The following is a 56,906-nucleotide window of genomic DNA, read 5'->3' as shown; positions in this document are numbered from 1 at the left end:
CACGGATTCATTAACCAGTCCGACCTGAAACCCGCCTGGGATACCCACCTACCCTTCATCCTGCTGAAGAATAAAACCCGGCAATCAGCCTCCATAAGGAGGAGCTTATGAGAGTTCCGGGCGGGTTTTACTGATCGTGCGTTTCGAAAATCTGCTGAATCCGGCTAATCTCCTGAGCATAGATGGTTTTCTTGCGCGTACCGAAGTAGAGCGTATTTTCAATCACTTTTCTTCCTTCCCAGACCAGCTTTACCAGTCCACGCTCCAGTTCATTCCGGCATAGAAAATCAGGGATGATTGAAAAGCCCTCCCCGCCACTCAGGCAGCGCACAATGGAACAGATATTGGGGACGATGTAATTCGGTTTAAAATCGGGGTGGCGGTTGAAATTCAGGTGCCAGAATTTCTTCAGGTTTTCCATATCGGCGGCCGTGCTGTACCAGATTTGCTGTTTCAACCAGCCTTCGGCTTCTTCGGCCATTCCATTGTCAAGCAGGACTTTCAGCTCATCCGTGTTTGACCTGGCTCCGCCTATCAGCACGATACGTTCTTTTGAAAAAGGCTGGTAAGTCAGATTGGCCTGTAAGCCTTTTTGGGGCGTAATGATTAAATCCAGCAAACCTTTGTCCAAATCCTGCTGCATTTGAGCATACTCGCCAAACTTGATAATCACATTGAAGGGCAGGGTACTCATATAAGGCTCCAGCGTGAACTGAAACGTCTCAAAGCACATACCGATGCTGATGGTCGCTTTGTCCGTTTTCGAGTTCTTATGAAACTGCTGCTCAGCGGCTTCCAGCTTGCCGATCGGCTCCAGAATAAAATTATACATCAGCTTTCCCCGCTCTGTCGGCACCATTTTTCGGGCAGCCCGATCGAACAGTTTATAGCCCGTGTGCGCTTCCAGCGAATTCAGGTGCAAGCTTACTCCCGGCTGGGATAAATACAGGGCCTGAGCCGCGGCTGTCAATGAGCCCGTTTCGTAAATCGCCTTGAACGTACGAAACCATTCCAGATTAACCATATTGCTTATCGATCATTTTTATGATACAAAGCTACTAGTTAACTTATTTTTATGATACTTTCCGGGGCTATACTTTTGCATCAGTAATCAATCACCCGATCTGGCAGCTTCATCATTGGATGCCAGCTGGCCATAAACGGGCTAATTCATAGCGAAAAAACATGAAAAATGTATTTGTTATCAACGGTGGTCAGAAGTTCGCTCATTCGGGAGGTACTTTCAACGAAACCCTGACGAGCTGGACAGTCGACTTTTTAAATCAGCACCCCGCGTTTGCTGTGCAGATTACCAATATCAACGACGAGTACGACCCGGCCGAAGAAGTCAAAAAATACGTGTGGGCCGATATTATTATCTACCATACCCCAGTTTGGTGGTTTCAGGTACCCCATCGGCTGAAGGAGTACATCGATCTTGTTTTCACGGCAGGACATCAGCAGGGAATTTACACGAGTGACGGCCGCTCGCATCGAAACCCGGCGATTAACTACGGTACAGGTGGCTCGCTACAGGGTCGGCATTACCTGCTTACAACAAGCTGGAATGCCCCCAAGGAAGCCTTTACCCTACCGGGCGAATTTTTCGGACAAAAAAGTGTGGATGATGGCGTGATGTTCGGCTTTCACCGCATGAATGCGTTCACGGGCATGAAGCCGCTGGAAAGCATTCACTTTCACGACGTCGAGAAAAACGCGGATATAGACCGCGACAAACGACTTTACAAAACGCATCTGGAGAAGGTATTACTGGGCCACGTTGAGCCAGTAGAAATGGCTCATTAGCCCTTAATCAAAAAGTACTCGCCCATGGAAATAAAAAATGAGCCACTGGCGAGGTTACTTAACGACATCTTCACAGTAAGGTAACCCTAGCTTCATGGTAACGAAATAGTAAATTTCGAAGTTTGCTGATTCAACGCGTGCAACTGCCGGCCGCCCCTTGACTCACTCTTCTTGCTTTACGCCCAATGCTTACACTTATAAAACTCCGGACCAGCCAAAAAATGACCGGGTACGTTTCCGCCCAGCAACAAATACCAGGTCGAATGAAACACCTGTTGATCTTGGCACTGGGCCTTAGCATCGCTGGTGTTGCCAACGCACAAACCGTATCGGTTTTACCCATCAAAACGGTTCAGGATCTCCACGCTTTTTTTCACTGGTCAGACCAGAAAAAAACGATCGTGAGCGGACACCGGGGGGGTATGGTTCCGGGATTTCCGGAAAATTCGTTGGCCACGTTTGCCAATACACTGGCACACACCCCTGCTTTTTTTGAAACTGACCCGCGCCTGACCAAAGACAGCGTCATTGTACTCATGCACGATGCCACGCTGGACCGAACTACGACCGGCACGGGGAAACTGTCGGATTATACCTGGGACGAGCTAAAAAAACTCTACCTCAAGGATGCGGAAGGTCGTGTTACGCACCATCGCATTCCGACCCTGTCCGAAGCCATCGAGTGGGCTCGGGGCAAGACTGTCCTGAACCTGGACCGAAAAGATGTCCCGTGGGCCATGACGGCGGCTTTGATTCGCAAACACAAAGCAGATGCGTTTGTGATGCTCACCGTCCACTCGCCCGAACAAGCCCGCTATTATTATGAGGACAACAAAGAGCGGATGTTCTCCGTGTTTATCAAGAGCCAGCAGGAATTAGACGCCTACGAAAAGGCCGGTATCCCGGCAACCAACATGATTGCCTACATCGGCCCGACGGTGAAGCCCGAAAATCAGGCGTTGTACCGGTTGCTGAATGCCCGGGGTATTATGTGTATGATTTCGGCAGCTTCGTCGTACGACAAACTGCCCGATCCCCAAGAGCGAGCCGCTGCTTACCGAGCAATCGTTCAGGATGGGGCCAGCATTCTGGAGTCGGATCGCCCTATCGAAGTAGCGGAAGCGCTCAAGGGTTTTGTACCCAAACGACCAATCGCTTCACCTGATCGGTGACCTACTCTGGGCCTTGGCGGCAGTCAATAGCCTGTACAATAAACTTCTTTTTTTAGCCGACCGTAGGATTGAATATGGTAACTTTGTTCCATGCAAAAGACCGAAAGTCTCGAAGAATTTTATCGGCATAAATTAACTAACCCGCCCACTACGCTACAAGCCACCGTCGGGGATGTGAATGTATTTCGGCTGGAGGATTGCCTGGCTCCCAGTACCGCTCCGGTTCAGTATAGCCGACGGGATTTTTATAAGATTACGCTTATCCGGGGACGTAATCTGTACCATTATGCGGATAAAAGTATTGAGATCGATGGGCCAACGCTGGTGTTTTTTAACCCGCAGGTGCCTTATACCTGGCAAGCGGTTTCAGGCGACACAACCGGGTTTTTCTGCATTTTTCGCGAATCGTTCTTCAGCGGGCGGTTCAACACGGGGCTAACGGAACTGCCGCTGTTTCAGCCCGGTGGTAAGCCAGCTTATGCTCTGGAGGCCGGGCAGGATGCCGAAGTGAGTGCGCTCTTCGAGAAAATGCTGGATGAAATCAACTCAGACTATATTCTTAAGTATGACCTGATTCGTAATTACGTATCCGAACTAATTCATTTTGCCCTCAAACGGCGACCTTCCGATGCCCTGCACCAGCACCCCGATGCCCGTTCGCGACTGACGGCGGTTTTTATCGAACTCCTCGAGCGGCAGTTTCCTATTGAGTCGCCGACCCGGCGGTTTGCCCTGCGTTCGGCGAGTGACTTTGCCCACCAACTCGCCGTACACGTCAATCACCTAAACCGTTGCGTGCGGGACACAACCGGCAAAACCACAACCGACCATATTGCCGACCGTTTGGCCGGTGAGGCCAGAGCTTTGCTCAGGCATACCGACTGGAACATTGCCGAAATTGGCTATAGCCTGGGTTTCGACGAACCGGCCCACTTCAACTACTTCTTCAGAAAGCATACCGGCTTGACCCCGTCGACGTTTCGGCGTGTTTGAATTTAGTAAGTATTGGCTTGAATTTGGCAATCTGCCCCTAGTCTACCGGCCTACCTTTGCTGTCCTTAAACGAGTAACACTTATGGACAATCAACAAGTATGGTTTATCACCGGAGCCTCTAAAGGCTTAGGCCTCGAATTAGTCGATCAGCTACTACGTCAGGGCCATCGGGTCGCGGCTACTTCCCGTGATGTTGCCGAACTTCGCCGGGCCACCGGCAATGAATCCGCTGATTTTTTGCCACTGGGCGTCGATTTGACCACCGAAACCAGCGTTGAGGAGGCCATCCAGGCTACTATCAGCCAGTTCGGACGGATCGATGTGGTGGTCAATAACGCCGGATATGGCCAACTGGGCAGTTTGGAAGAACTCACAGACGAGGAGGCCCGGGCTAATTTTGAGGTCAATGTGTTTGGCATGCTGAACGTAATCCGGCAGGTTATGCCTCAGTTGCGGAAACAGCAGTCGGGTCATATCCTCAACCTCTCCTCCATTGCGGGCATTACGGGCAACTTTCCCGGCTGGGGCATCTACTGCGCCACGAAGTTTGCCGTCGAAGGGTTATCCGAATCGCTGGCGGCAGAAGCGGCTCCGTTCGGTATCAAGGTAACCATCGTGGAACCGGGTTATTTCCGGACAGAATTTTTGTCGTCCGGTTCGTTGCGAACGCCTGCAAACCAGATGGATGAGTATGCGCTGGTACGCGAATCGGAAGCGGTTCATCTGCAACAAATCAGAGGAAATCAGCCTGGCGATCCGGCGAAAGCAGTGGCGGCCATGATTCAAATTGCCACTGAGCCCACCCCACCCCTGCACCTGTTGCTCGGTCAGGATGCTTATGATGTCGCCACGGGAAAGATCTCGGCATTTCAGGCTGATATGACGCACTGGAAAGCACTGACCGTGTCTACTGGTTTTGCCGAGCCAGCGGCCTGACTTGAGCCCATTTCGGAATGTACGAAGGGCAATGCGGTGTCATGCATGAATCCGTTTCTGGTCACCGACCGTAGAAATTCGTTTTCTGAGCGTATTGTTGTCACGCTGGTGTAACTAAATGGAAAGCGCACTTTGGTGCTGGAAGAGTTCTTAAACTCTTCCAGCACCAAAGTGCGCTTTCCACGTTCTCGGTTAAATCAATCCACATACATAACAAGTCGGTTGATTCGTCGTGCTTCGCAATCCAGCTTGGCCACCATAGGACAAAACCTCCTGTATGAGCGTCAGTTCATGGTAATGACGAGTCGCTTTCCATCAGTGATGGCTACGTTATAGATGGATTCTATGTCGGATAAGTCCACCGTAACGGTATCCACTTTAAGCGTTCCGTCAGCCGCTAATTGAAACATGTCAGGTAAGATTTCGCTAAACAGTTTACCCACATCCTGCCGCGTCCAACTACCCAGCCCCGAGCCTGATAGATGCAGATCAACGCTCCGCAAAATTTCGGCAGATAGCTGTACTTTATCGCCAGTTATGCTTCCGATCGAAACAAAACGCACCGGATGGGTAAAGGCCCCCTTGCCCTTCAACGAAGCGAGTAGCAGTTCCGCCGAGTGGCCCCACAGGTAATCGATGATCACATCAATTGGCGTACTACCGTGAATCGTGCGAAGTTGAGTTAGATAATCTTCGTCGCTTCGATTTACCGAGATAATCTCATCCGCTCCTAAGCCTAACAATGTCTGCAAGGAGTCGGGATTGCGCCCCGTGGCAATCACTTTTTTAGCGCCATAGTATTTGGCTAGCTGCACGGCCACCCGGCCCGTAAAGCCCGTTGCCCCATTAATCAAGACTACATCGCCGGGCTGGATACCCGCCCGGAAGCGTAGCCCCATAGCCGCCCCAATTACACCATTGGGCAAAGCCGCTGCCGTAGCGTCATCTACCCCATCAGGTATCAGCACCATACGTTTTTTTTCTACGACGGCTTGCTGGGCGACCATACCACTAATTCCTATCGCATAGACGCGGGTACCGTCGGCCAGCAGTCCCACTCCATCGCCCCCAATGACCTTCGCCTGGCTGGCCTGTTGCGCATCGGCGGAATAATGGCTACCACTCGCCTGGCCGCGGTCGATATGCTTAATCGCAGCCGCCTTAACGGTTATTAATACTTCATCCTCATTCGCGACAACGGGACTGGGAACCTCCGCGTAACGCGGTCCAGTCCCCTGCGGATACATGATGGCAGCTTTCATGGTCGATTTCAGTTTTACGGATTAAACAACAGCCGTCAAAAAGCCGGTTGGTGTTGATTTAGTGATTGATTTGACTGTTTGTACGTAGTGGTAGCTGGCATAAGAAACCAACACCAACCCCAGGGCGAGCAGAGCGGAAGCTGAGTCGCGGAGGGAATCACCAGACGCCAGATGCGCAATAAATCCTGAAACCACCGTGATAACAAAACCAGCGTATACCCACTCTTTAATCCTTCCTCTTAGCGCAGGCAGCACCAGTACGATTACACCAATCAGTTTAGCTACTGCCAACTCAACGCGGAAATAGTCGGGAAAACCAAAGTGAACACACAGCCGTCGGGCTTCTTCCGACGTTAGATAGGCATAGGCATTGCCGAGCATCCACAGGCTGAACAGGGCCGTCGTCACCCAATAAAGAATCGTTAATCGTTTCATTGTATCGCTTATTTTATTTGTTGCTGATACAAAGGTAGAGGGCCGCCAGACCCTCAAACGATAACATTTGTTATCAAATACAAAGCCCTGCCTTAGCTATTTGGCCCGGGCAATTTTTGCTTTGATCCGGCTCAAGTGAACGCTGCTAATGCCCAGGTAAGAAGCAATATAATGCTGAGGGACGCGCTGGATGATATGCGGGTTTTGGGTCATCAGCATCTCATAGCGCTCCTGCGGTGTATCCCGGACAAACGACAGAAAATGCTTCATGTAATCCAGTGTTCGCCCAAACAATGCCTCCAGAATCAGACTCCTCATGGCCGGTTGCTCGCTGACCTCTTTGATAATTTTATCAACACTACCTTTGTCGATCCACCACAAGGTACAGGGCTCAATCGTCTCAATGGAAAACAAGCTTGGACTACTTTTTCGGAAACTTTCAATTGACGAAACGGTCCTGTTTTCAAAGAAGAACTGGAAGGTAATGTCCTCCCCTTTATTATTGAACCAAACACGCAGGCATCCCTTTTCAATAAGATACGCTTTGCGGGAAATATCACCTTCCCGAAGCAGAATGGTCCTGGCCGGTACATGGATTTGCCGGAAGTAGCGGATATACTCATCCCATTTTTCGGGCGGCAACGGGAAATTTTTTCTGAATTTTTCGAACATGATGAATTCCCTATTTGGATACGAAGAAAGGCTGTCGCAAAGTAACCAAACGATGGGCCGGTTTCGCTATCAGTTTACCGCAGCTATGCTTAAGTCAACTGATAAAGAGGATTTTAAAGCGAAGATATCATGTGTAGAACCGGCGAAATGACACCATCGAGAAAATTGCCCCTCTTCAGGAAGCTTCTTCTTATGCATTCCTTCGTCTTGAAGGGGAGTATAGGTTGAGAATATTTCTGTGGGCGCAACCTGTTTTGGAAAGTCTTCACTTGTCAAGCGAAATAATAGCGCAGATCAAAATAATATAATGTCGGAATAGTAACAATAGTAATTTCACCAAATCAACTATTATTATAGTTTTATAACTAATAAATAAGTTATACATTTAACCCGTAGTTATTGAGATAGGATTTTCACGCATTATCCGACCATTATTTCACCTTGGCCATGATTCGGAATTACATCACAGTTGCCTGGCGTAATCTGCTAAAGTATAAGGCTATTTCGTCTATTATGATTTTTGGATTAGCCGCTAGTATCGCTGCCTTCCTGCTACTTGCTCAGTACGTGTTCGCGGAGTTTAGCTATGATGAATTCCACACGCATGCGGAAAACATTTATCGTATCCGACTGGATGATTACAAACAAGGCGTTCTGACGAATAGCAGTGTCATCAGCTACTACGCCGAAGCGCCGGCCATCAAAGAAACTTTTTCTGAGGTAGAAAATTTCGTTCGGCTGCACCGGGCCGATGGCATGATCAGCTACCGCAAACCAACGGGCGAACAGGTTAGCTATCACGAGAAAAAAGCCTTCTACGCCGACTCGTCTTTATTCAGTGTATTTTCATTCCCGTTGCTAAAAGGTGCTGCCAATCAGGTGCTACGTCGGCCTGAGTCCGTTGTGATTTCAGCGACGGTGGCCCGGAAATATTTTGGTCAGGAAAATCCGATTGGCAAAACGCTTCGGTTAAGCACTGATTGGCAGGGGGGCAACTACGTAGTGGAAGGCGTATTCGCTGATATTCCGACGAACAGTCATATTCATTTCGATTTTGTTTTTTCCATCCAGAACCTACTCAAGAATCAGCAGTTTGCCACGGGCGGCTGGTACTGGACCAATTTTTATACCTACCTGCTCCTGAAACCAGGCACCTCGCCCGAAGCTTTGGAAGGCCGATTATCCCGTGTTATCGACAAGCATATTGGTAATCAGTTGAAAAATTACAAGATCAGACAAACCTTCGTTTTACAACCTCTTCAGGCCATTCACCTCCATTCCCAGACGGCATCAGAAGTCGAAGCAAACGGAAAGATTAGTATAGTTTATGTGCTTATCCTCGTTGCCTTCCTGGTTCTGGCCATTGGCTGGCTTAATTACATCAACCTGGCTACGGCCAGAGGTATTGAACGAGCCAAAGAGGTAGGCGTCCGAAAAGCAATGGGTTCAGAAAAAGGCCAGCTGATCAAGCAGTTTCTGGTCGAATCCTTTGGTGTTAATCTGTTATCCGTGTTTATTGGCATTGGCCTTTTTTTACTGGCGCTTACCTTATTTGGCGACTGGATTCAGTCCACCAACGGCTTTTCCAGCCGTCAAAAGCCTTTGTTCTGGATTGTATCCCTGACCGTAATTGGTCTGGGATTCTTACTTTCCGGATTTTATCCCGCTTTTATTCTTTCCTCGTTTAAACCAATTGCCATTCTGAAAGGGCATTTGCCTAAGCAAGCCGGTGGCGAATCGTTCCGCAAGGCTCTAGTGGTGTTTCAGTTCACCGCTTCGATTTGCCTGATTATTGCCACCCTGGTCATTAATCAGCAACTTTCCTTCATGCAGCAGCAGGATTTGGGAATGAACATCGACCAGAAGCTGATTATAAAAGCCCCCAAAGTGTTACGAACGGAAAGCTTTACCAATGACATTCGCTTTTTTAAGGATCGGCTGTTAACGCATACGGGTGTCCAGCAAGTAACGGCTTCTTCCGAAGTTCCGGGGCAGGAAATTTTCTGGACGGACGAATGGCAGCGGTTCCATGAGGCTGCCGCCGATTATAAACTGTGCCGTATGCTGGCTGTTGACGAAGATTTTATTCCGACCTATAACATCAAATTGTTGGCGGGGCGGAACTTCGACAACGAGTTGGTACTTGATAACGACGCGGTTATCATCAACAAAAGCGCGTTAAAGGCTTTCGGCTTCGCAACCGCCCAAGAGGCACTCAATCAGGAAATTGGCAACGTAATCCCCAAAAAGATTGTCGGCGTCGTGAATGACTTCCATCAACAATCGCTGAAAACGGCCAATCGCCCTACCATTTTTCAGCATATTCCCTGGAGTAGTGCCTTTCTGACGATTGCGCTACGTAGACCTACGATGCGGGAATCACTGGCGATGCTCCAAAAAGTCTATCAGGAAGCGTTTCCCGGCAATGCATTTGAGTTTTTTTTCCTGAATGACCATTTCCAGCAACAATACGAATCGGATGAACGGGTAGCGTTGCTAATGAATTGGTTTGCCCTTTTAGCGATCAGTATTGCCTGTTTAGGTCTCTTGGGACTGGCCCTGTTCACAGCTAAAAACCGCACGAAGGAAATTGGTATTCGAAAAGTACTGGGAGCCAGTACTGGCCGTATTGTCATGCTGCTGACCGGTGATTTTCTGAAGCCAGTGGGTCTGGCTATTCTTCTGGCTTCCCCCCTGGCCTGGTATGCGATGAATTGGTGGTTACAGGAATTCGCGTATAAAACGGACATTAAGTGGTGGACATTTGCCATAGCGGGTGGACTTGCGGTAGGCATTGCCCTGGTGACCGTTAGTTTTCAAAGTGTCAAAGCCGCGTTGATGAATCCCGTCAAGAGCTTACGTAACGAATAAATTTGGTTGTGTTCAGCGCATAAAACGCCCTGTTTAAGAAGTAGCCATACGAACGCCCCTCCTCTCATGTAGGAGCGTTCGTCGCTCCTGGTGCTGTATACCAGTCCCACCTACCGGTCGAATGCTCACTCTTTGGTAAATTCTCGGGTGTCATTCCCTTGACGCAGCGTCACTTTGTTATGAGCCAAATCAAAGTCAAACGTTGCACTCGACGAAGGATACAGGAAGCTGTGATGGCCTAACGCTTGCAGGGCTAACCCATCCTGACCCGATAGCTGAACCTGAAGAGTTTTGCCCTTCTTAAGAAAACGAAGCGTAAACTGTACATCGGCATTGCGGTACGTGCCCTCATACACCGACACATCCAGCGAGGCCAGTTCGCTGGCTAACGATAGAATTTGGGCTACCTGCCCGGTTGCCTGAATCTGGTTGGTGCTTTCTAAACGGGCCATCAGGCCCCAGCCATAAAAATCATTGGCTACCCCAATCAACAGGTCGTTCTGGCCCGCCCTGAGGTTGAGCGGAGCCGTTGCATTCAGCGTCGAAATCCGCCCATCCGGGTATTTGCGCATATTATATTGGTATAAGTTTTTGTCAACCAGCACCGGCTGATGATTCAGAAAAACCCACACTTCATCACTAAATCCCACTTGCAAGAACGTTTTAACAGCTTCCCGAGCGAGAAGGGTAGTTTGTAGCCAGACCACTCGTCGCGTCTTACTGGCCCCGTATTTACGGGTCAAATTCAGCAACCCGCGCCGTTCCGCCCCGATGCTATCAGTAAACTGCTCGGGGCTGGGTAACTGACGAACCGACAGTTCATGCCCGTCAGGCAACTCCTGAGGGGTAGATACTGCCCAAGTCCGCAGATAATTCGGGTCATGGTCGGTCAAGTCGGGAGAGGCTGACGGACTCACGGACTCGACTATGTTCGGTTTTACTTGCACGTTGGCCACGTACGAAGCCCCTTCAAAGGCAATACTACCCTGGCGAGCGGTGGCTTCCAACTTAGGAATATCGAGTACCGCTTGCGGAGCCTGATTAAGAAAGACCTGTAGTCGGCTACCGGAAATGACTAGTTTGAGGTGATTCCACTCACCGGGCCTGAGCAGCGCCGGGGCTTGATATTCGGGATACAAGTCCCACAGATTAACGCCCCCCACATAGGGGCTGTACTGGATACCGTCATTGGCTAGCGGATTGGTTGTACTGTTAGTACGCAGATAGACAATCTCCTGATCGTTTGAATCGTGCCGGTGGAAATAAATTGACTGAGCCGATTCGGGCCGAAGTGGTTCGAGGTCAAACTCAATCGTTCCGTCCTGGAAGACGACTTCATTGAGAACGACGGGGCCGGCATTTTGGGCGAGCCGCATGGCCCGTTGGCCTTTGTAGTCAAGAAAATCGACCTTTCCGGCCTGGAAGCGCCATTGGCTCGCCGTCAGGGGAATGGCATAATCCCGGTGTTTTGACGCCAGGGAGGACTTGTTTTTTTGGGCCAGGCTTTGGGTAGCCAGCAACACGAGCACCACCGAAAATACATTCTTCATCATGAGTTGGTCAACTAGTTTTGGCCAAAGGTGGGGCTGAGGGCCAGGGCGGCAGTTCTCAAAAGGAACTCAACTTCAGGTCAAGTTGAGTTCAAGACGTATTCCTCCTATTTTTGCGGGATATGTCCTCAGCCCCGCCCCCTACCGCCATCGCCAGCCTGAAAGCGCAATTGGAAACCCAATCGGGCTGGGGCTCCAGCGAAACCTGGAGTAACTACGATGTGGAGCGCTTATGCGAACGCATCCTCCAGCAAACGGGCGTGTCGTTAAGTGTGTCCACCTTAAAGCGGGTTCTGGGTAAGGTAGACTACAAGAGCGCCCCATCCGTGACGACGCTCAATACGTTAGCGCAATTTCTGGGTTATACCGACTGGCGCGATTTCCAGCTCAAAACGGCAGAGACGACGGCAACACGGGTTGAGCCGCCTGTACCCGTGAAGTCGATCAAAAAGCCCAGATGGGGCATCAAGTGGTTGGGCGTAGTCCTCTCCGGTATCGTCCTAGTCGGTGTAGTCAGTTTTCTTTTGGGTAGAGATACGCCGTATAGCCCAACTGACTTTCGGTTCACCTCAAGCACGATACTAACCCAGGGGCTGCCCAATTCGGTCGTTTTTAGCTATGATGCCACTAGGGCGCATGACGACGATTCGGTTTTCATTAGCCAGAGCTGGGATACCCGGCGCAAGGTATTCGTCCATAAAAACGACCATCATCATTCCGCTATTTATTATTATCCCGGCTTTTACCGGGCTAAACTGATGGTTGGCGATCAAGTGATGCGGGAGCATGACCTTCAGATCAACACGGACGGCTGGTTAGGCCTGGTGGAAGCGGATTGGGGTCAGCAACCGGTGTACTTCAAGCCATCCGATGTGGTAAGTGATCAGACGATTCGCGTTACCGGCGAACTGCTGGCGAAGTATGGCGTAAAACGGGGTACTTCCGCACCCAAGATTGTGCTGGTCAACCAACAGACTATTAAGGGCATCAGAACCGATGCGTTTGAGTTTGAAACCGAGGTCAAGAGCCTAAATGACGACGGGGCTGATGCTTGCCAGCGGGTTGAGGTAGTGCTGCACGCCAAAAATGATCTGTTGGTTGTCCCACTCGTCGAGCCGGGTTGCATCGGCGATATTTACGTGTCCGCTTATGGGTATTATGCGTCCAGCCGAACGGCAGATTTAAGGGGCTTTGGCTGCCACCCCACCCAGTGGAATCAGTTGCGCGTAAGTTGTCGGGCAGGACTGGCAACCTTCTATCTGAATCGGCGGGCGGTTTATCAGGCTCGTATCAAGAACCGATCGGCTGAGATCATTGGGGTACAGGTTCGGTTCAATGGCCCTGGTGCGGTGCGAAATACGCGGCTGCAAGGCGCAACGGGTAACGTAATTTTCGGTGCCGTTCCTTAAGCCGTTTCCCCTTTTATTCCGTAACTCAGGGCGACCAACAGCAACAACAACACCAGGCCACCCAAAGCAATACTCAACGAAGCGTAGTGAGCGATAAAACCCAGGAGGGCCGGGCCCGCCAGCATACCGGTATAGCCCAGGGTCGTAATGGCCGGTAAACTTACCGTTGGCGAAATGCCCGACAGGCGGCCCGCCTGGCTGAAAAATACCGGAACAATATTGGCCACGCCCAACCCCAGCAAGACAAAGCCGATCAAAGCCCCTACGACCCAGGGGCTTAACAGGGCGATGCCTAGACCTACTGCCCCTAGCAAGCTGCCGACCACGACGACCGTTTTACTGCTCAGCCGGGCCACCAGCCCATCCCCTATTAACCGCATCGTGGCCATGGCAATTGAAAAGGCTGAATAACCTACTCCCGCAAACTCCGCTTCGATGCCTTTGCTATCTCGCAGGAAGATGGCGCTCCAATCCAGGACAGCGCCTTCAGCCAGAAAAATGGCGAAACACATCAGCCCCAGAAAGATAACCCGGCTGTCTAACCACCCTAACCGCTGGCTAGCGGAAGTTGGTTTCTCATCAGTCGCCGAATAGTAGGCAATGGCCTGTTGCTCTACCCCGGACGGCAATAGATAACGAAACTGAGTTAACGCAATAAGTACCATCAGGACGGCAATGCTCGTGGCGGCATAGACGGGATTTAGCCCTAGTTTTATCAGAAAGCCCAAGCCGAATGAACCCAACAGCCCCCCCACACTGAAGAGACCATGTAAGGACGACATAATGGGCTTTCCGTAGAGGTTCTGCACTTGCAGACCATGCGCATTCATAGCCACATCAATGGTACCAATGCCAGCCCCGAATACGAATAGCGTTATAGCCATGCCCGCGGTAGAGGACAGGATCGCCAGCAGCGGTAAAGCCAGGGCCATCACCAGAGCCGCACCGACCATAACGAAGCGACTGCCAAAGCGCCCTACCAGCCAACCCGATGTAGGCATCATGAGCATGGATCCACCTCCCAACAGCAAGAGCAGCAAGCCCAGGTTGGCTTCATTCAGGGCCAAACGATCCCTGGCGAAGGGCACCATCGGTGCCCAGCTTGACATACCTAAGCCGCAAACAAGAAAAAACAATTGGGTGGCCAGTCGAGCTTTTGCTATCTGTACTGCTGGTAGAGCTTGATTCATGAAGCGCCTAAATTAGACAGGGTTAGGACCAAATGTATAAAAAATGGCTTGGTTCCTGCTCTCCAACGCAACGATTGGCACGTTTATAGCCAAACTCACTACTTTACCAGGCTCTATGTCGGCCTGTTTTCGCTTTGTGACGCATCACGAACCACCAGCCAAGCCAGCCCGCTATCCCTTCAGCAAAACAAAGAATAAACCACAGCGGGGGATTTGCTCGATTACCAAAACTGATCGATGTCAGAAAAATGAGCAGGCCCAGAATTTCCCAGTAACGGGGATGACCTACCTAGTCGGCTTTGCCTACCCCCGCATAAACAAAGGCTCCGCCAATCAGGTAACGCACGTAAATGACAAAAAGCGCAACACTTGTCTTTTCGCGGAGTGAGTCTATTGTATTCATTCTTGCTGGTGGGTAATCAATTGTAGGCTAAGCAGCGCTGGTAGCGCCCCAGAAAACGGCTAGATTTCGCCCCTGCTATGGGTACTGTGTCGCAGACTCCGCTTTTTCCCTGGCGGCAAAGTCATAAAACAGAACAACACTAAAAATTACTTCGATTACTCCGCCCGTGAGCGTGGTCACCAGCGATTGCGTGCTGGAGGCATATAAATAATAAGCCGACGAACCTAACAGCCCACCCAATAGCCAGTATAGCTTGTTGCCGTACACCGTGTGAAAGGTCAAGTACCGGCCTCCGATGATCAACAACATGCCCTGAAAGAACCATTCTACCCGTATTAGTGAAAGTCCGTAAGCAAGGGGGATGGTCATCAGCATAAACAATGTTCCTTCCAATGCCAGGCTAGTCAGCTGGTTATCTTTGCTAGCAGTCGCCTTTACGCCCGTCACGGTATTGATAAGTGTGCTTATGGGGTGAATGAGCGCACCACCGACCAGAAGTGCCCAGACAGCTTGTCTGGCCGAAAAATTGTAAACGATAACGGCCGTTGTAATCCATACGATTCCCGAAACGAGCACACCTGTAGCGCCATTTCTATAATCGCGTCTCATGTCTGTTTGTGCCATGTTTATTGAATCGATCGGGTCGTTCTGCTTCATAAAAAGTACGTTCAAGGTTAAATCTGTTTAAAGAAATTCAAGGACTTCACAGGTTACAACAGAAATAGGGTTAGAGGTAAATTGAGGGTATGAAAGGATTTAGTTTACCCACAACGTCAGAAAGACGGTGATGTAACTAAAGTCCTCACCTACGGCAACGGGGCTTGTGAACACGAGTAAAAAAATAGGATGCTCGCTTATTAGCAGGTACCGACCTACCTGAATACGCTTATGAGAATTGCGGGATTAATGGCATTTGGCTTACTATTCATTTTATTCAGGCTAAACGCGCAGCCCAATGGAGTAGTCCAGATTCGAAAAAACGTGCCACTTGATTCGATTCGGCTGAGCGACCCGTTTATTCTGGCTGACAAAAAGACGAACTGGTACTTCATGACTGGAACGGGTGGTATGCTTTGGAAAAGCCCCGACCTGAACCTGTGGGAAGGGCCTTATCCCGTTGCTCAAACCGACCCCAACTCGTGGATGGGCCCCAAACCAATGATCTGGGCCGCCGAACTGCATTCGTTTAAAAATAAGTACTATTATTTTGCCACCTTCACCAACCGGGCCGTTAAGATCGACACCGTTGGGAAAAACGTCATCGAACGACGGGCCAGTCACGTGCTTGCCAGCGATAAACCCGATGGCCCTTATGTACCCATGCGTGATGCCACCTACCTGCCCGCTGCCATGCCGACACTCGATGGTACTTTTTGGGTCGATAAGGACGGAAAGCCTTATATGGTGTATTGCTACGAATGGCTGCAGAACAATAATGGTACGATCGAAAAGATCGAACTGAAACCAGATTTGAGCGGTAGCCTGGGCGCGGGTAAAGTGCTGTTCCGCGCCAGCGATTCGCCCTGGAGCCGCGAGAAAGATTCGACGGGCCACGACCGGCCAAACAAAGTTACCGACGGGCCGTTCCTGTTCCTGACCAAGACCGGTCGGCTGGGTATGCTCTGGACGAGCTGGATTTACGATGTCTACACGCAGGGCGTAGCGTACTCGAAAAGCGGCACGCTGGATGGTCCCTGGATACAGGAAAAAGCCCCAATCACTCCGCCTAATTTTGGCCACGGTATGCTGTTTTCCACGTTCGATGGGAAGCTGCTGATGTCCGTACATAGCCACCGAAGCATAAACGGGCGCACTGTCCGCGTCCCCTATCTCTTCGAAGCCGATCTATCGGGCGACAAACTCGTTATCGGGAAGCGATACGTGCCTTAACCGTATGCTCTGGATTAAGGCTGACCGATATTAGAAACAGGCTCCTCACCTACTATAAAATCGTCCGCAAAAATGGTGATCGATTACTTACCAGGTACGATTGCTGTCAGGCACTGGTAGGTGTATGTTTGATATTTGCAAATAACGGATTGATTCGTTCAAATCCATCTGCTCTTGCTCCCGCGACCTTTGTATAACAATCAATACGTATACAATGGATACCAAAAATAGGATTGCCTTGGTAACCGGGGGGAGCCGCGGACTAGGTAAAGACATGGCTCTAACGCTCAGCCAAAAAGGGCTCGATGTCATTCTAACGTACAATACCAAGGCTGAGGAAGCCCAGCAGGTGGTTGATCAACTGATCCAGAGCGGACAGAAAGCAGCCGCTTTGCAACTCAATACGGGCGATATTCACCAACTTGACACGTTTGTTGAGCGGCTCAACGAGGTACTGGCCACTACCTTTGGTGCGGATCATCTGGACTTTTTAATCAACAATGCAGGAATCGGTCGTTATGCCCCCCTTGGCCAAATCAACGAAGAGTTGTTCGATGATTTGCTGAACGTGCATTTTAAAGGCGTTCTTTTTCTGACTCAGAAGCTACTGCCCTTCATCAATAAGGGGGGCGGTATTGTTAATGTATCCACGGTAACGGCTCGTATCAGTGTGCCGGGCTCGGCGGTCTATTCGGCCATGAAAGGGGCCATGGATGTTTTTACCCGCTACCTGGCCAAAGAACTTGGCTCCCGGCATATCCGGGCAAACACGGTGGCGCCCGGTGCGGTGACCACGGATTTTGGCGGTGGTCACCTCCGCAAAAACGAGGACCTGATCAAGTATGTCAGCAGCATGACCGCCCTGGGTCGGCCGGGGGTGGCCGAAGACATCGGAGGGGTCGTTGCCTTCCTCTGTACGGATGATGCCCGCTGGGTCAATGGGCAGCGACTGGAAGTCTCGGGGGGTCTATTTATCTAACACAATTCGTGTTATATCAAATCGATGAAGCAGGTTCATAAAAAGACCTGCTTCATCGGTAAAAAAGCAGCGGACAGGGCTAGTTTGGATTCGGATTTTAGCACGACGTATTGTTGACAACAAACCAATATGGATCATTCATCAGTAAATGACTTTTATCAGCGCAATGGTCAGTCTCTTCCGGAAGGGATTAGCCGCGACATTGGTCATTTCAATGTCTTCGAAAGCGAAAAGCTCTTTCATAAGCAGACCGGTATGCGCATCATGCCCTACAGCCGACGGGATTATTACAAAATAAGCTGGCTCCAGGGAAACAGCCGGGCGGAGTACGCTGACAAAGTAATTGATATTCCGGCGAATGCCCTGCTATTTGCCACCCCCCGGATTCCTTACCACTGGGTACCAGCCGACAGTAACCAGGCGGGTATGTTCTGCATTTACACGGCTGATTTTCTGTCTCCCCAAAAAACGGGAATCGTCCTGGATGCCCTGCCCCTGTTTCAGCCAGGCAAGATCCCGGTATTTCAGTTATCAGACTCAGAGACCAGCGAGGTGGAGTACATTTTTCGTAAAATGGTCAATGAGCTGAGTTCCGATTACCAATACAAATATGACCTGATTCGCAATCTAGTGCAGGAGCTGATTCATTTGGGACAGAAACTCCAGCCCATGTCGGCGCTGAGTACTACGCAGAATGCTTCTGAACGAATTTCTTCGCTTTTTCTGGAACTTCTGGAACGGCAGTTTCCCATCGAATCGCAGCAACAGCGACTAAGCCTACGCACCCCCAATGACTATGCAGAGCGTTTGGCCGTACACATAAACCACCTCAATAAAGTATTGAAAGAGGTAATGGGCCGAACGACCTCGGAGATAATCAGCCAGCGAATTATTCAGGAAGCCAGAATCCTGCTCAAGCATACCGATTGGACCGTTGCCGAAATCGGCTATGCGCTTGGCTTCGACGACCAGGCTCACTTCAGCAACTACTTTAAAAAGCAAACGTCCCGGACGCCAGTCGCTTTTCGTACCATTGATCCACCCAGGCCCTGATAAGATGTATACCTGTCTGTGCAGTTGTATCAGGAAAATGCGGTCGCCGTTGTACGTGTCCCTGGCAAAGCTTAACCGAGGTAATCTGGCGAAAATACTGGCTGACCGTACCGACACGACTACCGTGTTTCCTGCTTTAGTTTTTGGGTTCTGCTCTCAATAAAAAGAAGGTTGTGATCAGCATGTACACAGCCGTAACCCCATGGATCAGCAGATGCGTTATATCCTGTGCGCCGTTGACCGCCAGAACGGTGAGGCAATCGGATATGGGAATAATGATGGCTGCGCCGAAGGCAAAGGCCGTTGCCCGGGGCTTCCGTGGGATCAGGAACAGGAGCACCACCAGACCTGAAAATATATCCCTGATGCCTTTGATCCAACCGTAAGCCATAGCCGCTTTGGTAGGGGCGAGTGGAATACCAAATCCTTCGGCACCAGCGGCTGGGTCCACGATAAACCGCAGACCCAGGAAGATAATGCCCACTGCTGCCAGCGCCGTGAGCCAGTACGAGACCGAACGCGGTCCCCAGAAATTGGTTGGTTGTGTTTTCATTTGCTTATCTGATTTGTTAAGCAAATGTCCTCCGGCTACATTTTTTATTCATTCACCCAGGTTAATTAATGAGGTCGGGTGTCTCGTTTTCGAATCCGGGATAACGATTGCGGCTTAATGCCCACATAGGAGGCAATATAATATTGTGACACCCGCTGGCTAATGGCAGAAAAGGTGGTCAGGAAGCGCTGATAACGCAGCTCGGGCGAATCCTTATAAAAGGAGGATAGCTGCTGAAGGACCGTGACGAAAACCTGTTCGATAGCCAGTCGGCCCAAGCGCTCTCCCTGCTCTACACCCTGATAAATCCGTTGCAGACCGGCATGGCTTACCAGATACAGCGACGTGTCCTCCAGGGCCTGGATATTTTTATTGGATGGCGACTGAGGCAGGAAGCTTTCATAATCACAGACAAATTCGCCCTCTCTGCTGAAATAATAGGTGCCCTCATTGCCATCCTCATTCATGTAATACCGGACCAGTCCGGCGCTGATCATGGCTACGGAATGGCATACCTGCCCTTCACGCAAAAAATGCTCCCCCTTTTTGAGTTTCTTTTCCGTAAATAGCTGTTTTATCAAGTGCGCTTCATCCTCCGAAAGGCGGATGATTTGGTTGATCCTGTCGACTAGAAATTCCATCAGGCAGTGTAGGTTATGGTTCGTTCAATAAGCACGTTAAGTGACCCCTGAGCAACTTGCCATCACACGTTTGCCAACCGGGAAAGTCATTTCAGACGCCGAGCGTCAGTTGGGCTGACGCTCACCGTACCGAGCAGCTCTATTAGCTTCGTGATAGGGCCGGACGGAGCGGCCCTTGGAGCCAGCATTGGGCTGTATTATTTTCCCGACAATGGGCAACTACGCTATTTGGTTGCAGGCTCCCAAATCAGTTTTTCTTTAAAATGTAGATGATCATTTCCGTACGGTTTACAAAACCCATATGCTGGTACAGGCCATAAGCCCGCGTATTATCCGCTCTGACATGGAGGTAGGGTAGTTTGCCTTCTGACCGGATCTGCCGGATTTGACTGTCGATTAACTGCCGGGCATATCCTTTTCCGGTATGGTCAGGGTGCGTACATACCGCGCTAATCTCCACGTGGGAGTCATCATCAAACCGCCGACCGGCCATAGCCACCAGCGACTCCCCAGCAAAAATGCCCTCATAACCACCAAACTCGATGGTCCTTGCCTGAAACGGGCCGGGAGGGCTGAGCCGGGTTAGATCAAGCATCTGAGGAACATCCTGTTCGGTTAGTTTGACCAGTTCAGCCCCCGCCTGCGGTTTGGGCGTTGCTCCCTCAAATAACAGTTGGAAGCCATCGATGCGGTCCACGATCGACCAGGGCAAAGCGTCAAGCTGCCTGTCGTTGGTGAAAAGGGCCACCGGCTGCCCATGCGGAACTGTTTCCAGTAAAGCGTCGAAATGCGCACGCGTGTTTTCGGCTACGGCCACAAAGGGAGCGACATTGGCCTGAAAGTATCTGGCCTGGTGCGTACCCAGAGCCAGGTGCTGATTACCCGAGGTCAATGCCGACCATACAGGATTGTCAAGTGAATGGATCATACTGTAGACTTAGTTTTCGTGCCTGCGTGATTCGGCTTGCTGCAGCTTCGTTCTCAGCTTATCCTGTATGTGCCGGATGGTCCCTTCTTTGTCCGTTTGCAGCGCGTTCATCAGGCTCTGATCCAGTCCCGGTGGGTTAAACTTCGATCCCCACAGGCCAATTTCCAGAATGACGGGTACCAGGGCAATACTTTTTTCGGTCGGGCTGTAGAGAAACTTCGACTTCTTGTCGGGCGCTACCTGCTTCGTCACAAAACCGTACGTCTCCAGCATGTTCAATCGGTCGGCCAGAATGTTGGTAGCGATCTTCTCCGCTGAGTTCATGAATTCGCCATACGTCGCCTTTTCGGACAATACCATATCACGCATGATCAGTAGCGACCACTTATCCCCGAAAAAATCAAGGGTATAACTCAAGGGGCAATCGGAGCGGGCTTTAATTTCTTTCATAAAAAAACTCGTAATTAACTTGCAATTTGCAAGCACAACACCATACCTTTGTCAACTTGCATAATGCAAGCAAAGCTACTAGGAAAAATTAAGCCAAGCAAACCTATGTCATTAGTAAAAGCCCTTGAATGGCGCTACGCCACCAAGAAATACGATACGTCAAGGCAACTCCTTGATGAGCAATTTGATGATCTGCTCCGTTCGGTTCAATTAGCGCCCTCTTCCTATGGCCTGCAGCCCTACCGGTTTATTACGGTAGCCGACCCTGCCAAGCTTGAGCAACTAAGCCGGGCCGCTTTCGGACAACCTCAAATTACCACAGCCTCCAAAGTTCTGGTTGTTGCGGTGGAAACCAACATCAGCGAGAATACGGTAAAAAACTACATCGACAAAGCCGCCAGCATCCGCCAGACGGAGCGTAAGAACCTCGAAGCGCGGGAAGCGTTTGTGAATGCTAAACTGCTGTTGTTATCAGCGGGCCAGAAAATCGAGTGGGCCGAAAAGCAGGCCTTTCTGGCGGTCGGTATTCTGGTCAGTGCTGCCGCCGAAGCCGGTATTGATGCATCGCCCATGGAAGGATTTGATCGCCGTCAGGTCGATGACATTTTAGGGCTTCCCGAAAAGAACCTTCAATCGGCGTTGCTCTTCGCGTTAGGCTACCGCTCCGAAGACGACGAGTTTGCCCGTATTCCTAAAGTGCGCAAAACCAGCGAAGAGCTGTTTACATTAATATAACCCAGGCTGCCTAATGAACAAGTTACCCTACATTATTCTGGCCCAAGTACCGGTTAAGGCAGATTGCCTGGACGACGTAAAAGCTCTTTGTCATGCTACCCTCGAGCCAACATTATTAGAGCCAGGCTGCGACGTATTTTACCAGACAGTTAAAGAAGATGACCCAACAACGCTGGTATTCTTCGAGGTGTTTGCGTCGAAAGAAGCCTTCGATCAACACATGGAGGCCTCCTATACCAAGGCTTTTTTTGCCGGCCTTCAGGGTAAGCTGGCCGGTAAGCCAGTGAGCACCCGGCTACAGGTGCTGTAAGCCAGTGGTATAGCCGCTAAGTAGCGCACAACAAACCAGTTCACAATTATCGCTTACACAAAATCATCATGAATCTGACGAATAAAACCGCACTGGTTACCGGTGCCGGATCGGGTATTGGCTATGAAATTGCCAAACTGCTGAAAGAAAAAGGAAACCAGGTGATTCTTGTCGGCCGTAATGCCGATAAAATTAAGAAAGCCGCCCAAGAGTTAAATGCCGTTACGCTGGTATGCGATGTCAGTAAAGAAGCGGACATCGAGGCATTGGTCGCGCAGGTCAAACGGGATTATCCAACCCTGAGTCTGCTAGTCAACAACGCGGGGGTAGCCAATTTATATAAACTGGGAGAAGGCGCTAATGCCTACCAAAAAGCGACGTATGAATTCCAGGTAAATTACTTTGGCCCCCTCTTGCTGACGGAAAAACTATTGCCCGTATTAAAGCAGCAGGCCGAAGCGGCTATCGTGAACATTACCTCCAATGTTACGTTTCACCCCTTGGTCGTTTTGCCGACTTACTCCGATACCAAAGCAGCGTTGCACTCGCATACCGTGGCCTTGCGACACGGACTGGCTAAAGAGACAGCCATCAAGGTATTCGAAGTTATGCCATCCCTGGTCGATACAGAAGCCACTAAAGACATGGGTGGCCAGCATGGTATGCATCCGAGTGTAGTGGCCACCCTGACTGCCGAAGCGATCGAAGCGGATCAGTATGAGCTTTACGTAGGGGATACGGCTGCGCAACGCACCGCCTATCTGGCTGATCCTGAAGAGGCTGTTACCAATTTCAATAAAGGCCTCTGAACCAATACGCTTGTGTCAGGCAGGCCGGTGCTGGCACAAGCGTACCAATCACCTTCCACTAAAGCCCCCTATTTGTTTACTGACGCTCATTGCCGGAGAAGTACCGGTAGCCGTGACGCTTGTAACCTCGTTATCCAATTGTCCCTTGGCTTACCTTTGTAAAAAGTCGTCAAAAACAGTAGCGAATGGAGAAGAAAGGGGGCGATCCATTATTAACCGGGCTGTTCCATCTGAACGTTTTCAGCCAAAACAGCCCTGTCGATAAACCAACGGTTTTAGCATTCTTCCGCCAGGTGTATGTGTTTACGGGCGGCAAAGGCAAAAGGCATCGTGACGATTGACAACGCTCAATATCCCCTGGAGAAGAATAATCTGCTCATTGTTTCAAAGGGACAGGCGTACCACTTCTCAACCAACACGCTCTGCGGATACCGATTGCAATGTGATGACGCCTTCTGGAAGTACGCCCATCAGCGCGAACAACTGCAAAGCCTATTTGATGCCCAGGTAACAAAACATAAGATAACGGTTTCGGCATCCGACTTACGGCATCTTGTCGCCCTCTTTAAAACTGCCTTAAGCGACTATATCGGGCCGGACTATTCAAACAAGCCGGATGTACTGGCGGCTTAGCTGAAAATCATCGTCATAAAAATTACTAATCCTCAGACGCTCCTACGAGAGGATGTTGGCAGCTTTGATAACAGCCAACATCGTGAAGAAATCGTCGGCTATTTTCCCCGATCCGATTTCAAGAAACGAATCATCCCCACGTTTTTTGAGGGCTTCAAGCACAAAACGGATACGACGTTTGTAACATCAAAGCCGATGTTTGTGCCTTTATGATTCCGAATTATCACGGAAAAAACTTCTGCGACTGCCTACTGCACTCACCCTGGTCAGAGTAAGTACCAACCACTCCCGACTATTATTTCCACCCGGCGAAAAGACGTTTATCCGGAAGCTGGCTTCGAAGATCTTTTCGCGTTCAAAAAGCATTTTGGCTACATCCCAACCGCCCTGGTACGAGCTCTGTGACGGTCTTTTTCAGGAGTTACGGGAGGAATAAAGTTGGCAGGCAACGGAGTTTTGACCCACTTAACCTACATTTAAATGCAAAAGCAATTTCGATCCAAACTGCCACTTCGACTATGCCCGCCAATATCCCCATCGAACTCGAGAGCGCCGTAACGACAATCATCATCCAACGTCCCGATAAAAGCAAGATTCCCGACTATGAAAACTGGTTGAAGCAAATGGTGCCCCTAGCCCAGCGAGCTGACGGTCATCGGGGCGTGAATGTCATCAGGCCGCACGGTCAGAATGAGGAGTACACCATTGTTCTTCATTTCTCGTCGGAGACTTCGTTGCGGCATTGGCTGGAGTCTGACACGCGCCGACAGATGATCGATAAAGTGCGGCCTTTTCTGAACGAGGAGGAAAAAATAAACATTAAAACCGGTCTTGAATTCTGGTTCACACCGCCGGGAACCAGGAAGAACGCCCCGCCCTACAAACAGTTTCTGCTTACCTGGTCGGCAATTTTTCCGCTTAGTCTTTTCATCCCCTGGTTGCTGTCGCTTATCACACCGAACCTTCCTCTTTTGTCGGTTCCCTTCGTTAAGCCCCTTCTGAGCAGTTTACTGATCGTAGGGCTCATGACGTTTGTTATCATGCCCCGCTACGTCCGGCTTACTGCCAAGTGGCTCTACAACTAGATCAAAAGAGGCTGTATTGTTTGTCGAGTATGGTAATCGGTCAGTTGGATATGGGCCGCCGTTACGGAATCAGGCTTGAGTCAGGAAACGCGATTCGGAAGGTCGTTCCTTGGTTAGGCTGGCTCTGCACGGCCAAATAGCCCTGGTGGTTGTCGATGATTTTCTTCACGATCGTCAGACCAATGCCCGTGCCCGCGTAGGCGCTGCGCGTGTGCAACCGCTGGAACATGCCGAAGATGCGTTCCTTATACTTTTCATCGAAGCCGATTCCATTATCCGTCACGCTAATGATCAGGTAGTTTGTGGTCGGCAGGCTCAACGCCTGTATCAGATCGGTGGTCGGCTCAACGGCCTCGATAAGAATCCGGGGCCGCGGATTGGTATTGAACTTCAGTCCGTTGCTGATCAGGTTCTGAAAAAGTTGATGCATCTGACCCGGCATTGCGGCCAGCGTAGGTAACTGCCGGCAGATGATTTCGCCCTGCCGTTCGCTCACGACCAGGGCCAGATCCTCCTGAATTTGGCTGATAACCTGGTTGAGATCAACGGGTTCGGTCGGGATGGTCTGGTCTGATAATTGGGAGTAGCGGAGTACATCACCCACCAGGGTTTGCATTCGGGCCGACGAACTAATGAGCCGCCGAAACAGATCGGCTTCCGTCTCCGTCAATCGATCAGCCAGTAATTCTTCCAGCCGCGTACCAAAGGTTTGTACTTTCCGCAAAGGTTCTCTCAGGTCGTGGCTGGCCACGGAGGCAAACTGCATCAGGTCCAGATTGGATCGATTCAGGGCCTGGTTCGTTTCCTGAAGTTGCTGATTTTTGGCCGTCAACAAGACCTGATTTTCTTTCTGCGCCGTCAGGTCGGTCAGGATCAGGCTTAAGCACATACCCTCATCGAGTTCAAGCGCGTTCAATGACAACTGACAGGGGATGAGCTTTCCGCCGTGACCGACGAGCGTCAGTTCCAGCTTATGAACCTGATTGTATCCTTCCTGGAGCAATGCCGTAAAAGCTGGCTGACTGGCCGGTTCCACAAACTCGATAAATGACAGCCCCACCACCTTTGATGCGGGTAGCCCTACCAGCGCGGCAAAACTGGAGTTTACATAAACGATAAGCCCATCGGTTGTTAGTGTACCGGCTCCCTCGTTCATGGTCTCGATCAGAATTCGGTAGGTATGGTCGGCCGTTTTAAGCGTGTACAATTCGTGCCCGGCACTGCCTTCCACCACCAGGGCATCCACCTGGCCCTTACGAATGGCCTCAATGGTATCGGTCGCTTCTTCCAACTGGTAGCGCAACGCTTCGTTCTCGGCAACGAGTTGGTCGTATGTTTTGGGCAAATCCATGTCAGTGGGTAGGTAGTCCGAGTCCAGTAAGCACTTTCTTGGTGTCCGACATATCGCCCACCAGGCGTCGTTCGGGCAGCGGAAAGCGCTTGATCAGCATAGGCAGCGCAATGAGCTGTTCAGCCTGGGCCCGCGCCTTCTGCTGATAAATATCGACAATATCGAGGGTATACTGACCCGGCAGGTACGTGTCGCAGATCCGTTTGAGGTTACTGATGGCCCGCGTGGAATGCAATGAGGCCCCCGCTACAAACAAATGCAGTACGTAGGGCTTGTCTTCCTCGGGAGCAGCCGGTTCGAATACAGTTGGTTCGTTCATTTACCTGACGACAGGGCGAATGTTTAAGCCAACCAGCACTTTTTCTTCGTTGGATAAATCACCGATAATCTTACGGATTGGCTCGGGGACTTTCTTCACCAACGTGGGTACTGCCAGAATCTGGTCGCCCTCGGCCAGTTGCGGATGCTCCCGCAAATCGATCACTTCGATGGTATACCGGCCACTCAGATGTTCCTCGCAGTATTTTTTAAGGTTCGACAAGGCAGTCTGCGATCGGGTTGTGTTGCCCGCAATGTAAAGTCGCAACTCCCATTTTTCTTCGTTATTTTCCATGAACGGGGGTGGTGTCGTACTAAGCTACTCGTTGTGCCGGTTGTGGATCATTTGCTGCCGGTTCTTGTCGATTATTTCTTTTCTTAGTTCGTCTTCCACATAGGTTTTATTCAATTCGTCCTGTATTGACTCAAATTCTTCTTTCAGGCCGGCTATTTTGGCCTCCAGGACGGCTCGCTTACGCTCAATCTCCCGGTCTTTTCGGCTTAGGGCGTGCTCCCGCAGGACGGTACCGGTTACTTCCTGCAACTGCTGGGCTTCGCGAGCCGAGCCAGTGAGTACACCATCCGGTCCCAGAAACACATCGACCAGTTCTAATCCCTGATTTGATATGACAAACTCACGCACCTGATTGGAATGTTTCATACCCCGTGATTTCATGATGTACAGGCCCCGGTTGCGTTCGCCATTATACTCGATATCTTTCACCAGCAGCCAGGCATCCACCAGGGATGATACGCCCTCATCGGTTTGCTCGTTGACGACATTATTCAGCGTCAGTGCCGTGAAAACGACCGTGATCTGCTTCGCCTGCAAAAAGTCGATGAGCCGGATCAGCATGGATTTCACTTCGCTCACCGAACCGACGGTGATCAGATTGGTGATCGGATCTAGTACAACTAGTGAAGGGTTGAACTGGGTAATTTTTTTATGAATCTCCACCAGATGCATCTCCAATCCATTCAGAGTAGGACGAGCAGCGTGAAATCTGAGCAGGCCCTGATCGACATACATCTGAAGTTTCAGGCCAATGGACTGCATGTTGCGCATGATCTGCTGGGACGATTCTTCGAAGGCAAAGAAAAGGCACCGTTGGCCCCGCTGGCAGGCCGCATCGACAAAAGTGGCGGCTAAACTGGTTTTACCCGTGCCCGCCGTGCCCGACACCAGAATGCTGCTGCCCTGAAAAAAGCCTTTCCCATCCAGCATTTTATCCAGGCCGTCGATGCCTGATAATATGCGTTCGGATGATACCGGATGATCTAAGGTCAGGGCGGTAACCGGCAACACCGAAATACCGGTTTCGTCGATCAGAAATGGGTATTCATTGGTGCCATGCACCGAGCCCCGATACTTAACAATACGTAATAACCGGGTCGAAATCTGGTTATTGATCCGATTGTCGAGCAGAATAACGCAATCCGAAACGTACTCCTCCAATCCGTGTCGGGTTAAGGTGCCACTTCCTTTTTCGCCCGTAATGACAGCCGTTACGTTTTTTTCCTTCAACCAGTCGAAAAGCCGTCTTAACTCGGCCCGTAGGATTCCCTCATTGGTCAGCCCGCCAAACAGATTTTCGATGGTATCCAGGACCACCCGTTTCGCGCCGATCTGGTCGATTGCATAACCTAATCGAATAAACAGGCCTTCCAGATTGTACTCCCCTGTCTCCTCTATTTCACTGCGTTCGATATGGACATAGTCAAGTTTAAGGAGTTTGTCGGCCTGGAGTTTCGCCAAATCAAAGCCCAGCGAAGCAACGTTCAGGGCAATGTCCTGGGCTTTTTCTTCAAACGTCATAAAGACGCCTGGTTCGTCGTAGTCGATGGCTCCACGGACGATGAATTCAATGGCACTCAGCGTTTTACCGCTGCCCGCCCCCCCACAGATTAACGTAGGTCGCCCTTTAGGCAGGCCCCCACCGGTAATTTCGTCCAGCCCCGTAATACCGGTTGGCGTCTTAGGCAATACGGGTAAATTATTCGCAGTTTTGTTAACGGATGGTAAACTCATTATTTATCTAAGGCCATTGGCAAGATCAGTAGGTTGCCAGAAAAAGGATACCTTAGTCTGATCGTTGTCACCCTACGGGTAAATGCCCTTCATACTCTATCTGACCCATAAATGTAAAGAATAATTCTTTACGATTAGTGACAGTAAGTGCAAATGCCCGCCAGACATCATCAAGGCTGCTATTAGTTGCGTTGCGCATGATGGCCTGTTCACTTGACAGCAGGGCCGTGAGCTTTACGACCACTCGAATCCCGATAAAATGCAGCCGGTAGAGGAGAGTATCGGCACATCAAGCCTAATGACGAACTACAGTTTATGAACCTTCACGTTGATTAACTGAACCGATTTGTTCAGCCTTCGGGGTCGATTTGCTCTGTTCGTCATTGTAAACTTAAGCGATGCTCAGCGGAATAGTTTTTCATACGATTTTGGCAGAGAAGCTAAAGGCTTAAGTTTAATGTTTTTGTAAAAAACTTCAGCAGCCTCACTCTGTAATTGTATCTTACCACTGATCATTGGAATCTCTTTACCATTTGTATCCAGATAGCGGGAATTTTGTAATACCATCGCCACATGGCCATTGACAATGTGCAGGCTTTTTCCCTCAAAACAGATAAGCTCCAATGTCGTCCATTCACCCGCAGGACTCTCGAAGTTTGCAGATCGCATGCAATAGGAATCGCTTCCTTTTTTAAAAGCCGCGAACGGTTGTTTTTCATCCGCTACCCGATTCATGACACCCTCCGATTGAAAGGATCGTATATCGATAGCCGAACTGGCCTGACACCAGAAATCGCCCATGTGTCCTTCCATTATCTGAAACTCCTGCGAAAGCATCCAGGAGCGCCAGTATTCAACGCCCGCTTCGCCAATGGAGTGGTAAAGTATGCCGGAATCACGCAGTTTATCTTTTCTGGGTTCATATTTTTTGTCACCCCATTTTACCTGAAGAGAAAGGTGGTAATTTTTATAGGATTGTTTCGTAAAAATGCACCCGTAAGCCTCGCCACTTATCCGTAACACGGGTCCTCCCGGTTCGTTCAGAACGGAAAATACATGGGTATCGTCTTTGTTATAGCCAATGGGTGGAATGGGGTTTCCGGTTGCATCTGTTGGTATTTTTCCAGTATATCCATCTTTGTGACGATAGCTCAGATAGGTTTCCCAATTGGACAGATCTTTATCGAGCAAAAATGTCCACTTCTCCTCATTTGTGAATGAAAAGAGGGTAGTTATCAGGAAAGTAAGGCTAATAAGGAGATAGATACGCTTCATATCAATGATCATCATGTGAATTATCCGACAAATTTAGACACCGCCACCGGCTCCTTTATTGTAAAAATCCATCATTAATTGGTAGTTTTATCGCAAGCTAATTTTGTTATGAAGCGATACATTTTACATGCACCCTTCAATATTTACCATTTTGAAACCGATACATGGCAGCACCCTGTCCATAATCATACCTACTTTGAAATAATTTTTATTCTTAGAGGGCATGGTCAACATAATCTCAATGGGAATACATTTGATTATGCTGCAGGAGACGTTTACCTATTAGGGCCCGAAGATTTTCATAATTTCGACATAAAATCATTAACCGAATTTTGTTTTATTCGCTTTAACGAATCGTTCGTCCAAAGTCACTTGGATGAGGTGGGTAAACGATGGAAACAGATCGTAAATACGTTACTCTTCACCTCCTCGAAAGGGCGCGGCTCGGTAGTTCAGGAAAAACAGGAAAGGCAAAAACTGTTTAAACTTTTAGCCGTGCTGGAGGAAGAGTATGAGAATAGTAAATCAACGTATTTCGAACAGATGCGCGATAGCCTGATGGAAAGTATGATGACGATACTGGTCAGAAATTTATCCGGATTGGAGTCGGAAAAATCGGTGCACTCAAGTAAAGATACCATTGAAACCATTTTATTATTTATAAAGAAAAATATATTCAATCCATCCAAACTCACTATTGAATCGTTAGCGAAAGAATTCAATTTATCCCCATCCTACATTAGCATATTTTTTAAAAATCATATTGGCGAATCACTCAAACAATACATTACAAAATATAAAATTAAACTCATTGAAGCGCGCTTACTATACAGTGAACTTTCATTGAGCGAAATTGCCCATGAATTTAGTTTTTCTGACGAAAGCCACCTGTGCAAACAATTCAAAAAGTACACAGGGATTACGCCGAAAAAATTTAGAAACCGAGCCTAGACAATAAAGAATTTGCAAGAACCCGGTTAGAAAACCGTCGCTTCTTTCCAACGGTTATCCTGGCGTTGTGGTCTAGTCGCAGGAACCATCTAAACTCCTGACAATCCCCATGAAACACCGTTATACGGCAACGCTGGCTAGCCTGCTCGTCCTCTGTGCGCTCGGCTCATCGGCACAATCACTGCAAATTGGTTTAAAGGCCGGTCTCAATGCTTCGTCTCTACAGCTACAGGGCCCATCAATTCCGGCTAATCGCACCAAACTGGGGCTCAACCTGGGAGCTACGGCTACGTACTACCTCCGGTCAAATCTCTTCCTTCAATCGGGCCTTAGCCTAACCAGCAAGGGCATGCATTTAACGGGCAATTCGTCCCTGGGCTTTGGTGACCAACTACTCCTGCCAGGTCGTGAAGCTAGCCTGACCAGCCACCAATGGTACCTGCAAGCCCCTCTTTATCTGGGCTACGCGGTTCCGCTGCGACCCACAACCAAACTGATCTTCAACGCCGGGCCTTACCTGGCGTATGGCCTGTTTGGAAAAACCCAGTTGACCGGCGACATCATTTACGGCGATATGATCGATTACAGTACCTGGAAAGAGCCAACCTTTGGCGAGCGTGGTCTTCAGCGGGTCGATGTGGGGCTAGGTATGGGGGTGGGGCTTGAGATGGGACGGGCAACGATCGGGATTACCTATGAGCTGGGACTACGCGACATAAGCCCTACGCAGGCGATTTACATCCCTTTTTACGCGACCAGCTACAGAAACCGGCTGGTTTCGCTGTCCGTACAACATCGACTCTAAATTAAGTGGGATACACAACAAACAGGAGACGACGTTTCGGATCGTCTCCTGTTAATTACCCATGCTTCGACTAATACCGTTGATGCATTAGCAATGTATCCATTTGACTTCCTTAGTGGGCAAATCACTACCGTTTTGACCGGCCACCCTCCCAAAATGATAGCCGTGTTGTTATTCTCGAAACACCTACCCTAGCCTAATACACTGATTCTTAAAGGTATGTAATACGGCAAAAACTGTGGCACGATAGTATTAGGATTCTCCGGATACCTTATCGCCTACGGTCATGAAAAGTACAATCAGCCAGGACAATCTACTTGATTTGTTAGCCAATCGGATTCCCGAAGCGCAACGCGAATTCTCGCTTTTACCGGATGATATCACGCTGGTCAGTATTCTCAACAAATTATTCGATGTAACAGACTTGCTGATAAGCCAGCACAAGTTTAAAGCCGTAAAACGCTGTTTGCTGGCTGCCGAGGAGTTACTCCTAAACGGCAATCAGGCCATTCGAAATGCCGTACGAAAAATCTATATGTATCGGCTTGCCACTCTCCTGTATCACCGGGATGCCCAATCAGACTTAATTCATTTTCTGTTGCCGCCTACGCTCCGCAGGGAATACGACCAGAATACGTTCCCGGATGAATAAAAACATGGACGATCAACACGCTTGTTGGGACCGATCAGGAGGCTACCCGGTCGAAATGACAAACGACTCGTTCAAAATGGTAGGCTTTTCAAATAAGTTGCCGACTCTTCTTACCCTCAACAGGCTCATCAGCAAGCAATTAAAGAAATTTCGAAAAACGTGGCCGGTAATTGGCATGTCTAAACGAAAACAGAATACCTCAAGTATGGAAACCTCAGTTGATCAACCCAGTCTGCGTCGTTTGTTCGCCGACCGAATTCCCGAAGCCCGCAATGAATTTATGGCTCTCCCCGGCGAGGCCAGCGTTTACACAGCTCTTTACAAACTCTACGAAGTGACGGCTATTCTGGCCCATCAGCATCAGATCAGAGCCGTTAAGCGCTGCCTTGGCCTGGCGGAAGAACTGCTACTGCTCGATGACCGGAAAATAAGCAATGCCGTCTGCTCCATTTATATGTTTCACCTGATCACATTACTCGATAAACGGGATGCCCAGGCCGAGGTTATTCATTACCTGCTCCCGCGCGCGCTACGGGCTGAATATCGTCGCCAGATTTCTACCTGCCTGCCTTAATTCGTAGCAACAACCTAATCGCATAACCCACAAAGGTCTGCTGCAATAGGGCCAGCATTCATTCTGAAACCCAACGGTTATTTTATGCAAACACCCGGTAAAACCTTACAGCTTATCCTCTTCACGGTCGAGGACAAAAAAAGCAGAACGCTTTTGGAGGATTCACTAAGTTTCCAACCTAATTACCAGATCGGGGATGTTATCCATCTCCTTCGACCAGAGAGCTTGGGAACACAGCCAGATGTCGATCATCAATACGTTGTCCGCCAGACCAAACATATCATAACCGGCGCACAGGCCGGTTATGATCACTGTACGTATATCGTCCTGGTAGAAGTCGCCGAACTCGTTGCTTCTCAACAGGAAAAACTGGATCGTCAATCACATTACCTGACTCGAAACGGCACGTAAGCGGTCAGATGGTTCAGCCGTTCGCTACGGATCTTCATCTTGATTAATGCGCTTCCGACATTGCTTTGGCGGCTAAAGCGACCTCTGCAGCCGATTTCTTCTTGGTCCGCAGGAAATAAACCAGCGGGAGAATCAGCAAAAAGAAAATACCCACCAGTCGGAATGTATCCAGGTAGGCGAGCAGATAAGCCTGTCTGTCCACGGCAAGATCCAGAATCTTGTAGGCTCGCAGACTAGCCCCACCCAATACGTTGATTCGCTCGGTGAGCAAGGGGTTGGATGGGTCGAGATTACTGACCAGGTCGTACCGATGCTGGGCATATTCCCGGGTAACGAACGTATTGGCCAAGGCAATGCCAAAAGCCCCGCCCAATTGCCGAATCATGTTGTTGAGCGCGATGGCGGAAGGAAAATCCTGGGGCGGCAATCCCGCAACGGCCTGATTGATAAGCGGTAGCTGCAGCATCGTGACGCCGAAGACACGCATCAGCTGTGCCCAGAAAAAATCCCATTGGTTGGCCTGCCCATTCAAGGTGCCGCTGTAGAAGCCGAACACCACGAACGTACACATGCCAACAATAATAAACGGAAGCGGAGAAGCCCCCACCGAAAGCCGTTTGCCAATCAGAGGAAACAGAGGAATACCCACCAGGGTAGGCCAAAGTAGGGAAATACCGGTCATCGTGGGAGTGAATCCATTGATGCGCTGAACGAGCACCGGATACACAAAAACGGAGGTAAACAGCCCAAGGCCAGCCACAAAACTAAAAATAGTGGTTACGCCCAGCGTTCCCTTGCCCAGTACCCGTAGATTAACCACCGGATGATCCGTAGTCAGTTGCCGCCAGACGAATCCGAGCAGCCCACCAACGGCCGTTATCGTCAACAGCACAATGGCTTTCGATTCAAACCAGTCATCTGACTGCCCTTTTTCGAGCACGTACTGCAAAGAACCTACGCCCACAGCGAGCAGTGCGATTCCCAGGTAATCGATCTTTATCTGGCTCTTGCGCGTTCCTTCACCCGGTTTTTTGGCGATGTATAGGATAGTCAGAATGGTAGCCAGAATCCCAATGGGCACGTTGACGTAGAAAATATACGACCAGTGGTAGTTATCGACAATCACGCCCCCCAGAAAGGGTCCCAGCGTTGGCCCCAGAATGATACCCATGCCAAAAATACCGGAAGCGATCCCACGTTTAGCGGGTGGAAAGGCGTCGAAAATAATGCCCTGCGAAGTAGACAGCAGCGCTCCCCCGCCCATCCCCTGGATAAATCGCCAGAAAACCAGTTCCCACAAACTCGTCGAACTGGCGCAGAAATAGGACGCAACGGTGAAGAGAATAATGGACGCAACGTAATATTTTTTGCGCCCAAAATAATCGGCCAGAAAGCCGGTCATGGGAATGATGATCACGTTGGCGATTGCATACGAAGTAACCACCCAGGCCACATCTTCGATGGTGGCTCCCAGGGCACCGGCAATTTCATTGAGCGCAACATTGACAATCGTGACGTCGATGAGCTCCATGACAGCGGCCGAAATAGCCGTAATGACAATAATAACCCGGATCAAACCGGTAGGGATAGCAGGAGCCGTAGTAGAAATAGCGGGTTGCATAGGCGAATCAGTAGAAATTGATTAGTGATTCAACGAGAGGATAGTCAATTTGGTTTACTATGCAGCATAAAATTAGAAAACCTCGTTGACGACACGGCATGAGCACATTTTTTCTGGCTTCAACACAGCCTACTGACATACTGCTGTCAGTGGCTGCGACGAAATTTGTGGGGTTAGGCATCGACATAACCAGTCCGGAAGCACCAGCATTTAACTAACCTGACGAACGAAAATGGTCGAAAACGAAATCGAGACGGTTTGCCCGGTCAGTCGGCAGCACTGGCGCGAGTGGCTGCAAGCACACCATGATCAACAGCCATCCATTTGGCTCATTTACCACAAGAAAAACTCAGCCAGCCAAGGGATAACCTATAGCGACGCGGTCGATGAAGCCCTTTGCTTTGGGTGGATCGATAGTCAGGCCAAACCAATGGACCACTTTCGTTACCGGCAGTTCTTTAGTCGGCGAAAACCTACGAGCGTCTGGTCGAAAATCAACAAAGAAAAAGTTCAGCAACTCATCGACAGGGGGCTTATGACCCAGGCGGGCCTCAACGCTATTGACATCGCCAAACAGAATGGCTCCTGGACGATTTTAGACGAAGTAGAAGCGCTGCTGATTCCGGCGGACCTTGAGGAAGCTTTTCAGAAAAACACCAAGGCAAAAACCTACTTTTTAACCTTAAGCCGCTCCGACAAACGAGCCATTCTACAGTGGCTTGTGCTGGCCAAACGGTCAGACACCCGGCAAAATCGAATGACCGAACTGATGGGCCAGCTCGACCAACAACTGAAGCCCAGATTCCTTCGACAGAGGAGCAGCACCCAAACGCCCAAAAGCACTGTATAACAGCAGCTTATAGCGAAACCGGAAAACTGAGTTTCAGCGATGTGCCTTGTCCCGCTACCGAGGTGATGGTTAACTCACCATGCAGATTTTTGGCCCGCGTCAGCATATTCCGGACACCGTTCCGTTCCGTTTCCGCATTCAGATCAAAGCCAACACCGTTGTCACGTACCTCCAGGTACAGCCGCTGATGTTCCAGACTGATTTTTAGAGAAGCCTCCGTAGCGTTGGCGTGTTTAACCAGGTTATTGACCGCTTCTTTCGAAATTAGGTATAAGTCCTGCCGCTTTTCCATGGGCAATGTCAGGTTCTGAATCGTATCAGGCACGCTGATCTGATAAGCGATACCCGACGCTTCGAACAGCTCAGCAGCATAGCGGTTCATTCGGGCAATCAGACTGCTTAGCTCGTCATTATTTGGATTGATACTCCAGACAATATCGTCCAGAGAATTGCTGACGTGCCGGGCTTCGGAAACGATCCGCTCAACCATCGAACCCGATGGGTGTTCGGCCGGCAGGTTTTGTTTGACTATGGTTCCCAAGATACCGATACCACTCAGCGACGACCCAATTTCGTCGTGTAAGTCGGCTGAAATTCGGTTGCGAATGTGCAAAACGCGCATCAGTTGATTGATGCGGTACCGGTACAGACCATATAACAGACCGGCCACCAGCAGCACCACCAGGCCCCTGAACCACCAGGTTTCGTAGTAGGCGGGCCTGATTTCAATAGAGAGTAGAAGCGGTTTTTGACTCCAGTTGCCGAATGAGTCGGTGGCATTCAAGTGTAAGGTATACTGGCCAGGGTCCAGATTTGTGTAATAAGCCCGGTGCAGCGCCCCGCTGTACGTCCATCGCTTGTCCAGTCCTTCCAGAAAATAAGCGTACTGCGTATTCGCTAACCGACTGTATCGGAGCGTCGTAAAGTCAACACTGAATGCATTATCCGTTCGGGCTAACTGGATCGGGCGGGCGGGGTCGAACGGACGTTCCTGCTCCTGCACATGGAAGGCGGTAACAACAACCGGTGGTATAACCGTCCGACGATGCAGTTGCGTGACATCGAAATGGTCGATCCCATTTTGCTGACCGATAAACAGCTCAGTTCCCCGATGCACATAAAGCGCGGCCGTCGTTGTGTTATGACTAAGGCCATCATTGGTTGTCAGGCGTAGAAATCGCTTGTTCGTTGGATTGTAACTATGCAGCCCGTCGAAATTACCAATCCAGATCGTACCTTCCTTGTCTTCAGCCAGCCGACGGTTTTCGCGGTCATACAGGCCGTTCCGGGCCGTCAACACGGTGGTTAATCGCCCATCGGGCAGGCTTTCCGTAACACTTCCCCAGCGGGCAGCCCACACATGGCCATTTCTGGCCACCAGAATCGTATTCGTGGCCAAATCATCAAGCAACCGGGTATTCGCCTGACCACCGTCGGCCCACACAAACCGATGACCCGGCTCGGCTACATAGTACAGCCCCCGGTAAGTAGCCAGCCAGATGCGGTCGGTGGTGTCGATGGCCAGCCCCGTCAGAAAATTATTGTTCCGATGCAGTGCCGAACGGACCGAGTCAGACCAGTACGGCAATGGCTTCCCTGTACGTAGAGCAAGTGCATGAAGACCTTCGTCATTATTTCCCACCCATAATCGTTGCTGGTTATCGATCAACCCATGATCGACGAAGGGCACCGAAAACAGGGCTCCTGCCCGTTTCCCGGCCGGAGTGTCTACAAACCGGTTGGCCCTTGTATCGTACACAAGCACGCCGTCGCCCTTATAACTCCATTCCCGCAGGCCTATCCAGAGTTGATTCGCGTTCGTTTGCTGAAACCACATGGCTTCCGACTCGCCGTGTGGAAACCGGATGAGGCTAAACCGATTCGTTGGTCGATGCCATCGAAGAATGCCCGTATGGGATAAGCCCAGCCAAAAAGTCTGACCCGTCGTGTCCTGCCGATCAGCTGCGATCACCTTGACCACCACGGGCTGACGAACCAACGAAGGCGGCAGGGCAACGGTCTGGATCAGGTTGTCCTGGGGATTGTAGCTGAAAACGCCACGTGACGTGCCCACCCATAAAATTCCATTGACCGGATCCCGGTACAAAACATTGGTTTGAAAAGGAGCCGACTGAAGGGTAGTCAATCGAAAAAACTGCCGCTGCTCAGGTCGAAAAACCAGCAGTCCATTCTCGTCGCCAACCCAAAGAACCCGTTGCCCATGCTCATCCTGGCCTTCCTCAACGCAGGTAATGCGGTTGGGTTCATGAGGCACCTTGAAAAACGAAAATTGCTCCGTATTGGGATCGATACGCAGAAGACCATGCCCATAGGCGCCAATCCAGAGGATGCCGTTGGCATCGACGCAGCCCCGGCCGAGGTATAGTTGTTTCTGGCGGGCGGGGTCCGGACAATCGAGCCCCAGGACGCATACAAAGCGATTGGTCCGGCTGTCGAAGCGAAAGATACCATTGTCACTGCCGATGACCCAGAGCCGGTGGTGTTTGTCTTCCAGAAACCCCTTTGCCTTAAGCCCGTGGTATGTCGTTTGCCGAAACGGGTAGAGGGCAACCTGACGGGTACGGAGATTGATGCGTCCCACGCCATTGGCAGTAGCGAACCAGCCGTCGCCAGCGGAACTTTTAAAGAAGTAACCGGTCGTTTTGGGTATTCCGGGAATGGACGTCAGCCGAAATGTATGGGGATCGATGCGGCAGATACCCCGCCTATCGCTGGCGACCCACATCCCATTGGCCGAATCAGCCGCCATGCCGTTGATCAGGTAGGTTTCAGGAAAGAGGAAATTCCGGAATGACTGCCCATCGTAGCGAACCGGGCAACGGCGTGTACCAAACCAGATAAACCCCTGCCTGTCGCGAGCAATGCTGTATACGGTCTGGCTGGGAAACTCGCCTTTATCCAGCAGGCGGTTAAAGACCACGTTCGGCGCCTGGGCATGGAGTAGGCATAACGATTGGGCACATAGCCATACATGTAATAAGGCTATAACCAATAGCTTTCTGCTCATCGTAACGGCTTGATTTAGTAACTCCCGAAAATGCCCCGGTGATGAAGGAACAGAAGTTATTATGACTCATTATCTACCCTGTCGGTCAGCCAGCAACAAAGTCATCAGTGAAACTAAGCAGAATGTCCGTTAAATCAATGGGTGTAAAGGGTTATTGCGGTTCCGCCGTGATCGAATGACTTTTGTAAATAATCACGTTAGCATGAACAGCCATGAAAACCAGAATCATCGAGTTGCTTTTTCTGATAGGTATTCTGCTACAGAACTGCACCAGCACAATGGATGATTCGACCGCTACGATGACAACCTCCACAACTACCGGCCACGCGGGCTTTTACGTAAACGGTCGGTTTCTGTATGATCCCTGCGGCACTAAAATTACGCTGCGGGGGGTAAACAAAATGAACATCTGGACGGATCGTTCGGGGGCTTCCTTCGCTGAAATTGCGAAAACGGGGGCCAACAGCGTTCGCATTGTCTGGAAAGCGCTGGAAGATGACGGGCAGCCTACCAAAGCCGCCGATCTCGATAACCTGATTACGGCCTGCGTAGCGCAGAAGATGATTCCAATCGTTGAAATCCACGATGCCACCGGCGATTGGGGAATGCTGGGGCAGATGGTTAATTTCTGGAAACGAGCCGATATCGTAGCCGTTATCCAAAAACATCAGAAGTACCTGCTGGTCAATATTGCCAATGAGTGTGGCGACGATACGGTGACGGATGCTGATTTTACGCAGGGCTATACCAGCGCTGTCCAACAGCTTCGGCAGGCAGGCATTCACACGCCTTTACTCATTGACGGAGCAGATTATGGCAAAAATCTGGAACAACTGGTCCGTGTAGGGCCGGGCCTGTTTCAGGCCGACCCCGACAAGAATCTGCTCTTTTCCGTGCACACGTACTGGCCCATTGCCCAGGGCGCTACTCCCCAATTTATTAAGGATCAATTTCAGGCCGCCATCAACGCTGGCTTGCCGTTCATCGTGGGTGAGTTTGCCGCGTATGGAGCTTATGCGGGTAACGAAAGTATCTGCGGACCCAAAGGCCAGGTCGATTACCAAACGATACTAACCGAAGCCCAGCGACTGGACATTGGCTGGTTGGTATGGGAATGGGGGCCGGGCAACGCTGGCGGAGGTGACCCGCTTTGTGTGGTCATGGACATGACCACCGATAGCCAGTTTGCGACCTTAAAAGGCTGGGGTAAAGACGTAGCCATTACCCATGTCGCTGGTATTCAGAAAACGTCCGTTCTGTCACCGTTTCTGGTCAATAACCAGCTTTGTAAGTAACACCAGTAGGCGGCATACCGACTGCCCGACACCCTAAAACCACCTCCTATTGAGCACTTTCATATCCTGACTTTATCAGGGTACGGAAATGCTGTTGCCTGTACCGGCACGAACGAACTGTAGCCAACAGCAAGGATCATCAACACAATATACTGATCATCAACACATTACCAAAGGAACATGCTTTTTTTACCGTTCGCTCAGTGGGTGTAAAGGGTTATGGACAGGGCTTTGGCTATTGAAGACCTTTGAGGCAACCAATCAGGATACAATCCCAATAGGTAACATGAAAAATAAACCGCTTTATCTTCTTGTACTCCTTGCCCTGCTGACACGGGTTTCGACAATCCAGGCACAACCGGTGGTTGCATCGAACACGGTACGTTCGGACGGACCGGCTACTATAGAAACCACTCCACATAGCCCAAAAGCTACCGAAAGCTCCTTATATGTCAAGGCTTACGGATTTTATAGCCTCCTGACGCCCGGAACCCAGATCTACTACAACCAATCGCAGAGCCAAGCCAGTTTACCGAACGTTTATCAGCCCATAAAAACACGCCTTGGGCAAGGTCCACGGGCGGGTATTGGCATTGGTCTGATCGCCAGCGATTTCATCAACGTAGGCGTCGACGCTGACATCTTCTTCGGAACTGCTTTGAAGAGCGTTACCGATGTGTATATAGGGAGTGGAAGTAGATTTAGTCGGTTTACGGCGGCTAACACGACGACCCTGAATGTTCTGTCAATTATCCCCAACGTGACCTTTAAAGCCCTCTCGCGGCCAGCCTACTACATCTATAATCGACTCGGTCTGATTGGGGGCGTCGTGCTGAAGTACGAAACAGCGACGAACATCGTAGAAACCCCGCCTACTGGCTTGGGCACAACATCGGCAGTTACCAGCACATACACCAAAAACTCACTGGCGATCGGCTACCAGGCGGCTTTGGGGATTCAGTTTCGGTTGAGCCAGGCCATCCGGGGATTTGCCGAGGTAGTCGCCTACAATCAGTCTTTCAAGCCAAAAGAACTTCAGAGTACGATCAACACGTCTGGTGCCACGGCCAGCCTGCAAAGCTCCACGACGGTCTATAAAAGCCAGGGCGACACCAACAGATCGGACCCATCGGAACAACCGAGCTTCAACGTCGCGCTTAACAGTGTAGGCCTGGGAGCCGGGCTGGTGTTCCGGTTTTAGTCCCGATCGAATCCGTCAGGTCAAGGCAACCCGTGGCCTGACTGTAGCTCCGAAGTTCCTATACATCTTAATTCTGACAACCATGAATCGATTCTTCGTCATACTCCTTGGCCTGCTGGTGCGGGTTACGATGGTGCAAGCCCAGTCGGCTCTCGCCGTAAATGCCGTAACCCATTCCAGTGAATCAGCCAACACAGCCGCCACTCCCCACCGCCCAAAGGCCATCGAAGCGCCCTTTTATGTGAAAATTTACGGGTTTTATGGCCTACTCACGCCAGGTGTACAGATTAATTCCAGTTCAGCAATCCTGCAGAGTGGCGCTTCCCAGCCGTTCAAAACAACCACTAAGGGGCTGGGGGCTGGCCCACGTGCTGGCTTGGGTATCGGCCTGATCGTCAACGATTTCATTAATATTGGTCTCGATGCCGAAGCAATGTTTGGTAGCCCTATAAAGATTGATTACGCTTTTGAAGATGGCCTTGGTAAAACGACAACATCTTCGGTTACTACCCTGAACGTAGTTTCTCTTATTCCCAACATAACCTTCAAAGCCCTCTCGCGGCCCACCTACTACATTTATAATCGCCTTGGTTTGGTGGGAGGAATGGTCCTGGACTACAAGACGGTCATCAGCTATCTGGATCAGCCAAAATCGGGTGTCAGCAGGACGACGAGCGGAACCACCAGCCAATACACAAAAAACTCGCTGGCGCTGGGTTATCAGGCAGCCCTGGGCGTTCAGTTTCGGCTAAGCCAGGCCATCCGGGGGTTTGTCGAAATTGTGGCCTATAACCAATCCTTCAAACCGCAAAGACTCGAAGTTACCACCCCAGCTACCGCCACCAAGGCGGCTACCACCCTGGTTACCGACTACAACGATCAGGGCAGCGTTGTGGCGGCCAAGGCTACCACACCGGGTAAAGACTTACGCTTTAATGTGCCGCTGAACAGTGTGGGTGTTGGGGCTGGGCTCGTATTCCGGTTTTAATCGCGATCTGTCATGCCACAGCCTTACTACGCCTTGCCGCTCCGCCTGGACGAATTGATTCAACACCGGCCGCACCCCACCTGCTCGCTGCCGCAGTCGATCGCCCAGAATTTGTACCTGATGCTGACGACGCACTTCGCCGAGTCGCGGTTCGACGAAACGTTTGGCTGTAGTCTGTGGGACGAAGATTTTTCCAATCAGGCCACCAGCCGCTGGAAAGAGGACATCCGGCAGTCGATCGAAACGTCCATTGCTGAACACGAAAAACGGCTCACCCAGGTACGGGTGCGCGTTGACCTGGCCGACGAAGAAATACAGACCACTAGAATCAACCGGCGCATAAAACGGCGATTGACCGTCTGGATCGACGGATTACTGACCCGTACGAACGAGCCTTTTTCATTTCATCGGAGTCTGTTTTTGGCTCCCCTTTCAACCGAATAAACGATGGCCGCTATTGATCTGGTTTCGGAGGGATTCGCTCGTGAGCGGGTAAAAGCCCGGATGCTTCGCCGGGCCGCCGATCTGTGGGGCTACACCGAAACTGACCTGGACAGTTTCGACCCGCTCGTCGCCCTGCTCATCGAAGCCTGTGCGATGGAGTTCGAGCGGATGGCAGTGGAAGTTGGCAATACCCAGACCCGGCTTCTCGACCGGCTGGCCAACGTGCTGCACCCCGAGCCAGCTGTGGCCCGGTCTGCTTTTGGGATCGCCCAGTTGCGGCCGGTCGAGCCGCGGGCAACGGTGTCGGCCACAACACAGCTGGGTCATAAACGAACGGCAGCTACCCGCACCGACCCGGCAGGCGCAACGGAAATGTTCTTCTCTCCCGTTGGTACGTATTCGGTTGTCGATGGCGCTGTCCGCTATATCGCCACCACCAAAGCCCTGTATCGGCTGGATGAGGCCACCCAGAAAACGGCGGTAGTCCAGCGTCAGGGCACACCGGCGGTGCACACGTTTCAGCCCCTCTGGCTGGGCTTGGAACTGTCGGAGAGCGTGCCGTCGCTGGAAGGTCTGTCCTTCTTTTTCGACTGGCCCGCCGACGAAGGCCAGGTCGATTACTGGTCGCGGCTGGCCCAGAGTTCGTGGTGGCTGGCCGGACAGGAACTACGGGTTCAGCCGGGTTTGCCCCAGCAGGCTCCGCCTGCCCCAGCCCGTTCGCCGTTGGACGATGTGTTCGATGGCATGGGCAACGTCGAAAAACGGGCCGCTCTGGTCTACGACCGTCATTTTATTACGATAACCGGCGCGCCTACGTTTAAATCGGCAGGTCTGCAGCGACAGCCCTATCCAACACCGGTGAGCCAATGGTTCGCCGACCGGGATTTACGGATTCTTAAAGAACCACTCTGGTGGATCGAACTCCGATTGCCCCACACGATCAGTACCCAGGCGCTGGCTGGGCTGAGCGTAGGCATGAACTGCTTTCCGGTCCTAAACCGACGGCTCCACCGGATCACGTACCGCCTTCAGCAAAACCTAAATATCATCCCTCTCGAAACAGACCGGTATTTTTTGGCAATGCGGGACGTTCGAACCAGTCAAAATCACCCGTTAACGGCTATTCCGCTCGGAAATCTGTCGGATATGGCCACCGATACCTATACGGTTCAATACGGTGTCAGTCGCTTCGACGACCGCGACGCCCGCCAGACCCTGATCAACCTTCAGGACTTGCTGCACGACGAAAGTGCTTCATTTGCTGCGTTGGGCGAAGATTTCCTGACGTCGGTTATTCGGGAGCTCAACCAGGCGCTGGCCCGCCTTGAAGCTAAGGTGGATCAGAAAACCCGCAAACGGGACACCATTCCCTACCTGATCATCAAGCCCAAGCAACCCGGAGACACGGTTTTTATTGATTACTGGACGGGTGAGGGCGAGGCTGCCAATCGACTGCCCGTTGGGAGTCGGCTTAGTCCATACGCAGATAACTCGTTCCGGAAAGATGCCGGTTTTCTGATGACGACTACGACCGGCGGCCGTGAACGACCGAATGAATCGGAGAAAATTACCCAGTATAAACGGGCCTTGCTGACCCGCAACCGGGTCGTTACGCCAGAGGATGCCCGGGCCGTTTGCCATGCCGAACTGGGCGCGCATCTTCAGTCGGCACAGATTGAGCGGACCTTTCGGGTAGACCCACAGCCGGGCAATGGGTTTCAGCGCTGCATTCAGATCAGCCTCAAACCGTCGACAACGAGTGCCTATACACCCAACGAGTGGCAGCAACAGGCGCGGTTGCTGCAACATAGTCTCGAACAGCAATCGGTGAGCGCGCTCCCGTATCAGGTCATTGTCTTACCCAGTTGATCCCGAAGCCCGCATGAAACCAATAACTGCGTATGCCGAACGCCTGAACAACCTGCCCATTGACCTACGGGCCGAAGTCGTGTTAGCCGACATGCTCGAAGACGGCGTCTCCCCCGACGATGTGATCGTGAACCCGCTGGGCTTGTTTAAACGGCCGTTTGCGCGCGACATCGACCAGGTTCGCTGGGTAGAATCGCAGTCCACCACACAACGGTGGCTGCAGATCGACCTGAATCGCAGCGGCCTGTACGACCTGTTACCCGAAGGCGTCTTTCACCAGCCAACGAGCCCCGATGCATCGGCGTCTACGGAAACGACCCTTCGCGAAATGGCCCTTCAGCAGGGGCGCGAGCGGGCAGCCCGGCGTTTTTTTCTGCCCATCGAGCAGGAGTTTTTTCGACAACGCATTCGGATCGAGCAGGAGCAGCGGGCCTTCCTGTTTGACACCGGCACCAGCCTGCCCGACGACATACTGGGTTGGTTTTGGGCGCTGCCGGATTTTCTGACCGCAACGCAGCGAAAACGCCTGCTGTATCTGCTGCCCGTCATTCACCGGATGGCGGGTGACCTGGTAGCTATGGAAACCTGCTTTGGTCTACTGATCGAAGAACGTGTCGTGCTGCAGTTGGACGCGCCGGGCAAGGCATTTATACACCGCGAGCTATCGGCGCTGGGTCAGTGGCAGTTAGGAATCGACTCGGTGTTCGACGGCTGGCTGTACGACGGTGAACCTGTGCTTCAAATAACCGTGCACATCGCCCAGGCGGACCGACTGACCGACTACCTGCCGGGCGGCAACGGCCAACGGCTGATCGACTGGCTGGCGGGCTATCTGATTCCACTGGACGTCGGTATCAGCCTGGCTCTGGATACCTCGGCGCTTGGCGATACATTTTTATTCACCGAAGAGGATGCCTTCGGACGACTGGATTTTGCGACGACTATATGATCGACACCCCTACTGCTATGACCGTACCACCACTCAACTATCCACCCGTCAACTGGATTGACGGCATGAAGATCGCCCGCCGACATTTTAACGAGTGGGAAAACTTCATGCATGATCAGCTCCGCGATAGTAACGCACTGGGACTATCCCGGTTTCGCTATGGGATTTTACCCGCCGACGACGCCCTCGATCTGCAGATTCAGTGCGATTTCAACCAGCAGATTCGGGTGCAGTTGCGGAGTTGCCGGGCCATCAGCCCGCACGGTGCCCGGATCGACTATTATAATGCCACGGACTCGCTGACCTGCACGACTTCGTTTCCGGCGCTGGCCGAAATCTACGGACTGCAAACGGGCAAGCCCCAAACGTTCGATGTGGTGCTGACGGTCGACCCGTTTACCCGCATCCCAACGGGCGAACCCATCCTGACCGAAACCCCGCCCCGGCACCCCCACACCCGGCCCGAATACCGGCTCGATGTCGTGCCATCGGCGCAGATACGCCCCGCCGAGCTCAGCTACCAGTTGATCGTTGGGCGAGTGCGTTATGGCAATGGTGACGTTCAGACGGATACCGATTACCTGCCTGCCTGTACCTCGATCTATAGCCTGCCCCGGCTTCAGCAATGGCACCAGCAATTTGGCAAGCACCTGGAATCCCTGGAAACGAATGCGTATAAGATTACGCAGCGGACGAAAGAACGCGACAGTAAAAATGCCCTGCAAAGCAGCACCCTGCTGATGGCCGAACGGATGGCCTTTATTCTGGGAGACATCAGTACGCGCTTTAGCTGGATCATTCCCTACGAGCCGCCGATTCAAATGGCCGAGCTCCTGTTGCGCCCCATTCAGGCGGTTCGCGTGGTGATGACTATGCTGAGCGGCCGCGAACGGGAGGAGTTTATTGGCTATATCAGCGAGTGGGCCGACCTGACGCCGGGTGCCTTCGAGGCCCAACTGAATGCCACGCTGCAACTCCCCTACCAGCATACCGAACTAACCAGTTTGCTGACGGCAGTCGATACGTTTTATCAGACCCTGTCGAACGTATTCTATAAGCTGGCGCAGTTGGATTTTATTGGCAAGCGAAAAGGGCAGAATGTATTCATTATCGAACACGAAGTAAAAGACACGCCACCCGAAAAACCCCGATCGCGCTGGAGTCCGCTGGGGTAACATCCCCCAACAACCTGGCGGTCGTCAGCGCAAACGAATTACCTGAATACGCTTCAATCCCCTTTTAAACCAAGCAAACGTACCTATGGAACCGCTTAACAAACCCGAACGACAACAGGCACTAAGCCGATTTCTGGGCGTTTACTGCCTGTCGCTTAGCCTGCCCCTGCTGGCAGTATACCTGTTGTTCAGTGCGCCCAACTACGTGTTGAAGCAGGAGAACGCCCGGCTTAACGAAACATTGACCGAGCAGACCCAGAAACTGCGCGAACCAATGCGCAGCGTGACTACAGGCCTTCGCACGCTTCAAACGACCGACCAGAGCTACCTGAAGGCCACCGACATTGAAAAAGGGAGCCTGAAAGCGCAGCTCTCCGGTCTGGAAAGCGGACTCCAGCATCAGGTAAATGGCCTCAAAGCGGATACGGCGAATCTGCAACCCCTGAACAAACAGTTATCGCACGACATCATCGGGGCCTACGATGCTGTGTTGACCTACCGCAACAGCATCAGCTACCTGCGCGAGTTACTGGAAAAAGAAGGCATCGACGCCAGTCAGGTCGACAAATTAACGGCAGCGCTTACCCAGACCCGGCAGGAAAATGAAATGCTGAAAATTCTGGCGGCTAAATCGGGCGCTCCGGCTGCGGCAGCCGCTCCTCCGGCAGGTGGGGGCGGCCCCAATTACCTCCCGCAGTTTCAGGAATGTTCGGGCAAACTTACGGCGGCCCAAACCCGCATCAATCAGCTTCAGGAGCAGTTAAAGGCTGCGGGAAATGTTCCGGTGGCTGCGGCCCCTACGACGGCTGGCGCTTCCCGAGCCGATGTTGAAATGGACATTGTCGATCGGTGCGAGAAAAAAGCCGATGCCACCAATCGCCCCCCGCTCTGGCGACGTCCGCTGTATGAATTCGCGATGGAAACGCTCGAACGCAATACGCGCCCTGATGCCAGGCAACGTATCTCCGCCATCAATGATAAACTCCGCCGACTAGGTTCCGACTGATTTTTAGTAAACCCCCATATTCCGATGGCATACACCGAAGACGTTAAACGGGCTATCCAGATTGCTCAGTCGCTCTCCAAAGCGTACCAGAACGACCTGTTTACCCCAGCCCATTTACTTATGGGCCTGCTGCACAACGAGGTCGGCCTGGCCTCGTGGCTGGCAGTACTCGGGCAGGACGTGCCTTACCTGCGCGAGTGGGCTGAAGTCCGGCTGGAAGCCAGCCCCAAAGCCAGCCGTCTGTCGCCTAATCCACCGGGCGATGAGCAGGTAAAAACCGCGATGGAACTGGCCGATCTGGTTGCCACGCAGTTGGGTAAGGCGCAGACCGACCCGGTTTGTGTGCTGATCGCGCTGCTCAAACCGGGGGTGGCGTTCAGTACCGAACAACTGCGGAGTTTACCCCTGACGCAGACCGACCTCATGCAGGCGGCACTGGCCGATACCGACGTCGAAACGGCCGTTGCTCCCGAGGCAAAAGGAACCGGGCCACGAACGGCCAGCCCGTCGGGTACGCTGGGGCAGGCGCTGCTGCGTTTTTGCGTGGATAAAACAGCGATGGCCGCCGAAGGGCGGTTAGACCCCATCGTGGGCCGCGACCGCGAGGTGCGCATGATGACGGAAACGCTGGGCCGACGAACCAAACCAAACGTTATTCTGGTGGGTGAGCCGGGTGTCGGCAAAACGGCGCTGGCGGATGGTTTTGCCCTGAACATCGTAGCGCGCCAGGTGCCTGATCACCTACAAAATGCCCGATTACTTGAACTGGATTTAGGGGCTCTGGTTGCCGGAGCCTCCTACAAGGGCGAGGTTGAAGATCGGCTGAAAAGCATTTTGAACGAAGTAAAGAAGGACGAGAAAATCATCCTGTTTATCGACGAAATTCATCAGCTTCTGGATAGCCGGGGACCCCTCGGCACGGGGATTGCCAACCTGCTCAAACCCGAACTGGCGAAGGGAAACCTGACGGTCATCGGGGCAACGACACTGGACGAATACCGGAAGTATATTGAAACGGATGAAGCCTTCAGTCGCCGGTTCGATGTGCTGCGCGTTGAGGAGCCGACCGTAGCCAATGCCATCCGGATGATCCAGCGGCTGGTTCCTGTTTACGAGCAACATCACAAGCTGAACGTTGGCCCCGATGCTGTGGCCGGAGCCGTTGAACTGGCCAAACGCTACAGCCGAAATCGTCGGCTTCCTGACTCCGCCGTCGATTTACTCGACCGAACACTGTCAGCCGTTCGGATGATTAGTGAACGCACCCCTGCTGAAGTAGCCCAACTGACCGAACAACTCGATCAGTTGACCATCAGCACCCACAGAACCGATACCCTGAATGAGCTGCGGTATCTGCATCAGGAACTGGAAAACAAAATCAGCCCAATCCTGCTGGCCAGTCTGATCGACGATGCCCCCGCCAATGAGGAACTGGTCATCGACCCTTTTGCAGCGGCTCCGGCGCTGGCCGATCATATCCGGCAAACGCTGAGTCGCCTGACGGACCTGACGGCGGTGGCCAGAACGAGCGTGGATCGACATGATGTCGCTGCGGTGATCTCGCATAAAACGGGCATTCCACTGGGAAAAATCCAGAGTCAGGAACGCGATAAGCTACTGGCTATGGACGAGGTGCTCAAAAAGCGGGTGATTGGTCAGGACCATGCCGTGAAGGCGGTAGCCGATGCCATTCTGGAAGCCCGATCCGGCCTGACGAAAGCGGGCCAGCCCATCGGCTCCTTCTTTCTGCTTGGGCCAACGGGAACCGGAAAAACCGAACTGGCCAAGTCATTAGCCGATTTCCTGTTCAACGACGAGTCGTTTCTCATCCGGTTCGACATGTCAGAATTCAAGGAGGAGCATTCGGCGGCTCTGCTCTACGGGGCACCTCCCGGCTATGTAGGGTATGAGGAAGGGGGCCTGCTGGTAAATAAAATCCGCGAAAAACCGTATTCGGTCGTGTTGTTCGATGAGATCGAGAAAGCGCACCCATCGGTATTCGACATCTTCCTGCAAATACTCGACGAAGGACGGCTGCACGACCGACTGGGTAAAGAAGGCGATTTCTCGGATGCGGTGATCCTTTTTACCTCCAACATCGGCAGTCAGCTGGTGATCGAGCAATTCGGTGCCGGCCATATTCCTGCAACGGCGGAACTGATGGAGGCTATGAGCCGCCATTTCCGGCCGGAGTTTCTGGCCCGGCTGACCGAGATTGTGCCCTTCGCCCCTATTTCGGAGGAGAACGCCGTGCGCATTTTCGACCTGCACCTACGCAGCCTGACCGATCAGCTCTTGAAGCAGGGCATCACGCTCACCCTCAGCCCGGAATCCCGAAAGCACATGGCCCTGGCCGGATTTACCCCCCAGTACGGAGCGCGGCAACTGAAGGGTGTGATTCGAAACCAGCTACGACGCCCCATTTCGCGGATGATCGTAGCGGGTGATGTAACGAAGGGATCGGCGATTACGGTGGATCTGACCGACAGTCAGACATTGGCATGGAATCACACAAACCAGGAAGCAATACAGCTACAACCGGCAGGATAGTCATGGCTATGGTTCACATCTACGACAACAATCCGTCGACCAAATGGGGCATGGACAATTCGGTATCCAATGGTGCCAATGCCCGCAGCGAAGAACGGATTCGGAAACCGGTAACCAATTTTAGTGAGATGCAGCAAGCGCTCGATGATTTGCTGGGCGCCAACACCGCCATCGATCGCTTGCTGGTCGAAACGCATGGTTCGCCGGGACAAATCGGCATTGGGACACAGACGATCGACTCCACGGTAGTCGATGGCTGGTTTGCCAACCGGGGGTATGAGCGGATGTTTCCCAGCAGCGCCCGTATCCTGTTCAATGGCTGTAATGTAGCCGAAGGGGCAAGCGGCTGGCGGTTTCTGGAAACCTTTGGCTCCGTTATGCTAAAACTCAATGGTGGCCAGATAACTGCCTGGACATCAGTCGGCTCTTCCAGTCCTCTTACCGGGCATGTCATTCATTTTTGGGGCAATGCCCGTACTGTATTTTTTGCGCCGGGTGGCGCTATTCTCGAACGATTTGAACAATAAATAGCCGTATCGCGATGGGAGCTTGTACTGGTTTAGGCGTTTGCAAGGGCTTGCAGACATTTGAAGGAAACAAACCCTGCCCGGCCGTCAGAACGCTGGCGCAGGTACTGCTCGATAACGTGCCGTTGCTAACCGAAACGTACATAGAAGTAAACGGCACACCACTACCCCGGCTACAGTGGAAAAAAGATGGCACACTAAACCGGCACGATGCTGGCCTGGCCCTGGACCTGATTCTGTTTGCCGACCGGGCAAGCGAACAGCAACTGGCCAATGAACTAATCGACGCTTTTCTGGAGTGCCGCCCAGAGATGCAGTGGTATAGTCTCATCTACATGAATTTTCAGTATGACCGCAACGGAAACAGAAGCCCCTATACGGATAGCGACCTGCATATGACCCATATCCATATCGACTGGCTGAATTACGGCCTGTACGAGCAGACGGGCAAAACCAGCATCCCCTGGCCCCCTGAAGCCTACAGGACAGGTTTTACCGACATCCTGAAAGAACGGCTTTCCCAAAATTATAGCCATTGGTAAGCCAGCTGGCTCAGGTTAATACACCGGACAGATTTAAAACAACTAATAAACGAGTAATGAACCTACCCATTCAAAAATCAAAATGGAGCCTTTCCACGGCTAACGCTGTCACCGGCAGTATTTTAATGGGCACGTTGGGCGGGGGCGAATTTCTTATGGAGCCTGATGATCAGAAAGGAACTATCTACCGGTTCCCGTATATCGTGGGCGGGGTGGGCGTCAGTCCAATGCCCATTGGCCTGGACTTTAGTCACGAGAGTATGCCAGGTACCGGCACACGGATCATACAATGGCCTAATAAACTGGTGAATCCATCCGACTTTATCGGATTCTTCAGAATCGTGAGCGTAGAAGTAAACTACGGTCCCGGTGTATCGTCCAGCGTATTGGTTTTCGGTCCGGGAATGTTTTGGGAGAAAGGCTACTGCGCGTTGATCGGGGGGCAGGCGGGCATTCCGACCGTCGGTATAAGCGGCTGCTTCGGGTACGTTATCGACTGGTATTGAGCAGCCATCCACTGATCTGAACGAATCGAATAAGTATAAACGGATTGTATCCGATACGCCCTAAAGCCAAAAAAGTATGACTATCCATTTTTCGCAACGTGGCAACCGCTGGGACTCGTTACTGTTCCCGATTGAAGACAATCGGTTTGAACTGACGCTGCAATTCCGGATCCGTCTGGTCCGTATTGAACCAACCAGCTCGTATACCGATACGAACACCTATGCGAAGGGCGATGGCAATTTACAGTACGTAGATGGCCATCAGACGATAAAACTGGAACCCTGGAACGACCTTGAATGGGAAATCTACAAGCGGGAATTCAAACAGGTGCTTGAACGCAACTGGGGAGAGCGATTTGTGCTTACGGCCAATAAAGCCTGGTATACGCCCCGCGCTGGCAGCGCACCCATCAATGCCCTCATTAAGTGTAGTCTGGCGATCCAGGTGGTTGACTTTGCCGATCAGCAACCTCATTTCCTGTTTCGCTGCATTCACTTTCACCCGGCTACCTACCCTGACCATTTTCGGTCTTATGTCAGTAACTATTATGGACTGGGAGTAATTACGCACGAAGACACAAACATAATCTGGGCTCCGCAACGAACGAATAAGCCGAATGGCATCATATTCGGACAGATTCCCATCGTTCATGAGTTTGGGCATATTCTCGGATTCGACCATATTAATGGCGACGGGAATGATGAAAGCGCATACGGTGTAACGATCGACCAGCAGAATAATGTAATGGGCATAGGTTACCTATTTGCCGATAAACAGGCCGAGCCCTGGGAACGGGCAATGAACAGACATCTGGTTCGTGAAAACCGATACGATCAGTCGGTGAAGTTTACGGGTCATGTAGACGGACCACAGATTGCAGCCTATTGGGACGATAACTGGGTATCAACACCCGATCCATCACCGGCAATCGTACCCATCGATGATGCGGTTCAGGGGCTGGCCGGTGTGACCTGGAAACACATGACCAACCTGCCAAACCGATAGCCGCCCAGGAGCCAACCAAATTTCCCTCGATACTCAATAACGTAAGCTGGTCATGAACATTCATTTTTCACAAGCCAATTCCCGCTGGGACTCCGTTCTCTCGCCAATTGGCGATAACCGCTTCGAGTTGACGCTGCAATTCAGAATTCGCCTGGTTCGCATTGAGCCAACCACTCAGTTTTACGAGGGCGACACGTGGGCAAATGGAAACGGGGTTATGCACAGCCCATATCACCCCTTCACGCATAAGCTAAATACCTGGAATGACCTTGAATGGACGAATTACCGGCAGGAGTTCTGCCGTGTTATTGAGCACAACTGGAGCGATAAGTTTATGCTCATTCCCAACAAAGCCTGGTATATTCCGCCCCCGGCAGGAAGTGATAAAGTAAGTGCTCCCGTCCAGTGCAGCCTAAAAATTCAGTTAGTAGACTCTGCGTCGCAACATCCCCATTTTACCATTCGATGTATTCATCCAGATAAAGGGTTTCGATCTTTTATGTCCCCTGAATTACGGACGGGCATTATTACCCATGATGATCTGAAGTTTGAATGGCGTGTGTTACCCACAAAAATAGGCAAGCAAACGCATCGAATCGAATACGGGCAGATAACCGTTCTCCATGAATTTGGGCATGTTCTGGGATTCGAGCATGTTAATGGGTCTTCCGCCGAGAGTTGGGCCTATGGCATCACGCTCGAACAACGGGCTAACCTGATGGGCCTGGGTATTCATTTTTCCGATAAGCAGGCCAGGCCCTGGGAAGGAACGATTCGAAGACACCTCATCCCCGAGACTAAATACGATCGCACCGTAAAGTTTACCGGACATCAAAGCGGGGCCCAGATCATTGCCTACTGGGATAATGACTTTGACATGAAGGATCCGCCCACGACCCCGAAGCCCAAACCAGCCAAGCCTGCAAAAGGAACGTCGGAAACCCATCATTCCAACAGCACCATTCATGGACCAGCGGGCGTAATCTGGGAACACATGACCAACATACCCCCGGCCGATTAATCAGGATTAACGAATAAATAAACCCATAAGACGATGCCTCAACCAGCCGCCCGACTTCTCGATATGCACGTTTGCCCCATGCAAACACCCGCCGTCGTCCCCATTCCGCACGTGGGCGGCCCCATTGTAGGGCCCGGTAATCCTACAGTACTAATTGGCGGCCAGCCAGCCGCAACGGTAGGCGACATGTGCACCTGCGTTGGCCCGCCCGACGTCATTGTCCAGGGGTCGGTGACGGTGCTGGCCGGGGGCAAGCCACTAGCCCGAATGGGCGATATGACCGCCCACGGTGGCAGTATTGTGGTAGGTTGCCCAACGGTACTCGTTGGTGGATAGAAAAGGCAAATAATTGAAAATTAAACGCTTAACTAAATACAGAAACTATGTTTGACTACGGAATTGGTGGACAGGAGCGAAAGCTCAACGTCAGCGAAAGCATCGTTGACATTGCCCCGAACAAAACCCTCTTAATTGAGAAACTAACAGCCGATCCTCCCCTCCGCCCGGAGGTAGTTGAAGGGTTGAAAACCGTGAGTGAAGTCTTTGCTCATTTCAGGCCCGAGCAGGAGGTAGAGTTTGATACAGAAGAAGGCAGCACCATCAGCGAAACGCTGCGCTTTAGTTCACTCGCCGACTTTGGCCGGAAGGGCATCATCGCCCAAAGCAACTACCTCCAGGAATTGAACATGACATTCGAGGATTTTCAGCGGTATGTACGGCAGCTCAAGTCGAACAAAATCCTAAAAACCATGCTCGACAATCCAGACGGCAAAGCGGCCTATGTAGCGGCCATTCAGGCTATGATCCGTGAACTGGAAGAGGCTCAGTAACCCCCAAACCTGCTAAAAACGCTATGGAAGCACAAAATCAAAACAAACCCCTGAAAACGGCGGAACAAGTTGCAACAACGGCGGCCCCTTCGCTCGATGAGAGCTGCGCCAAACTGGCCAAATATGGCGGCTTTGGTATTCTGGAAACCACCCTGGAGGGCGTTCAGAATCTGAACCCGGAGAAGAAAGCCCGTAAAAAGATTTTTCTGACCGAAGAGGCTAAAGCCGCCGAACGGGCCGAATTAAACAAGCGCTTGCACTTGATGCTCGACCTGCTGGAAGGTGCCGACACCGTAGCCAGCCTGATCGAAACCGCTCAAACAAAAGCCGGAGCCGCTCAGACACTCCTGAGTACTAACCTGCTGCGGGCGTTCGAAGCCAACCGGAGTCTGGAACAGGCGTATCGGTCGGTGGCCAGCTTCTACGCCAACACCGATCAGGATAAGGTCAAAAACGTCAACATCATGAACGCTGAACCCGACCAGATTACGGACCTCGACAACACAACGTTTATTGATGCCGTGGCCGAAGAGTTCTCCCGCACGTTTGACCGGCTCGACCTGCGCGACAGCTATTCGTTGCTGGTATTGCCGGGGTATCTGGGCTCGAAAAAGGTACTTGATAAATGGGCCCAGATCGCCTATAAGAACAAGGTGATGATGGTAACTGATTTCCGGCACCTGGACGCACCCAACGACGTCGTCGACCTGTTTGAATCGGCCGATCTGACGGGGGGCGATGCGTATCTCTCCAACGTCATGATGACCTGCAACTGGCTAACGGGCCGCGGTCGGCATCAGGATGTGGGCGAGGAGGACGACCTCTACATACCCGGCTCCAGCGCGCTGGCCGGCAAGGTATACGCCACGGTCATGTCGCAGGTGACCGCCGGGCGCAAACATGGGGCACTCAACGAAGCCGACGGTGTCCGGTTCCCGCTGAAGAAAAGCGAAATATCCACGCTCGAAAAAATGGGCCTTATTCCCATGGTCAATGAGTATGGCAAGGTGATGCCCTTTTCGGCCAAAACGCTGTTCAACGGCGACAATATTGGTTTACAGACGTACTCAGTGGTTCGCGTGTTCGATTACATCACGAAAGTGCTCATCGACTTTCTGAACCGCCGGGCGTTTGAAAACTTCAATACGAATACGCGCATGGATATTCAGAAACAGATTGTGAAGTTTCTGGATAACATAACCGGACCGGGCAAACTCATTGAGAAGTTCAAGCTGATTCGTTTCGGTCAGGACCCCAAACAGAAAGACCGGATCTTCCTCGACATCCACATGTTGCCTTACTTCCCGGCCAAGACCTTCCTGATAAAACTCGATGGCCAGAAGGGCGATGATCCCGATTCGGTAGACTGGAAAGCCGACTATGATCAGGAGTAACGATCCGGGCAACCGGCGTCTGAAGTCGACGCCACCCGTCATACAGTAAGCTGACGGCTTACTGAATACGCTCCGTTGTCAACCGGAGTGCTGCTAACGATCAAATTTACTATCACGCTTAAAATTCAAACGACTATGTCTTCCTTCAGTGCAAAATTTCAAGTTGATGATCAGGAGTACGATATCATGAGTTGCAACTACTCCTTCGGACAATCTACCGACGATAAAGGTCGGCCGGCATCGAATGTTCAGGGAGGTAATATCTTTGTTCAGATTGCCGCCCACGATCAGGATGATCTAATGGGCTGGATGGTAGATCCCTACAAAAAAACCAACGGTAGCATCACCTTCAAGCGTATTGATCAGGATTCGACCTTCAAAGAAATCCAGTTTGAGGATGCCTACTGCGTGGGTTATTCGGAAAGTTTTAACTCGACCAACAGCAGCGCCATGACGGTGAGCCTGAACATTTCCGCCCGAAAAATTACGGTGGGCGGAACAACGCACGAGAGTACCTGGTAGGCCGTTTGGCCGGAAGCTGGGTTGGCGGGTAAACCGGTCAATCCGGCTTCCGGCGGCCAGTATAACACGGGTGTTTCCCGAAAATAAATTGCCCGTTACTCACCCGTTTACCCTGCTTTGTCATGGCTTTTGACGCAACCTTAACCGTCGATGGGACGGATTTCCCGATCCACTGGATGCTCCTGCGGGTAATCCGCAATGAAGACCAGCGAGGTAAACCAGCGTCCCGCCCCGACTGGGGTGTGATCATTAGCTTACCCGCTATGGACGACAGCACGATCAAGCACTGGATGATTGATCCGCACATGCAGAAAGATGGCAAGATTACGCTCAATCGTATCGACGAAGCGGCTACGTTTAAGGAAATCGAATTCAAGAAGGCCTTTTGTGTGTGGTATCAGGATAAATTTTATGCGGATGTTGACTACCTGACTACGGTGATCAACATCA

59 protein-coding genes (2 of these 59 cut by a window edge) are annotated in these 56,906 nt (G+C 51.4%); 41 read left to right on the top strand and 18 right to left on the bottom strand.

Going from position 1 to position 56,906, the window contains the following annotated elements:
* Positions 1-111 carry the end of an FG-GAP repeat domain-containing protein gene (locus ACYU8Y_RS07435; RefSeq protein ID WP_460935760.1) on the top strand. The gene continues 1,452 nt to the left of window position 1, outside the view, so only the last 111 of its 1,563 coding nucleotides appear in the window; the start codon falls outside the window, past its left edge; its stop codon occupies positions 109-111.
* Positions 112-127: 16 nt separating this feature from the next.
* Here ACYU8Y_RS07435 and ACYU8Y_RS07430 read toward each other — a convergent pair whose 3' ends face one another.
* Positions 128-1,024: a LysR family transcriptional regulator gene (locus ACYU8Y_RS07430; protein WP_460935758.1), complete on the bottom strand. Its 897-nt coding sequence runs from the start codon at positions 1,022-1,024 to the stop codon at positions 128-130.
* Positions 1,025-1,185: 161 nt separating this feature from the next.
* Here ACYU8Y_RS07430 and ACYU8Y_RS07425 point away from each other — a divergent pair, with 161 nt between their 5' ends.
* The 4 genes from ACYU8Y_RS07425 (at position 1,186) to ACYU8Y_RS07410 (ending at position 4,908) form a co-directional block, all read left to right on the top strand.
* Positions 1,186-1,806: an NAD(P)H-dependent oxidoreductase gene (locus tag ACYU8Y_RS07425; protein ID WP_460935756.1), complete on the top strand. Its 621-nt coding sequence runs from the start codon at positions 1,186-1,188 to the stop codon at positions 1,804-1,806.
* A 263-nt stretch (positions 1,807-2,069) separates the two neighbouring features.
* Positions 2,070-2,978, top strand: coding sequence for a glycerophosphodiester phosphodiesterase family protein (locus ACYU8Y_RS07420; RefSeq protein ID WP_460935755.1), 909 nt, complete (start codon positions 2,070-2,072; stop codon positions 2,976-2,978).
* 90 nt (positions 2,979-3,068) lie between these two features.
* Positions 3,069-3,971 (top strand): helix-turn-helix domain-containing protein, encoded by a 903-nt coding sequence (locus ACYU8Y_RS07415; RefSeq protein WP_460935753.1) that lies wholly within the window; start codon positions 3,069-3,071, stop codon positions 3,969-3,971.
* Between the two features lie 82 nt (positions 3,972-4,053).
* Positions 4,054-4,908: an oxidoreductase gene (locus ACYU8Y_RS07410; RefSeq protein WP_460935751.1), complete on the top strand. Its 855-nt coding sequence runs from the start codon at positions 4,054-4,056 to the stop codon at positions 4,906-4,908.
* Between the two features lie 284 nt (positions 4,909-5,192).
* Here ACYU8Y_RS07410 and ACYU8Y_RS07405 read toward each other — a convergent pair whose 3' ends face one another.
* The 3 genes from ACYU8Y_RS07405 to ACYU8Y_RS07395 form a co-directional block, all read right to left on the bottom strand.
* Positions 5,193-6,170, bottom strand: a complete 978-nt coding sequence (locus ACYU8Y_RS07405) for a quinone oxidoreductase family protein (RefSeq protein WP_460935749.1) — start codon at positions 6,168-6,170, stop codon at positions 5,193-5,195.
* Positions 6,171-6,191: 21 nt separating this feature from the next.
* Entirely contained in the window at positions 6,192-6,605 is a 414-nt protein-coding gene (locus tag ACYU8Y_RS07400; protein WP_460935747.1) for a DoxX family protein, read from the bottom strand.
* A gap of 96 nt (positions 6,606-6,701) precedes the next feature.
* Complete coding sequence (locus tag ACYU8Y_RS07395; RefSeq protein WP_460935745.1) at positions 6,702-7,277, bottom strand: Crp/Fnr family transcriptional regulator; 576 nt, start codon at positions 7,275-7,277, stop codon at positions 6,702-6,704.
* A gap of 447 nt (positions 7,278-7,724) precedes the next feature.
* Between ACYU8Y_RS07395 and ACYU8Y_RS07390 the strand changes: the two genes are divergently transcribed.
* A complete protein-coding gene (locus ACYU8Y_RS07390; protein ID WP_460935743.1) occupies positions 7,725-10,148 on the top strand; it encodes an ABC transporter permease in 2,424 nt (807 codons plus the stop codon).
* Positions 10,149-10,273: 125 nt separating this feature from the next.
* Here ACYU8Y_RS07390 and ACYU8Y_RS07385 read toward each other — a convergent pair whose 3' ends face one another.
* Entirely contained in the window at positions 10,274-11,701 is a 1,428-nt protein-coding gene (locus ACYU8Y_RS07385; protein ID WP_460935741.1) for a LamG domain-containing protein, read from the bottom strand.
* A gap of 119 nt (positions 11,702-11,820) precedes the next feature.
* Here ACYU8Y_RS07385 and ACYU8Y_RS07380 point away from each other — a divergent pair, with 119 nt between their 5' ends.
* Entirely contained in the window at positions 11,821-13,107 is a 1,287-nt protein-coding gene (locus ACYU8Y_RS07380; RefSeq protein ID WP_460935739.1) for a hypothetical protein, read from the top strand.
* On the opposite strand, the gene ACYU8Y_RS07375 is transcribed toward ACYU8Y_RS07380, so the two are convergent.
* Complete coding sequence (locus ACYU8Y_RS07375; RefSeq protein WP_460935737.1) at positions 13,104-14,297, bottom strand: MFS transporter; 1,194 nt, start codon at positions 14,295-14,297, stop codon at positions 13,104-13,106. The genes ACYU8Y_RS07380 and ACYU8Y_RS07375 overlap by 4 nt on opposite strands.
* Before the next feature lie 43 nt (positions 14,298-14,340).
* On the opposite strand from ACYU8Y_RS07375, the gene ACYU8Y_RS07370 reads away from it, so the two are divergent.
* On the top strand, positions 14,341-14,685 hold the full coding sequence (locus ACYU8Y_RS07370) for a hypothetical protein (protein WP_460935735.1): 345 nt from the start codon (positions 14,341-14,343) through the stop codon (positions 14,683-14,685).
* Between the two features lie 90 nt (positions 14,686-14,775).
* Here ACYU8Y_RS07370 and ACYU8Y_RS07365 read toward each other — a convergent pair whose 3' ends face one another.
* Positions 14,776-15,372 (bottom strand): DUF7010 family protein, encoded by a 597-nt coding sequence (locus tag ACYU8Y_RS07365; protein ID WP_460935733.1) that lies wholly within the window; start codon positions 15,370-15,372, stop codon positions 14,776-14,778.
* Positions 15,373-15,588: 216 nt separating this feature from the next.
* On the opposite strand from ACYU8Y_RS07365, the gene ACYU8Y_RS07360 reads away from it, so the two are divergent.
* The 3 genes from ACYU8Y_RS07360 (at position 15,589) to ACYU8Y_RS07350 (ending at position 18,622) form a co-directional block, all read left to right on the top strand.
* On the top strand, positions 15,589-16,590 hold the full coding sequence (locus ACYU8Y_RS07360; RefSeq protein ID WP_460935732.1) for a glycoside hydrolase family 43 protein: 1,002 nt from the start codon (positions 15,589-15,591) through the stop codon (positions 16,588-16,590).
* Positions 16,591-16,804: 214 nt separating this feature from the next.
* A complete protein-coding gene (locus tag ACYU8Y_RS07355; RefSeq protein ID WP_460935730.1) occupies positions 16,805-17,569 on the top strand; it encodes an SDR family NAD(P)-dependent oxidoreductase in 765 nt (254 codons plus the stop codon).
* A gap of 129 nt (positions 17,570-17,698) precedes the next feature.
* The gene (locus ACYU8Y_RS07350; protein WP_460935728.1) at positions 17,699-18,622 is read left to right on the top strand and encodes a helix-turn-helix domain-containing protein; all 924 of its coding nucleotides are present in this window, start codon (positions 17,699-17,701) and stop codon (positions 18,620-18,622) included.
* 136 nt (positions 18,623-18,758) lie between these two features.
* Here the strand turns inward: ACYU8Y_RS07350 and ACYU8Y_RS07345 are convergent, their stop codons facing one another.
* The 4 genes from ACYU8Y_RS07345 to ACYU8Y_RS07330 all read right to left on the bottom strand — a co-directional run bounded on the left by ACYU8Y_RS07345 (position 18,759) and on the right by ACYU8Y_RS07330 (position 21,194).
* A complete protein-coding gene (locus tag ACYU8Y_RS07345) occupies positions 18,759-19,175 on the bottom strand; it encodes a DUF4267 domain-containing protein (RefSeq protein ID WP_460935726.1) in 417 nt (138 codons plus the stop codon).
* Between the two features lie 65 nt (positions 19,176-19,240).
* Positions 19,241-19,816 carry a Crp/Fnr family transcriptional regulator gene (locus ACYU8Y_RS07340; RefSeq protein ID WP_460935724.1) on the bottom strand — a complete coding sequence of 192 codons (576 nt, stop codon included), beginning with the start codon at positions 19,814-19,816 and terminating at the stop codon, positions 19,241-19,243.
* A 247-nt stretch (positions 19,817-20,063) separates the two neighbouring features.
* Complete coding sequence (locus ACYU8Y_RS07335) at positions 20,064-20,744, bottom strand: GNAT family N-acetyltransferase (protein WP_460935722.1); 681 nt, start codon at positions 20,742-20,744, stop codon at positions 20,064-20,066.
* 9 nt (positions 20,745-20,753) lie between these two features.
* Entirely contained in the window at positions 20,754-21,194 is a 441-nt protein-coding gene (locus tag ACYU8Y_RS07330) for a winged helix-turn-helix transcriptional regulator (RefSeq protein WP_460935720.1), read from the bottom strand.
* Positions 21,195-21,299: 105 nt separating this feature from the next.
* On the opposite strand from ACYU8Y_RS07330, the gene ACYU8Y_RS07325 reads away from it, so the two are divergent.
* From ACYU8Y_RS07325 to ACYU8Y_RS07305, 5 genes are all read left to right on the top strand, one after another.
* Positions 21,300-21,929, top strand: coding sequence for an NAD(P)H-dependent oxidoreductase (locus ACYU8Y_RS07325; protein WP_460935718.1), 630 nt, complete (start codon positions 21,300-21,302; stop codon positions 21,927-21,929).
* A gap of 13 nt (positions 21,930-21,942) precedes the next feature.
* Positions 21,943-22,239, top strand: coding sequence for a putative quinol monooxygenase (locus ACYU8Y_RS07320; protein ID WP_460935716.1), 297 nt, complete (start codon positions 21,943-21,945; stop codon positions 22,237-22,239).
* 68 nt (positions 22,240-22,307) lie between these two features.
* Positions 22,308-23,048, top strand: coding sequence for an SDR family oxidoreductase (locus tag ACYU8Y_RS07315; protein WP_460935714.1), 741 nt, complete (start codon positions 22,308-22,310; stop codon positions 23,046-23,048).
* Between the two features lie 297 nt (positions 23,049-23,345).
* Entirely contained in the window at positions 23,346-23,681 is a 336-nt protein-coding gene (locus ACYU8Y_RS07310; RefSeq protein ID WP_460935712.1) for a hypothetical protein, read from the top strand.
* Positions 23,682-24,199: 518 nt separating this feature from the next.
* Positions 24,200-24,766 (top strand): antibiotic biosynthesis monooxygenase, encoded by a 567-nt coding sequence (locus tag ACYU8Y_RS07305; protein WP_460935710.1) that lies wholly within the window; start codon positions 24,200-24,202, stop codon positions 24,764-24,766.
* 61 nt (positions 24,767-24,827) lie between these two features.
* Here the strand turns inward: ACYU8Y_RS07305 and ACYU8Y_RS07300 are convergent, their stop codons facing one another.
* From ACYU8Y_RS07300 to ACYU8Y_RS07280, 5 genes are all read right to left on the bottom strand, one after another.
* Positions 24,828-26,117 carry a sensor histidine kinase gene (locus ACYU8Y_RS07300; RefSeq protein ID WP_460935708.1) on the bottom strand — a complete coding sequence of 430 codons (1,290 nt, stop codon included), beginning with the start codon at positions 26,115-26,117 and terminating at the stop codon, positions 24,828-24,830.
* Position 26,118: 1 nt separating this feature from the next.
* The gene (locus tag ACYU8Y_RS07295) at positions 26,119-26,436 is read right to left on the bottom strand and encodes a circadian clock KaiB family protein (RefSeq protein ID WP_460935706.1); all 318 of its coding nucleotides are present in this window, start codon (positions 26,434-26,436) and stop codon (positions 26,119-26,121) included.
* Positions 26,437-26,730 carry a circadian clock KaiB family protein gene (locus tag ACYU8Y_RS07290; RefSeq protein ID WP_460935704.1) on the bottom strand — a complete coding sequence of 98 codons (294 nt, stop codon included), beginning with the start codon at positions 26,728-26,730 and terminating at the stop codon, positions 26,437-26,439.
* A 24-nt stretch (positions 26,731-26,754) separates the two neighbouring features.
* Positions 26,755-28,464: a circadian clock protein KaiC gene (gene kaiC / locus ACYU8Y_RS07285; protein WP_460935702.1), complete on the bottom strand. Its 1,710-nt coding sequence runs from the start codon at positions 28,462-28,464 to the stop codon at positions 26,755-26,757.
* A gap of 402 nt (positions 28,465-28,866) precedes the next feature.
* Positions 28,867-29,739, bottom strand: coding sequence for a 3-keto-disaccharide hydrolase (locus ACYU8Y_RS07280; RefSeq protein WP_460935700.1), 873 nt, complete (start codon positions 29,737-29,739; stop codon positions 28,867-28,869).
* Between the two features lie 108 nt (positions 29,740-29,847).
* Here ACYU8Y_RS07280 and ACYU8Y_RS07275 point away from each other — a divergent pair, with 108 nt between their 5' ends.
* The 5 genes from ACYU8Y_RS07275 to ACYU8Y_RS07255 all read left to right on the top strand — a co-directional run bounded on the left by ACYU8Y_RS07275 (position 29,848) and on the right by ACYU8Y_RS07255 (position 33,132).
* On the top strand, positions 29,848-30,690 hold the full coding sequence (locus ACYU8Y_RS07275; RefSeq protein WP_460935699.1) for an AraC family transcriptional regulator: 843 nt from the start codon (positions 29,848-29,850) through the stop codon (positions 30,688-30,690).
* 109 nt (positions 30,691-30,799) lie between these two features.
* The gene (locus ACYU8Y_RS07270) at positions 30,800-31,495 is read left to right on the top strand and encodes a porin family protein (RefSeq protein WP_460935697.1); all 696 of its coding nucleotides are present in this window, start codon (positions 30,800-30,802) and stop codon (positions 31,493-31,495) included.
* Positions 31,496-31,781: 286 nt separating this feature from the next.
* Positions 31,782-32,147: a DUF7674 family protein gene (locus ACYU8Y_RS07265; RefSeq protein ID WP_460935695.1), complete on the top strand. Its 366-nt coding sequence runs from the start codon at positions 31,782-31,784 to the stop codon at positions 32,145-32,147.
* A 205-nt stretch (positions 32,148-32,352) separates the two neighbouring features.
* Positions 32,353-32,721 (top strand): DUF7674 family protein, encoded by a 369-nt coding sequence (locus ACYU8Y_RS07260; protein WP_460935694.1) that lies wholly within the window; start codon positions 32,353-32,355, stop codon positions 32,719-32,721.
* Positions 32,722-32,805: 84 nt separating this feature from the next.
* The gene (locus ACYU8Y_RS07255) at positions 32,806-33,132 is read left to right on the top strand and encodes a hypothetical protein (RefSeq protein WP_460935692.1); all 327 of its coding nucleotides are present in this window, start codon (positions 32,806-32,808) and stop codon (positions 33,130-33,132) included.
* Positions 33,133-33,175: 43 nt separating this feature from the next.
* Here ACYU8Y_RS07255 and ACYU8Y_RS07250 read toward each other — a convergent pair whose 3' ends face one another.
* The gene (locus ACYU8Y_RS07250; protein WP_460935690.1) at positions 33,176-34,753 is read right to left on the bottom strand and encodes a DHA2 family efflux MFS transporter permease subunit; all 1,578 of its coding nucleotides are present in this window, start codon (positions 34,751-34,753) and stop codon (positions 33,176-33,178) included.
* Positions 34,754-34,985: 232 nt separating this feature from the next.
* Here ACYU8Y_RS07250 and ACYU8Y_RS07245 point away from each other — a divergent pair, with 232 nt between their 5' ends.
* Positions 34,986-35,603, top strand: a complete 618-nt coding sequence (locus tag ACYU8Y_RS07245) for a YdeI/OmpD-associated family protein (RefSeq protein WP_460935689.1) — start codon at positions 34,986-34,988, stop codon at positions 35,601-35,603.
* A 7-nt stretch (positions 35,604-35,610) separates the two neighbouring features.
* Here ACYU8Y_RS07245 and ACYU8Y_RS07240 read toward each other — a convergent pair whose 3' ends face one another.
* On the bottom strand, positions 35,611-38,631 hold the full coding sequence (locus ACYU8Y_RS07240) for a sensor histidine kinase (RefSeq protein ID WP_460935687.1): 3,021 nt from the start codon (positions 38,629-38,631) through the stop codon (positions 35,611-35,613).
* A gap of 212 nt (positions 38,632-38,843) precedes the next feature.
* On the opposite strand from ACYU8Y_RS07240, the gene ACYU8Y_RS07235 reads away from it, so the two are divergent.
* The 19 genes from ACYU8Y_RS07235 to tssD (ACYU8Y_RS07145) form a co-directional block, all read left to right on the top strand.
* Positions 38,844-39,926, top strand: a complete 1,083-nt coding sequence (locus ACYU8Y_RS07235) for a glycoside hydrolase family 5 protein (protein ID WP_460935685.1) — start codon at positions 38,844-38,846, stop codon at positions 39,924-39,926.
* Positions 39,927-40,212: 286 nt separating this feature from the next.
* Positions 40,213-41,127 carry a hypothetical protein gene (locus ACYU8Y_RS07230; protein ID WP_460935683.1) on the top strand — a complete coding sequence of 305 codons (915 nt, stop codon included), beginning with the start codon at positions 40,213-40,215 and terminating at the stop codon, positions 41,125-41,127.
* An 82-nt stretch (positions 41,128-41,209) separates the two neighbouring features.
* On the top strand, positions 41,210-42,115 hold the full coding sequence (locus ACYU8Y_RS07225; protein WP_460935681.1) for a hypothetical protein: 906 nt from the start codon (positions 41,210-41,212) through the stop codon (positions 42,113-42,115).
* A 12-nt stretch (positions 42,116-42,127) separates the two neighbouring features.
* Complete coding sequence (locus ACYU8Y_RS07220) at positions 42,128-42,559, top strand: GPW/gp25 family protein (protein WP_460935680.1); 432 nt, start codon at positions 42,128-42,130, stop codon at positions 42,557-42,559.
* A gap of 3 nt (positions 42,560-42,562) precedes the next feature.
* Complete coding sequence (locus ACYU8Y_RS07215) at positions 42,563-44,428, top strand: hypothetical protein (RefSeq protein ID WP_460935678.1); 1,866 nt, start codon at positions 42,563-42,565, stop codon at positions 44,426-44,428.
* A 13-nt stretch (positions 44,429-44,441) separates the two neighbouring features.
* A complete protein-coding gene (locus ACYU8Y_RS07210; protein ID WP_460935676.1) occupies positions 44,442-45,377 on the top strand; it encodes a hypothetical protein in 936 nt (311 codons plus the stop codon).
* A gap of 17 nt (positions 45,378-45,394) precedes the next feature.
* On the top strand, positions 45,395-46,552 hold the full coding sequence (locus ACYU8Y_RS07205; RefSeq protein WP_460935674.1) for a hypothetical protein: 1,158 nt from the start codon (positions 45,395-45,397) through the stop codon (positions 46,550-46,552).
* Positions 46,553-46,637: 85 nt separating this feature from the next.
* Positions 46,638-47,558: a hypothetical protein gene (locus ACYU8Y_RS07200; protein ID WP_460935672.1), complete on the top strand. Its 921-nt coding sequence runs from the start codon at positions 46,638-46,640 to the stop codon at positions 47,556-47,558.
* 24 nt (positions 47,559-47,582) lie between these two features.
* The gene (locus tag ACYU8Y_RS07195) at positions 47,583-50,108 is read left to right on the top strand and encodes an ATP-dependent Clp protease ATP-binding subunit (RefSeq protein WP_460935671.1); all 2,526 of its coding nucleotides are present in this window, start codon (positions 47,583-47,585) and stop codon (positions 50,106-50,108) included.
* 8 nt (positions 50,109-50,116) lie between these two features.
* Positions 50,117-50,635: a DUF4347 domain-containing protein gene (locus tag ACYU8Y_RS07190; RefSeq protein ID WP_460935669.1), complete on the top strand. Its 519-nt coding sequence runs from the start codon at positions 50,117-50,119 to the stop codon at positions 50,633-50,635.
* Positions 50,636-50,649: 14 nt separating this feature from the next.
* Complete coding sequence (locus tag ACYU8Y_RS07185) at positions 50,650-51,177, top strand: hypothetical protein (protein ID WP_460935667.1); 528 nt, start codon at positions 50,650-50,652, stop codon at positions 51,175-51,177.
* A gap of 56 nt (positions 51,178-51,233) precedes the next feature.
* Positions 51,234-51,683: a hypothetical protein gene (locus ACYU8Y_RS07180; RefSeq protein ID WP_460935665.1), complete on the top strand. Its 450-nt coding sequence runs from the start codon at positions 51,234-51,236 to the stop codon at positions 51,681-51,683.
* Between the two features lie 76 nt (positions 51,684-51,759).
* Complete coding sequence (locus tag ACYU8Y_RS07175; protein WP_460935663.1) at positions 51,760-52,689, top strand: hypothetical protein; 930 nt, start codon at positions 51,760-51,762, stop codon at positions 52,687-52,689.
* A 52-nt stretch (positions 52,690-52,741) separates the two neighbouring features.
* On the top strand, positions 52,742-53,710 hold the full coding sequence (locus ACYU8Y_RS07170) for a zinc metalloprotease (protein ID WP_460935661.1): 969 nt from the start codon (positions 52,742-52,744) through the stop codon (positions 53,708-53,710).
* A gap of 33 nt (positions 53,711-53,743) precedes the next feature.
* Positions 53,744-54,046 carry a PAAR domain-containing protein gene (locus ACYU8Y_RS07165; RefSeq protein WP_460935659.1) on the top strand — a complete coding sequence of 101 codons (303 nt, stop codon included), beginning with the start codon at positions 53,744-53,746 and terminating at the stop codon, positions 54,044-54,046.
* Between the two features lie 47 nt (positions 54,047-54,093).
* The gene (locus ACYU8Y_RS07160; RefSeq protein ID WP_460935657.1) at positions 54,094-54,540 is read left to right on the top strand and encodes a hypothetical protein; all 447 of its coding nucleotides are present in this window, start codon (positions 54,094-54,096) and stop codon (positions 54,538-54,540) included.
* Between the two features lie 23 nt (positions 54,541-54,563).
* Positions 54,564-55,934: a DUF5458 family protein gene (locus ACYU8Y_RS07155; RefSeq protein ID WP_460935655.1), complete on the top strand. Its 1,371-nt coding sequence runs from the start codon at positions 54,564-54,566 to the stop codon at positions 55,932-55,934.
* A 135-nt stretch (positions 55,935-56,069) separates the two neighbouring features.
* Positions 56,070-56,456 (top strand): type VI secretion system tube protein TssD, encoded by a 387-nt coding sequence (gene tssD, locus ACYU8Y_RS07150; protein ID WP_460935653.1) that lies wholly within the window; start codon positions 56,070-56,072, stop codon positions 56,454-56,456.
* Positions 56,457-56,578: 122 nt separating this feature from the next.
* Positions 56,579-56,906, top strand: partial view of a type VI secretion system tube protein TssD gene (tssD, locus tag ACYU8Y_RS07145; RefSeq protein ID WP_460935651.1) — the 5' portion only. It continues 44 nt past the right edge of the window; only the first 328 of its 372 coding nucleotides appear in the window; its start codon is at positions 56,579-56,581; the stop codon falls past the right edge of the window.

The organism is Spirosoma humi, from assembly GCF_054776575.1.
This window is presented reverse-complemented; position numbering and strand designations above follow the sequence as displayed.

Coding starts and splice junctions, on each gene's coding strand:
- ACYU8Y_RS07430 (WP_460935758.1), bottom strand. CDS start 1,024: ATGGTTAATCTGGAATGGTTTCGTACGTTCAAGGCGATTTACGAAACG.
- ACYU8Y_RS07425 (WP_460935756.1), top strand. CDS start 1,186: ATGAAAAATGTATTTGTTATCAACGGTGGTCAGAAGTTCGCTCATTCG.
- ACYU8Y_RS07420 (WP_460935755.1), top strand. CDS start 2,070: ATGAAACACCTGTTGATCTTGGCACTGGGCCTTAGCATCGCTGGTGTT.
- ACYU8Y_RS07415 (WP_460935753.1), top strand. CDS start 3,069: ATGCAAAAGACCGAAAGTCTCGAAGAATTTTATCGGCATAAATTAACT.
- ACYU8Y_RS07410 (WP_460935751.1), top strand. CDS start 4,054: ATGGACAATCAACAAGTATGGTTTATCACCGGAGCCTCTAAAGGCTTA.
- ACYU8Y_RS07405 (WP_460935749.1), bottom strand. CDS start 6,170: ATGAAAGCTGCCATCATGTATCCGCAGGGGACTGGACCGCGTTACGCG.
- ACYU8Y_RS07400 (WP_460935747.1), bottom strand. CDS start 6,605: ATGAAACGATTAACGATTCTTTATTGGGTGACGACGGCCCTGTTCAGC.
- ACYU8Y_RS07395 (WP_460935745.1), bottom strand. CDS start 7,277: ATGTTCGAAAAATTCAGAAAAAATTTCCCGTTGCCGCCCGAAAAATGG.
- ACYU8Y_RS07390 (WP_460935743.1), top strand. CDS start 7,725: ATGATTCGGAATTACATCACAGTTGCCTGGCGTAATCTGCTAAAGTAT.
- ACYU8Y_RS07385 (WP_460935741.1), bottom strand. CDS start 11,701: ATGATGAAGAATGTATTTTCGGTGGTGCTCGTGTTGCTGGCTACCCAA.
- ACYU8Y_RS07380 (WP_460935739.1), top strand. CDS start 11,821: ATGTCCTCAGCCCCGCCCCCTACCGCCATCGCCAGCCTGAAAGCGCAA.
- ACYU8Y_RS07375 (WP_460935737.1), bottom strand. CDS start 14,297: ATGAATCAAGCTCTACCAGCAGTACAGATAGCAAAAGCTCGACTGGCC.
- ACYU8Y_RS07370 (WP_460935735.1), top strand. CDS start 14,341: ATGGCTTGGTTCCTGCTCTCCAACGCAACGATTGGCACGTTTATAGCC.
- ACYU8Y_RS07360 (WP_460935732.1), top strand. CDS start 15,589: ATGAGAATTGCGGGATTAATGGCATTTGGCTTACTATTCATTTTATTC.
- ACYU8Y_RS07355 (WP_460935730.1), top strand. CDS start 16,805: ATGGATACCAAAAATAGGATTGCCTTGGTAACCGGGGGGAGCCGCGGA.
- ACYU8Y_RS07350 (WP_460935728.1), top strand. CDS start 17,699: ATGGATCATTCATCAGTAAATGACTTTTATCAGCGCAATGGTCAGTCT.
- ACYU8Y_RS07345 (WP_460935726.1), bottom strand. CDS start 19,175: ATGAAAACACAACCAACCAATTTCTGGGGACCGCGTTCGGTCTCGTAC.
- ACYU8Y_RS07340 (WP_460935724.1), bottom strand. CDS start 19,816: ATGGAATTTCTAGTCGACAGGATCAACCAAATCATCCGCCTTTCGGAG.
- ACYU8Y_RS07335 (WP_460935722.1), bottom strand. CDS start 20,744: ATGATCCATTCACTTGACAATCCTGTATGGTCGGCATTGACCTCGGGT.
- ACYU8Y_RS07330 (WP_460935720.1), bottom strand. CDS start 21,194: ATGAAAGAAATTAAAGCCCGCTCCGATTGCCCCTTGAGTTATACCCTT.
- ACYU8Y_RS07325 (WP_460935718.1), top strand. CDS start 21,300: ATGTCATTAGTAAAAGCCCTTGAATGGCGCTACGCCACCAAGAAATAC.
- ACYU8Y_RS07320 (WP_460935716.1), top strand. CDS start 21,943: ATGAACAAGTTACCCTACATTATTCTGGCCCAAGTACCGGTTAAGGCA.
- ACYU8Y_RS07315 (WP_460935714.1), top strand. CDS start 22,308: ATGAATCTGACGAATAAAACCGCACTGGTTACCGGTGCCGGATCGGGT.
- ACYU8Y_RS07310 (WP_460935712.1), top strand. CDS start 23,346: ATGTGTTTACGGGCGGCAAAGGCAAAAGGCATCGTGACGATTGACAAC.
- ACYU8Y_RS07305 (WP_460935710.1), top strand. CDS start 24,200: ATGCCCGCCAATATCCCCATCGAACTCGAGAGCGCCGTAACGACAATC.
- ACYU8Y_RS07300 (WP_460935708.1), bottom strand. CDS start 26,117: ATGGATTTGCCCAAAACATACGACCAACTCGTTGCCGAGAACGAAGCG.
- ACYU8Y_RS07295 (WP_460935706.1), bottom strand. CDS start 26,436: ATGAACGAACCAACTGTATTCGAACCGGCTGCTCCCGAGGAAGACAAG.
- ACYU8Y_RS07290 (WP_460935704.1), bottom strand. CDS start 26,730: ATGGAAAATAACGAAGAAAAATGGGAGTTGCGACTTTACATTGCGGGC.
- kaiC (WP_460935702.1), bottom strand. CDS start 28,464: ATGAGTTTACCATCCGTTAACAAAACTGCGAATAATTTACCCGTATTG.
- ACYU8Y_RS07280 (WP_460935700.1), bottom strand. CDS start 29,739: ATGAAGCGTATCTATCTCCTTATTAGCCTTACTTTCCTGATAACTACC.
- ACYU8Y_RS07275 (WP_460935699.1), top strand. CDS start 29,848: ATGAAGCGATACATTTTACATGCACCCTTCAATATTTACCATTTTGAA.
- ACYU8Y_RS07270 (WP_460935697.1), top strand. CDS start 30,800: ATGAAACACCGTTATACGGCAACGCTGGCTAGCCTGCTCGTCCTCTGT.
- ACYU8Y_RS07265 (WP_460935695.1), top strand. CDS start 31,782: ATGAAAAGTACAATCAGCCAGGACAATCTACTTGATTTGTTAGCCAAT.
- ACYU8Y_RS07260 (WP_460935694.1), top strand. CDS start 32,353: ATGGAAACCTCAGTTGATCAACCCAGTCTGCGTCGTTTGTTCGCCGAC.
- ACYU8Y_RS07255 (WP_460935692.1), top strand. CDS start 32,806: ATGCAAACACCCGGTAAAACCTTACAGCTTATCCTCTTCACGGTCGAG.
- ACYU8Y_RS07250 (WP_460935690.1), bottom strand. CDS start 34,753: ATGCAACCCGCTATTTCTACTACGGCTCCTGCTATCCCTACCGGTTTG.
- ACYU8Y_RS07245 (WP_460935689.1), top strand. CDS start 34,986: ATGGTCGAAAACGAAATCGAGACGGTTTGCCCGGTCAGTCGGCAGCAC.
- ACYU8Y_RS07240 (WP_460935687.1), bottom strand. CDS start 38,631: ATGAGCAGAAAGCTATTGGTTATAGCCTTATTACATGTATGGCTATGT.
- ACYU8Y_RS07235 (WP_460935685.1), top strand. CDS start 38,844: ATGAAAACCAGAATCATCGAGTTGCTTTTTCTGATAGGTATTCTGCTA.
- ACYU8Y_RS07230 (WP_460935683.1), top strand. CDS start 40,213: ATGAAAAATAAACCGCTTTATCTTCTTGTACTCCTTGCCCTGCTGACA.
- ACYU8Y_RS07225 (WP_460935681.1), top strand. CDS start 41,210: ATGAATCGATTCTTCGTCATACTCCTTGGCCTGCTGGTGCGGGTTACG.
- ACYU8Y_RS07220 (WP_460935680.1), top strand. CDS start 42,128: ATGCCACAGCCTTACTACGCCTTGCCGCTCCGCCTGGACGAATTGATT.
- ACYU8Y_RS07215 (WP_460935678.1), top strand. CDS start 42,563: ATGGCCGCTATTGATCTGGTTTCGGAGGGATTCGCTCGTGAGCGGGTA.
- ACYU8Y_RS07210 (WP_460935676.1), top strand. CDS start 44,442: ATGAAACCAATAACTGCGTATGCCGAACGCCTGAACAACCTGCCCATT.
- ACYU8Y_RS07205 (WP_460935674.1), top strand. CDS start 45,395: ATGACCGTACCACCACTCAACTATCCACCCGTCAACTGGATTGACGGC.
- ACYU8Y_RS07200 (WP_460935672.1), top strand. CDS start 46,638: ATGGAACCGCTTAACAAACCCGAACGACAACAGGCACTAAGCCGATTT.
- ACYU8Y_RS07195 (WP_460935671.1), top strand. CDS start 47,583: ATGGCATACACCGAAGACGTTAAACGGGCTATCCAGATTGCTCAGTCG.
- ACYU8Y_RS07190 (WP_460935669.1), top strand. CDS start 50,117: ATGGTTCACATCTACGACAACAATCCGTCGACCAAATGGGGCATGGAC.
- ACYU8Y_RS07185 (WP_460935667.1), top strand. CDS start 50,650: ATGGGAGCTTGTACTGGTTTAGGCGTTTGCAAGGGCTTGCAGACATTT.
- ACYU8Y_RS07180 (WP_460935665.1), top strand. CDS start 51,234: ATGAACCTACCCATTCAAAAATCAAAATGGAGCCTTTCCACGGCTAAC.
- ACYU8Y_RS07175 (WP_460935663.1), top strand. CDS start 51,760: ATGACTATCCATTTTTCGCAACGTGGCAACCGCTGGGACTCGTTACTG.
- ACYU8Y_RS07170 (WP_460935661.1), top strand. CDS start 52,742: ATGAACATTCATTTTTCACAAGCCAATTCCCGCTGGGACTCCGTTCTC.
- ACYU8Y_RS07165 (WP_460935659.1), top strand. CDS start 53,744: ATGCCTCAACCAGCCGCCCGACTTCTCGATATGCACGTTTGCCCCATG.
- ACYU8Y_RS07160 (WP_460935657.1), top strand. CDS start 54,094: ATGTTTGACTACGGAATTGGTGGACAGGAGCGAAAGCTCAACGTCAGC.
- ACYU8Y_RS07155 (WP_460935655.1), top strand. CDS start 54,564: ATGGAAGCACAAAATCAAAACAAACCCCTGAAAACGGCGGAACAAGTT.
- tssD (WP_460935653.1), top strand. CDS start 56,070: ATGTCTTCCTTCAGTGCAAAATTTCAAGTTGATGATCAGGAGTACGAT.